Source organism: Dactylosporangium sp. NPDC005572 (assembly GCF_040605515.1).
In the GTDB taxonomy this organism is placed as follows: domain Bacteria; phylum Actinomycetota; class Actinomycetes; order Mycobacteriales; family Micromonosporaceae; genus Dactylosporangium.
The window spans coordinates 1-57,671 of record NZ_JBEXCY010000001.1 but is presented as its reverse complement, the minus strand read 5'-3'; the positions used below and the strand labels follow the sequence as shown (position 1 = coordinate 57,671).

General features: G+C 69.3%; 40 protein-coding genes (1 of these 40 running past the window's edge). 33 read left to right on the top strand and 7 right to left on the bottom strand.

Translation table 11 applies throughout. The features are described 5' to 3' along the window. The 3 genes from ABZS66_RS00200 to pglW all read right to left on the bottom strand — a co-directional run. On the bottom strand, nucleotides 1-191 hold the start of the coding sequence (locus tag ABZS66_RS00200; RefSeq protein WP_354753624.1) for a hypothetical protein. It extends 3,478 nt beyond the left edge of the window; the window shows 191 of its 3,669 coding nt (coding positions 1-191); it begins with the start codon at nucleotides 189-191; the stop codon falls past the left edge of the window. Nucleotides 192-324: 133 nt separating this feature from the next. Beyond that, nucleotides 325-3,885 carry a BREX-2 system adenine-specific DNA-methyltransferase PglX gene (gene pglX / locus ABZS66_RS00195; protein WP_354753623.1) on the bottom strand — a complete coding sequence of 1,187 codons (3,561 nt, stop codon included), beginning with the start codon at nucleotides 3,883-3,885 and terminating at the stop codon, nucleotides 325-327. After that, nucleotides 3,882-8,267, bottom strand: coding sequence for a BREX system serine/threonine kinase PglW (pglW, locus tag ABZS66_RS00190; RefSeq protein ID WP_354753621.1), 4,386 nt, complete (start codon nucleotides 8,265-8,267; stop codon nucleotides 3,882-3,884). The genes pglX and pglW overlap by 4 nt, the downstream gene beginning before the upstream one ends. Nucleotides 8,268-8,733: 466 nt before the next feature. Here pglW and ABZS66_RS00185 point away from each other — a divergent pair, with 466 nt between their 5' ends. Continuing rightward, entirely contained in the window at nucleotides 8,734-11,811 is a 3,078-nt protein-coding gene (locus ABZS66_RS00185; RefSeq protein ID WP_354753619.1) for a hypothetical protein, read from the top strand. A 42-nt stretch (nucleotides 11,812-11,853) separates the two neighbouring features. Here ABZS66_RS00185 and ABZS66_RS00180 read toward each other — a convergent pair whose 3' ends face one another. Further along, nucleotides 11,854-12,330: a CHAT domain-containing protein gene (locus tag ABZS66_RS00180; protein ID WP_354753617.1), complete on the bottom strand. Its 477-nt coding sequence runs from the start codon at nucleotides 12,328-12,330 to the stop codon at nucleotides 11,854-11,856. A 595-nt stretch (nucleotides 12,331-12,925) separates the two neighbouring features. Here ABZS66_RS00180 and ABZS66_RS00175 point away from each other — a divergent pair. The 27 genes from ABZS66_RS00175 (at nucleotide 12,926) to ABZS66_RS00045 (ending at nucleotide 47,113) form a co-directional block, all read left to right on the top strand. After that, nucleotides 12,926-14,308 carry a phage/plasmid primase, P4 family gene (locus tag ABZS66_RS00175; RefSeq protein ID WP_354753615.1) on the top strand — a complete coding sequence of 461 codons (1,383 nt, stop codon included), beginning with the start codon at nucleotides 12,926-12,928 and terminating at the stop codon, nucleotides 14,306-14,308. Between the two features lie 398 nt (nucleotides 14,309-14,706). Next, nucleotides 14,707-15,834 (top strand): glycosyltransferase, encoded by a 1,128-nt coding sequence (locus ABZS66_RS00170; RefSeq protein WP_354753613.1) that lies wholly within the window; start codon nucleotides 14,707-14,709, stop codon nucleotides 15,832-15,834. 398 nt (nucleotides 15,835-16,232) lie between these two features. Continuing rightward, complete coding sequence (locus tag ABZS66_RS00165) at nucleotides 16,233-17,165, top strand: hypothetical protein (protein ID WP_354753612.1); 933 nt, start codon at nucleotides 16,233-16,235, stop codon at nucleotides 17,163-17,165. A 1,100-nt stretch (nucleotides 17,166-18,265) separates the two neighbouring features. Further along, nucleotides 18,266-20,089 carry a S53 family peptidase gene (locus tag ABZS66_RS00160; protein ID WP_354753610.1) on the top strand — a complete coding sequence of 608 codons (1,824 nt, stop codon included), beginning with the start codon at nucleotides 18,266-18,268 and terminating at the stop codon, nucleotides 20,087-20,089. Continuing rightward, nucleotides 20,086-21,009, top strand: a complete 924-nt coding sequence (locus ABZS66_RS00155) for a L,D-transpeptidase family protein (RefSeq protein WP_354753608.1) — start codon at nucleotides 20,086-20,088, stop codon at nucleotides 21,007-21,009. Before ABZS66_RS00160 ends, ABZS66_RS00155 begins: the two co-directional genes overlap by 4 nt. Before the next feature lie 110 nt (nucleotides 21,010-21,119). Then, nucleotides 21,120-21,899, top strand: coding sequence for a hypothetical protein (locus tag ABZS66_RS00150; protein ID WP_354753606.1), 780 nt, complete (start codon nucleotides 21,120-21,122; stop codon nucleotides 21,897-21,899). 189 nt (nucleotides 21,900-22,088) lie between these two features. Further along, complete coding sequence (locus ABZS66_RS00145) at nucleotides 22,089-23,435, top strand: cytochrome P450 (protein WP_354753604.1); 1,347 nt, start codon at nucleotides 22,089-22,091, stop codon at nucleotides 23,433-23,435. Further along, nucleotides 23,432-25,246: a non-ribosomal peptide synthetase gene (locus ABZS66_RS00140; RefSeq protein ID WP_354753602.1), complete on the top strand. Its 1,815-nt coding sequence runs from the start codon at nucleotides 23,432-23,434 to the stop codon at nucleotides 25,244-25,246. The genes ABZS66_RS00145 and ABZS66_RS00140 overlap by 4 nt, the downstream gene beginning before the upstream one ends. A 35-nt stretch (nucleotides 25,247-25,281) precedes the next feature. Beyond that, nucleotides 25,282-26,151, top strand: a complete 870-nt coding sequence (locus tag ABZS66_RS00135; protein ID WP_354753600.1) for an alpha/beta hydrolase — start codon at nucleotides 25,282-25,284, stop codon at nucleotides 26,149-26,151. After that, nucleotides 26,148-27,206: a GntG family PLP-dependent aldolase gene (locus ABZS66_RS00130; RefSeq protein WP_354753598.1), complete on the top strand. Its 1,059-nt coding sequence runs from the start codon at nucleotides 26,148-26,150 to the stop codon at nucleotides 27,204-27,206. Before ABZS66_RS00135 ends, ABZS66_RS00130 begins: the two co-directional genes overlap by 4 nt. 156 nt (nucleotides 27,207-27,362) lie before the next feature. Beyond that, the gene (locus ABZS66_RS00125; RefSeq protein WP_354753596.1) at nucleotides 27,363-27,680 is read left to right on the top strand and encodes a hypothetical protein; all 318 of its coding nucleotides are present in this window, start codon (nucleotides 27,363-27,365) and stop codon (nucleotides 27,678-27,680) included. A 471-nt stretch (nucleotides 27,681-28,151) separates the two neighbouring features. After that, nucleotides 28,152-30,233 carry an NACHT domain-containing protein gene (locus ABZS66_RS00120; protein ID WP_354753594.1) on the top strand — a complete coding sequence of 694 codons (2,082 nt, stop codon included), beginning with the start codon at nucleotides 28,152-28,154 and terminating at the stop codon, nucleotides 30,231-30,233. Nucleotides 30,234-31,556: 1,323 nt separating this feature from the next. Further along, the gene (locus tag ABZS66_RS00115; RefSeq protein ID WP_354753592.1) at nucleotides 31,557-32,612 is read left to right on the top strand and encodes a hypothetical protein; all 1,056 of its coding nucleotides are present in this window, start codon (nucleotides 31,557-31,559) and stop codon (nucleotides 32,610-32,612) included. Between the two features lie 169 nt (nucleotides 32,613-32,781). Further along, nucleotides 32,782-33,024 (top strand): hypothetical protein, encoded by a 243-nt coding sequence (locus ABZS66_RS00110; RefSeq protein WP_354753590.1) that lies wholly within the window; start codon nucleotides 32,782-32,784, stop codon nucleotides 33,022-33,024. Continuing rightward, nucleotides 33,024-33,728 carry a hypothetical protein gene (locus ABZS66_RS00105; RefSeq protein WP_354753588.1) on the top strand — a complete coding sequence of 235 codons (705 nt, stop codon included), beginning with the start codon at nucleotides 33,024-33,026 and terminating at the stop codon, nucleotides 33,726-33,728. Before ABZS66_RS00110 ends, ABZS66_RS00105 begins: the two co-directional genes overlap by 1 nt. 536 nt (nucleotides 33,729-34,264) lie before the next feature. Then, nucleotides 34,265-36,052, top strand: coding sequence for a hypothetical protein (locus tag ABZS66_RS00100; protein ID WP_354753586.1), 1,788 nt, complete (start codon nucleotides 34,265-34,267; stop codon nucleotides 36,050-36,052). A gap of 84 nt (nucleotides 36,053-36,136) precedes the next feature. Continuing rightward, on the top strand, nucleotides 36,137-37,633 hold the full coding sequence (locus tag ABZS66_RS00095; protein ID WP_354753585.1) for an SCO6880 family protein: 1,497 nt from the start codon (nucleotides 36,137-36,139) through the stop codon (nucleotides 37,631-37,633). Further along, a complete protein-coding gene (locus tag ABZS66_RS00090; protein ID WP_354753583.1) occupies nucleotides 37,630-39,243 on the top strand; it encodes a hypothetical protein in 1,614 nt (537 codons plus the stop codon). The genes ABZS66_RS00095 and ABZS66_RS00090 overlap by 4 nt, the downstream gene beginning before the upstream one ends. Beyond that, nucleotides 39,243-41,105: a TraM recognition domain-containing protein gene (locus tag ABZS66_RS00085; RefSeq protein WP_354753581.1), complete on the top strand. Its 1,863-nt coding sequence runs from the start codon at nucleotides 39,243-39,245 to the stop codon at nucleotides 41,103-41,105. Before ABZS66_RS00090 ends, ABZS66_RS00085 begins: the two co-directional genes overlap by 1 nt. Nucleotides 41,106-41,229: 124 nt before the next feature. After that, nucleotides 41,230-41,808, top strand: a complete 579-nt coding sequence (locus ABZS66_RS00080; RefSeq protein ID WP_354753579.1) for a hypothetical protein — start codon at nucleotides 41,230-41,232, stop codon at nucleotides 41,806-41,808. Continuing rightward, complete coding sequence (locus ABZS66_RS00075) at nucleotides 41,805-42,224, top strand: hypothetical protein (protein WP_354753577.1); 420 nt, start codon at nucleotides 41,805-41,807, stop codon at nucleotides 42,222-42,224. The genes ABZS66_RS00080 and ABZS66_RS00075 overlap by 4 nt, the downstream gene beginning before the upstream one ends. Beyond that, nucleotides 42,224-42,481, top strand: a complete 258-nt coding sequence (locus ABZS66_RS00070; RefSeq protein WP_354753576.1) for a hypothetical protein — start codon at nucleotides 42,224-42,226, stop codon at nucleotides 42,479-42,481. The genes ABZS66_RS00075 and ABZS66_RS00070 overlap by 1 nt, the downstream gene beginning before the upstream one ends. 239 nt (nucleotides 42,482-42,720) lie before the next feature. After that, a complete protein-coding gene (locus ABZS66_RS00065; protein WP_354753574.1) occupies nucleotides 42,721-43,038 on the top strand; it encodes a hypothetical protein in 318 nt (105 codons plus the stop codon). Next, a complete protein-coding gene (locus ABZS66_RS00060; protein ID WP_354753573.1) occupies nucleotides 43,035-44,141 on the top strand; it encodes a M23 family metallopeptidase in 1,107 nt (368 codons plus the stop codon). Before ABZS66_RS00065 ends, ABZS66_RS00060 begins: the two co-directional genes overlap by 4 nt. Then, nucleotides 44,138-45,550: an amino acid permease gene (locus ABZS66_RS00055; RefSeq protein ID WP_354753571.1), complete on the top strand. Its 1,413-nt coding sequence runs from the start codon at nucleotides 44,138-44,140 to the stop codon at nucleotides 45,548-45,550. The genes ABZS66_RS00060 and ABZS66_RS00055 overlap by 4 nt, the downstream gene beginning before the upstream one ends. Beyond that, nucleotides 45,547-46,278: a hypothetical protein gene (locus tag ABZS66_RS00050; protein ID WP_354753569.1), complete on the top strand. Its 732-nt coding sequence runs from the start codon at nucleotides 45,547-45,549 to the stop codon at nucleotides 46,276-46,278. The genes ABZS66_RS00055 and ABZS66_RS00050 overlap by 4 nt, the downstream gene beginning before the upstream one ends. A gap of 154 nt (nucleotides 46,279-46,432) precedes the next feature. Further along, nucleotides 46,433-47,113, top strand: coding sequence for a hypothetical protein (locus ABZS66_RS00045; protein WP_354753568.1), 681 nt, complete (start codon nucleotides 46,433-46,435; stop codon nucleotides 47,111-47,113). A 272-nt stretch (nucleotides 47,114-47,385) separates the two neighbouring features. On the opposite strand, the gene ABZS66_RS00040 is transcribed toward ABZS66_RS00045, so the two are convergent. Beyond that, nucleotides 47,386-47,778, bottom strand: coding sequence for an IS110 family transposase (locus ABZS66_RS00040; RefSeq protein ID WP_354753923.1), 393 nt, complete (start codon nucleotides 47,776-47,778; stop codon nucleotides 47,386-47,388). Nucleotides 47,779-47,906: 128 nt separating this feature from the next. Here ABZS66_RS00040 and ABZS66_RS00035 point away from each other — a divergent pair, with 128 nt between their 5' ends. Continuing rightward, entirely contained in the window at nucleotides 47,907-48,197 is a 291-nt protein-coding gene (locus ABZS66_RS00035; protein WP_354753566.1) for a hypothetical protein, read from the top strand. 218 nt (nucleotides 48,198-48,415) lie between these two features. Here the strand turns inward: ABZS66_RS00035 and ABZS66_RS00030 are convergent, their stop codons facing one another. Continuing rightward, nucleotides 48,416-49,189, bottom strand: coding sequence for a hypothetical protein (locus ABZS66_RS00030; protein WP_354753564.1), 774 nt, complete (start codon nucleotides 49,187-49,189; stop codon nucleotides 48,416-48,418). Nucleotides 49,190-49,739: 550 nt separating this feature from the next. Between ABZS66_RS00030 and ABZS66_RS00025 the strand changes: the two genes are divergently transcribed. The 3 genes from ABZS66_RS00025 (at nucleotide 49,740) to ABZS66_RS00015 (ending at nucleotide 56,439) form a co-directional block, all read left to right on the top strand. Further along, nucleotides 49,740-50,021: a hypothetical protein gene (locus tag ABZS66_RS00025; protein WP_354753562.1), complete on the top strand. Its 282-nt coding sequence runs from the start codon at nucleotides 49,740-49,742 to the stop codon at nucleotides 50,019-50,021. A gap of 190 nt (nucleotides 50,022-50,211) precedes the next feature. Further along, complete coding sequence (locus ABZS66_RS00020; protein ID WP_354753560.1) at nucleotides 50,212-51,564, top strand: hypothetical protein; 1,353 nt, start codon at nucleotides 50,212-50,214, stop codon at nucleotides 51,562-51,564. Between the two features lie 99 nt (nucleotides 51,565-51,663). Further along, entirely contained in the window at nucleotides 51,664-56,439 is a 4,776-nt protein-coding gene (locus ABZS66_RS00015; protein ID WP_354753558.1) for a hypothetical protein, read from the top strand. Nucleotides 56,440-56,449: 10 nt separating this feature from the next. Here the strand turns inward: ABZS66_RS00015 and ABZS66_RS00010 are convergent, their stop codons facing one another. Continuing rightward, nucleotides 56,450-56,764 carry a hypothetical protein gene (locus ABZS66_RS00010; protein WP_354753556.1) on the bottom strand — a complete coding sequence of 105 codons (315 nt, stop codon included), beginning with the start codon at nucleotides 56,762-56,764 and terminating at the stop codon, nucleotides 56,450-56,452. A 519-nt stretch (nucleotides 56,765-57,283) separates the two neighbouring features. Here ABZS66_RS00010 and ABZS66_RS00005 point away from each other — a divergent pair. Continuing rightward, nucleotides 57,284-57,671: transposase family protein (locus ABZS66_RS00005; protein WP_354753555.1), on the top strand; the 388-nt coding region annotated here is incomplete at its 3' end.

Here is a 57,671-nt window from a genome sequence, read left to right as displayed (position 1 = left end):
CCGAGCGCACCGGCGATGAGCGTGAGCGCTTGGTCGAAGTTGTCGACCAGACGATCGGTGATCACGTATTCCCGCAGCGTCTCCTGCGGATCGGTGACGCCGTCGACGAGTTTCAGGACGAAATCGCTCTGGCTGGACCGCTCAGGAATGTGGATCAGCTCGCGGAGCAGCGGCGGGGTCGTCGATGCCATGGTCGTCACCGTAGCGTGCCGGTCACGGTCGATACATGACCCGTCCGCCAGATCAGCGTATCCAAAAGGTCACGACATGTCGGGGACGGTGCAGGGCAGGCCGGCCACAGCAGTGCCGACTGCCGCACAGTGGTCATGTCGTGTCCGCCGGCCTGCGGCCCCGGGCGGCCTTTGGCGGGCGCCAGTTCGACATAGCGGCATCGGTGACGTGCAGTCGGCCGGCAACCTCCGACAGGTGCGCCTCGTAGATGTCGGCCGGTGAGCCGCCATAGAGCGGGTCGAAGTCGTTGTGCCACTGCTTTACCCACGGAAGCACCTCCCGCAGACCCGCCAGCAGCGGCGTCAGGCGGTCCGCGGACCACGCCTCGCTCTGTTCCCGGTCAACGATCAACGTGGCGAGCGCCTGCGCCTGCTCCCGGGAGTCCCAGCCCGCCCAGCCGAGCAGTAGCGACGGGTCACCGTCGGGGCTCGCCAGGGGATAGGAGATGAACTGCTCCTTCGGTACGTCCAGCTTGCCGCGGTTGCGCCAGTAGCTGGCCTTCAGGAAGTCGCCCGAGCCGTACTTCGGCGGCACTGGGATCGTCTCACGGATCTTCCTCTTGGCCGGCTCATCCTTGGCGGCGTCCTCGGCCCGCTGCAGATCCCAGACCGCCTCCCAGTCGGCGCGCTTGTCCAGCCCGCTGTCCTTGTAGCGCAGCGCGGCCAGGTACGGAACGTGCTCGTCCGTGACTAGCTCCGCGATTACCTTCGCGAAGTCCTTGCCCGGCGCGTATAGCTCGGCGACGGCGAGCACGTCGGCGTCCCGGCGCAACTCGTCGGCCAACTGGCTCACGGTTACGGGACGCGGCTGCTCCATTCCATCGACCGTCTGGAACCACAGGTCACGGATCTCGCACCGGTCGAGCAGCCAGTTGCGAAGCGCCTTCTCCTGCAAGGCGTCCCAACCCTCGATCGACCAGCGACGCTTACACTCCGGCCGCTCGATCAGCCCGATGCTGCGGTTGGACTCGATGACGGCAACGCGTCGCTCGACGACGGCCTTGTACTCCGGCGCCCAGTGCTCGGGCAGCTCCGTGGTCGGCGTCGACCCATGCCGGGCGAACCACTGCGTCTCGACGTCACCGGCGGCCATGCGCCGCGCGAGGACAATCTCGAACGCCCGCTCGCCGAACCGCAGCTCGGGCACGGAGTCCCCAGGCGCGCGAAGGTCGTCGAGGAGGCCGTAGAGGGAGTAGACATGCCAGTCCAACTCCTCCTGGAACGTAATCATCCGTGCACGCGTCGAGTGCCACTCGGTGCGGGCCGCGGCGAGGCGTTCGCGAGTCGGCACGGAGGCCGAGGCGCTCGTCGAAGGGTCTAACGCGGTCAGATGTTGCGCGAGTTCATCCAGCTCGGTTGCAAGCTCCGTCGGAAACTCGCTCGGCAGCGGGAAGTCCTGCAGCTTAGTGCCGGTGAACTCGTAGAATCGTTCCCAGTCCTGGCTCTTGAACCCTTCGTTAACTCCCTGGCTTCCCTTGTCGTGACTGACCTGTTTGAGCCAGAAGCACGCGGTGGAACTGTTCAGAACGCCAAGGAGTCGAAGATGATCGTCCTTGCTAGCAGCCTCGGGGAGCTTAATTACTGGTGCCGACTGCTTGAAGACTCGCTGCTCTAAATCCAGGACAAAACTGGGATGTGTAGCAACTACCGGAAACGAAATACTGGCTCCATTGAAACGCCGGTTGAAGAACATGGAGTAGGCGGTCCATGGAAGACCCCTTTCCTCCTGCGTCTTTCCGAAGACCATCCTAGTTGCCAGAGGCGTTTTGTATGGCCACAGAAACTTCACTATTGTGGCGTCGTGTGCATGATCTAGGGACGGCAGTGTGTACGGCCAGAGGGCTTCTTGCTCATTGAGAATGACCCATTCTCGTAGGCTTTCTCCACCGATGAGTGCGCGTCGATATTCTGGCGGTACGCCGGCTCGCTTCAGCGTTCTTCTGCCGACGCCGAACGCTTCATGCTCTCTTGGTACGGCGCTTGTTCCAATCTCCACCTGACTGCCAATTCGACATTCAGAGGAAGCTTCCAGCATCCTCCGTAGCTCATCTGAGTCTGCTCCGCCCAGGCTCCAGGGGTGAGAGGTTAGCCTGCTCCGGGGACTTGTCGATATTTCAGTCCATTCGCTGCTGAGGCCGTATCGAACAGAATTTACTATCGATGTCCATACTCTCCCCTCTGCGGCCTCTTCGGGCACCCCGGGCTCTCCGCGACGGCTATGAACTACCGTAACAGAAGGCGCCATTTCCTTTTGGGATGGTCGGCCGAAGATAATAACGGTCGGGGTTCCGTGTCCCGGAATGTAAGCACCCGATGAATCAATGACATGAGTAATATTTACTTGCTTAGCAAAGTAATCTTCAATGAGCGATTTTCCGAAATTCTGGCGCATGAACGAGTTTGCAGTGATTTGTCCGACGTAGCCGCGCCTGAAGTCGGCACTTTCCTGAGTGGCTAGTTCGAAGAACCGTTGGGCGAATGGTATTGACAGTGTGTAAGCCCCAACCGCATGCCTGTAGGTTTTCCGGTACACGTCGCTTAGGGAGCGATCTTTTACTGTGATGTACGGTGGATTGCCTGCGACAACGTGATAGCGGCTGCTCAGGATCTTCGGGAATTCATCCAAATCTTCGGTGACGTATCGGAACTCCGCCAGCTCGTCGGTGTTGTCAAACAAATTTAGCTGCCGGTCTTTAATTAGTGAATCGCCGATGGCGATGTTTATGGGGAAGTGAAATTTGCGCCCTATGTGAAATGAACTAACGCCTGCCTCTTTTAATGCCGCCAGCAGGAGTCGGAAGCGGGCGATTGCAACTGCGAACGGATTGATGTCCACGCCGTGCACCGCGTCCAGCGCCAACCGCACCCGCTCGTGCGGCTCCTTGCCCGCCTGCTCCCACTCCTTCACTAGCCGGTGGAACGCCCCCAGTAGGAAGTGTCCGGAGCCGCAAGTCGGGTCGATCATCTTGACGACGTCATAGCCGAATTCATCGATCGCTGGTGTCAGCGTCAGGTCGAGGATGAACTCCTCGACGAACGCTGGGGTCTGCAGCAGCGCGTAGGTCTTCCGGGCGCTCTCCGACAGGTCCTGGTACAGATCGCCGAGGAACCGCGTGTCCCACGCCACGTCGGTGAAGTCGTGGATGAGGATGCCGTCTTCCCCGCGCCGCCGCCAGAAGCCAATCAGCGCCTTCGCCGCGTCGGCTGACAACGGGATCTGGTACGCCGCGTTGTGTCGCTCGTCGAAGAGCAGCTTCCCTGCCTGGGTGGAGCCGATCGCTTCGAAGCCTTCCAGGATCCAGCTGCGGTCGGTCTCGGCGGGCTTGAGCCGGAAGAAGTCCTCCTGCGCCTCCTCGGCGTGGGTCATCCGTTCGACGGTGGGGCCGGCGAGGTACACCTGCTCCAACAGCCCGTTGTCCTCGCAGAATCGCACGAACACGGTGCCGAGCACCCACGCCACCGCGGCCTGCGTGACTCGCTCGTCGCGCCATGCGGCCCAGGTCGCCGCGGTCCGGCCGATCTTGAACGCTCGCTTGTACTCGGTGTCGAGGCGTTCGAACACTTTCGGGACGGCCGTCACCTGGTCGCGCAGGTCGGTCTCCAGGAGCTTGACCTGCTTCTTGAGGTCGGCGAGCAGGTCCTGACGGTCGATCACGACGCTTGTGCTCCACTTCGGTGTTCGTTGGCCACCCAGGTGTCGGGCAGCGGGATCCACTGGTTGTCGCCGACCGGCACGACGGTGCCGTCGAGGCGGGGTAGGGCGCCCGGGTCGTCGACCGGGCAGAGCAGCCAGGCCGCCCCGGCGCCGGATTCGGCCAGGGTGGTCAGCTCGTGCAGGAGGTCCATCGCGCCGTAGCGGGGCAGCAGGGCAGCGTCGTGCAGCAGGAGAACACAGTCCATGTTCAGTTGGGCGAGCAGCTTCGGCCGGACGGCCGTCCAGGCGTTCTTCATGTACTCCGCCAGTTTGATCGCGTCGCGCGAGCCCGGCGGCGCGGTGTCGGCGCGCAGCACCGTTTCCCAGGTGGGTTTCGCTTTCGCGGCGACGAGCTCGCGCAACGCGGTCATGAACATCGCGGCGACGTTGAGCGCGCGGGCGTCGAACCGGTTGGTCAGCTCGCGCTGTGCGGCGTTCGCGCGGTCCACCCGGACGGTGAGGGCTCGGAACCCGCCGGTCCTGGCACTGTCGAGTCGCTCCTCGGCGCGCAGCGCGGCGGCCAGCTCGGGGGAGTCCACGACGGTCCAATGCGCACCGGTGACTCGTGTCGACCGGCGACGGTTGACCAGCGACGCCGAGGACGAGGCGGCCGAGCGCGGCGGAAGGTACTGACCGTCGCGCCATTGCAGCTGAAACCCCGCGTCCGTGAGGAGCGTGTCGAGCTTGGGGTGTGGCGGAAGGGGTAGCAAGTCGGGGAACCGGGCCGATACCCGCTGCTGGATCTGCGTCGGCCGCAGGCCGACCGGCGGGTCGGTGATCGACGGCGGCACCACGCCTGCCTGGGCCAAGCGCAGCGCGCGGACCGGGTCGAGCGTCTTCGAGTAGATCTCCAGCCGAGGACTCGCCGCAGCGGTCCTGGACGCCACCGCGGCGAGCTGGACGAGACGCCGCTCGTCCAGGGCCGCGCCGGCCGGCGGCGGTATCGCGGTGAGTTCACGTAGCACGGTGGCCGGGCTGGGTAGCACGTCCAGCGCGGCCAGCCGGTCGGCGACGGCGCCGAGCGCGTCGGCATAGTCGAGCAGCGCCGGTGCGGACGGGGTGTTGGGGCTCTCGTCGCGACCGACCTCCAACGCGACGAGTAGGGTGTCGCCGTGCCGGCGGGTCTTGAGGCGCGGCTCCTCGGCGAGCGTGTCGACCTCCACGGCGCCGCGCACCGCCGCGTTCGCGAGGGCGAGGCGCAGCTCGTCGCCGGTGCGGGCCGAGCCCCGGCGGCTCAGCAGCACCGCAGCAAGCTCATGGACGCCCATGACGCGGCCGTTGTCGCCGAGGATGGTCAGGATCTCGGCGCGGACATCGGCGACCACCGGTTCGGCTGCCCAGCGCTTCCGCTGTTTGATGAGGATCTGTGCGACCCGGCCCGACGTGACCTTCAGCTGCTTCGCCACCGCGGGTTGCTGCGGCCACGCCGGCAGCGCCGGCAAGTGTCCTCCGGCGTCGGGAAGCCTGAGCAGCAGGCGGACCCCCTCGGCCTCTGTCGAAGGTTTTCCATGCTTCGGTACCGGAGGCAGCAGCAACGCCGCGATCGCGTCGATCCCGACGCGGGCGAGTTCGGCATCGACCGGTCCACCCGCGGCGATCTCGTCCTTGGCGGCTTTGCGTTCGGTGGGGTCCTGCGGCGTCGGCTCCTGCTCGCCGAGCCTGGTGCGCCATTCCTTGATCCGCCGCTGCAGCTCCTGGCGCGTCTTGGCGCCCATGCCGGGAAGGTTGAACAGGACCTTGCCGGCGAGGCCGAGCAGTCGCCCGACGGTCGTGGCGTCGAGCCGGTGCGCGGCTGAGATCGCCCGGGGGCTGAGGCCGGCAGCCTCTAGTGAGGTGGCCCGGGTGGCTGCGGCCGCGGCCGCGTCCCGGGTGCTGGCAAGGATCTCGGCGTCCGCGGTTTCGTCGTCGGTCTCGGGATGGCGTGAGCCGACGGGGACGGTGGCGTCGGCCTTGCGGAAGACCTGGAGCCAGGCGTCCCGCATTTCCTTCAGCGTTTCGAAGCGTCGTTTGGCGTCGCGGTCCAGTGAGCGGTGGAAGAATTCGACGAGCCCGTCGCGGATGGCCGGGTCGAAGGCCTCGCTCGCCAGGGTGATCCGGCCCTCGGTGAACTGCGGCTCGGTGACCCCGTCGCCCCATACTGGCAGCTCACCCGAGGCCATCTCGTGGAGGGTGACGGCCACCGCGTACCGCTCGGCGTGCGCGTCGTAGACCGGGCGGTGCACGGTGCCGATGAACGGGTCGAGGTAGCGGGGCGTGCCGGCGGTGGTCTGCTTGACGTCGGTCGCCGCGAGTGAGAAGTCGAAGAGGACCAGTTGCCGGGTTCGGTTGGGCCGTACGCGGATCGCGATGTTGTCGGGCTTGATGTCGCGGTGGTGGACGCCCTCGCCGTCGAGGTAGTCGACGGCCCCGAAAAGGTACTCGCTGTAGGTTTCGAGCTCGTCGACGGTGAGCCGGCCGTCCTCGCGGAGCTTGCGGGCGACGGTCAGGTCTCCGGCGTGGTCCAGCACCAGCACGGTGCGGCGTCCGAGCGGGATCGGCTCCTGTCGGGCCAGGCGGATGATCCTGGAGTCGACGAGTTTGCGCAGTACCGCCGCCTCGTGTTCGAGACGGGTGGCTTTCTCGTCGGACAGCGCAGCTTTCAGCACGACCAGCGTCTCGGAGGTCGAGCCGAGGTTCCGGGCGAGGAAGGCCCGGCTGGTCGAACCGGTCCCGAGTCGGCGTTCGATGCGCCATTCGCCGAAGACGTCACCACCGCGTGCCTCGAGCAGGTCCGCGTCGTCGGGCTGCTCGACTTCTGGGTGGACCGACACCGAGACGGCCGGAGGCTCGGGTGCGGTCAGCTCGTTCTCGACGAGTTCCAGCATTTCGTTGAACTCGGCGATGGTCGACAGCCGCTGGGCCGGTTGCGGTGCGGTGGCGGCCTGTACCACCTCGTCCATGAACTCGGAGACCGAGTCGGCGTCGGCCGACGGGCGCAGCCCGTTGTCGTTGGCGAGGCGGGCGAGCAGCTCAGCGCGGGTGTTCGCCGGCGGCTTGCCGGCGAGCAGCAGGTAGGTGACCGTGCCGAGACCGAACACGTCCAATGCCACCGGGTCGGCCTCCGGCGTGGCGATCTCCGGTGCGAGGTACCCCTGTGCGGATTGCTCGATGTGGGCGTTGACGTGCGAGGTGGGGGAGACCAGCAGCGGGCCTGCCGCCGAGGAGCCGGCGTTGGAGTCGGTGCTGCGGCTGGCGGTCTGCCAATCGCTGATCTGCAGGTGCGGGCGCAGCCACGCCTCTTCTTCGCTGCCCCGCCGACGGGGACCCGGTGTGATGAGCACGCTGCGCGCTGACAGGGCACGGTGGTGCAGGTGCCGGCCGTGCGCGTAGGCCAGGGCCTCGCTGAGCTGGCGGACCATACCGACCCTGGTGGCGACGTCGAGTTTCGCGCCGTACTGCGCCAGGTAGTGGTCCAGCCGCAGTGACCGAGGGTCGTACCGGAACACCAGCGCCGGGCCGGCTTCATGCTGCTCCAGGGCATCGACCTGCACGATGCCCGGGTGGTTGATGCCGTGCAAGGCCAGCATCTCGCGTTTCGCGGCCCGGTCGATGCTGGCCCGCTCCGATTGCACGGCATTGCGTTCGACGAGGTAGATCCGGACTCGCCGGTGTTCGTTGTCGAGCTGGCTGTGCCGAGCGAGGTGGTCCTGCCAGGTTGGGCCCTGATCGATCGGCTTGGCAGCAAGCTGCCATGAGCCGATTTGGTAGTGCTTCCGGCTGCGGGCGATGCCGACCTTCTTGAGCAGCTCCGGCAGTGCTCTCGACGTGCTCGGGGTAACCCGGCGGTGCTCGTCCATCGGCGGACGCAGCAACAGGTCCGAGCCGACGTGCGGCAACTGGTGCTGGGTGGTGCCCTCCGGCCCGTACACCCAATGCAGTTGGTTGTCGGAGAGAGCGATTTGCAGGCTCGGCACGGACAAGAACACCGCGGCCTGGATGAACGGCACCTTGACGTTGTTGCCCGCGGCCTTACCCAGGAGTGAACGCAGACGCTTTGCCTTAGCATCAGCCAGGTGCAGCGGGTTGTCGAAGGTGCGGGTGCCCTCACCACCGCCGAGTAGCCAGTTTGAGCCGCTGTTGGTCAATCGGCCACGGAGGCTTTTGATCTCGATGAGGTAGAGCCCGCTGGGCGTGGCAACAAGAAGATCAACCTCGTATACGTGTCCGGTATCGGCCGTGAATGTAAAGTTCGACCAGGCTCGGTACGGTTCGGCGTCCGGCAGGAGCTGTTGGACGTGGGCGAGGGCCTCCCGTTCGTGGACGAACTGGGAGGGGGTGACCGTCGTCCAACGACCCTCCTGCATCAGCGAAGCACCCCTCTCGGCGGTGTCACACGTGGTGACCAGGTGCGTGAGTCTAGTAGGTGCGGCGCTACCTTCCGATCAACCCATGGGACGACATCAGGTCAACGCCTTGTAGCCCACTGTCCGGCGAGCACTACCGAATGCCCGATCGACGGGCTGGGAAAGTCTTGCGGCATTGGTCCAGCCAACCGTCGAAGAGCCGGACGTGCCTCGTGAATTGGGTGGATCGGTCGCCGGTCCGCTCTGATGTCTGACACGCCAGCAACGCCGGGGTCCGCGGTAGTCGTGCCGCACCGGCGCCGGAGCCGACCGTGAACCGCGACCAACCCGCCTAAACCGCCGCCGGTCGACCTGCCGCATAGCGTCGCGCCAAGAAAGGCAGCCGTGTCCCGGGCAGCGACGGTTTCATTGTGCCCACGTAGATGGCTATCTTGATCGGGTCGTCTCGGTGGCGTCGCGTTCAAAGGTGGCGGTGGACCTTATGCCCGACCAGCCAGGTATGAGCGTCCGGGCTCGGCGGCTGTGGCCGGCCCTGGCCGTCGTCTTTGTCGTCGGGATACTGGGTGTCGCCGGCTGGTGGTGGGCTCCCGGGCTGGTGCGGACGGCGGCGGTCTTTCTCGACGCCGATCTTGGCGTGAAGGACAGCTACAGCAGCGTCCTGAGCATGTTCATCGGGGTCGCTGCGCTCGTGACGTCCACGAGCATCGGGGTGCTGCAGCTGTACCAGGGCCGCCGCGGTGTTCTGGAGCCGCACGCCTCGCGCGGGGACGAGGACGTCGACGGTTCCCTGCGCCTGATGCGCGACATCCCCGCGCTGCAGTTGCGGGTGCATCCGGCGATCCAACTGCCGCCGGGTCACGAGGCCTTCGCCGGGACTGCGAAGGGCCGCCGGCGGTTCCGGTGGTACGCGCCGTGGCCGTCGCGGCGCACAACCGCGCCGGAGGGAGCGCATGGCCTGGACCGGGACCTGCCGACCTTCGTGGACCGCGACCGGCTGCCGCTGCTGCGTCAGCTCCTTCACCGGGCTCGGAATGAGGGCGGGTTCATCGTGATGGTCGGCAACTCCTGCGTGGGGAAGACCCGCCTGCTGTACGAGGCGGCCCGCGAGGTCTTGCCCGACTTCGAGGTGCTCGCACCCGACCTCGGCGACGGCAACCGGGTCAACCGTGTCGCGGAGGCCCGCCACCGGCCACGCCGGCTGATCGTTTGGCTCGACGAGCTGCAACGGTTCCTCGCCGGCCCCTACCTCACGGCGGGATCGACTCCGATCAGTTCAGCTGCCGTGCGGCGCCTGCTCGGCGCGGACGACCCGGTCGTGATCGTCGGCACGCTCTGGCCGGAGTACAAAGCCGAACTCCGTGCCCTCGATCAGGACAACAACAGTGATCGCGTGCGGCCGCGATTTCCCGACGCGATGGACATCCTGAACAACTCCCGGCTGAACGAACTCACACTCGAGCCGTTCTCCGCAGCGGAGCGGCAGGCCGCCGCGCGGCTGGCCGACCGCGACCCACGATTGCACACGGCGGTGGCCGACACCAACTACAAGGTCACCGAGGTACTGGCCGGGGCTCCCGAACTCGTCCGCCGCTACGAGCAGGCCAGCCAGGAACAGCGCGCCATCCTCGACGCGGCCATCGACGCCCGCCGGGTCGGTCTCTGGACCCCGGTGGCCGAGCAGTTACTCTGCAAGGCCGCCCGCGGTTACCTGTCCACTGCGCACCCCGACGACTCCTGGTTCGGCCCAGCACTGGCGGAACTCACCAGCGCCGATCGTCCACACGACCGGGCAACCGCGCCGTTGGCGGCCGTGACCAACGATGAGCGTCGCGAGGTCATCGGCTACCTGGTTGCCGACTACCTCCTGCAACGCCTCGTCCACCAACGACGCAGCGTCCGCCTGCCGGCGCTCGCCTGGAAGGCTCTGGTCGACCACGACCACGCCCCGGACGACGTCGAGCGTCTCGCCGCGAGCGCGGACAAACGGCTGCTTTATCAGTACGCCGAGCCGCTGTACGTCCGTATCCACGCGGGCCGGAGTGATGTGGTCCGGCGGCTGGCCGACATCGTGCTCGGGCAGGGCCGCACCGACGAGGCGATCGATGCGTTGCGGTACTGCGCCCGGGGCGGCCACCGGGAAGCCCAGCGCCGGTTGGTCGACCTGCTGGTGGTGAAGGAGCGCACCGATGAGTTGCGTAACCGTGCCGGGGCCGGCGACGGCTACGCCGCCTACAGGCTGGCGCCGCTGCTGGTCGAACAGGGCAATGTCGACGAGGCGATCGAGGTGTTGCAGCGTCGCTCGGAGCAACGCCCGCTGATCGCGGTACCGGAAGAGACCCCGGACGCGCGCATTCGCACCGAACCCTGGTACCACAAGATCATGGATGCCGAAGATGCGGAGGCTGTCAAGCGGTTGGCCACGCTGCTGACCGGTCAGGGTCGGCACGCCGAGGCCATCGACGTGCTGCGCGACCGCGCCGACCGCGGCGACGGTTCATCGGCCGGGCTCCTGGACGACCTGCTGGCCAACCGGACAGAAAGCGAGCTGGAAGCCGCCGCCGAAACCGACGACTGGCGTGCCCGCCTGTGCCTGGCCGACCGTCTGGTGAAGCAAGGACGCGCCGACGAGGCGATGCTGCTGCTGCGCCTCGCGGTCGATGCCGGTGACCTGCGGGGCAGCAACCGCCTCGCCGACCTGCTGGGCGCGGCGGGCCGCATCGAGGAAGCGATCGAGGTACTGCGCATCGGCATCGACGCCGGCGATCTGCGGAACAGTCAGCGTCTGTCCGAGCTGTTGCTCGGGCAGGGTCGCGCCGACGAGGCGATCGAGGTCCTGCGCAGACGCGTGGACGCCGGTAGGCTCCGCGAGGCTCAGGGACCACTGGTCGGCGACTCGCCGGTCTACGCCGAGGCGCGCCTGGCCGAACTGCTCCGGGAACTCGGCCGCGTCGACGCCCTTCGCGCTCGTAGCGAGGCGGGCGATGACAGGGCCGGTCAGCACCTGGGCGAACTGCTGATCGAGCAGGGACACGTCGACGAAGCGATCGCGGTACTGCGGACCACCATCCACGGTGACGTCACACTCGTCGACCTGCTGGTGAAGCTCGAACGCGTCGACGAGCTGCGGGCTCTCGTCGAGTCGGGCAATGCGCGCACAGCCGCCGACGCGCTGGCCCGCCTCCTGGCTGCGCAGGGACGCATCGACGAGGCGATCACCGTACTGGAGAACGACGAAGCCAGGTCCGGCTACTCTTCCGGACAGGTCCTTGTCGATCTCCTGGCCGAGCGTGGCGTCGACGCGTTGCGAACGAGCGCTGATGCCGGCAACATGGCCGCCGCGAACCGGCTGGCCGACACGCTGATCAAGCTGGGTGCCATCGATGAGCTACGCGCGGACGTCGACGCTGGGATCTTCGCGTGGGCCGAGAACTTCATACCGATCCTGTTCCAGGAGGCGGCCGACCAGGAGGCGGTGAGCAGGTTCGGCCTCAACGCGGACGGGTCGATTGCGCGACAACACGGCACCGGCCGGGGCTCGCCCTGAGGTGGCCATTGGCGAGGTCTCACCGATTGAATCGCGTGGTCTTCAGCAGCCGCTGACCGCGAACGCCGCCCAGTGGTACGGGTGGCTGAGCGGACGGCTGCGCAGCCGGGCCTCCGGCGACACCACCGGGTCGGCGGGCGGCGGGAGCACCCCCGGCAGGTAGGACTCCAGCTCGGCCCAGGTGGCCCGCCGCAGCCAGCGCTGCGCGGCCGTCAGCGCGGCGCATGGGTCCAGCCGGTCGCGCCTCCAGGAGTCGTAGAACCGGGCCATCAGGAAGACGGCGGATGCGTCGGGCACCGGCCAGTGCGAGGCCAGTACCCCTGCGACGCCGATCTGCATCAGCCCGCCCGGCAGCCCCAGCGCCTCGTCCGCTGGACTGGTGGCGATGCGTCCGCAGCGCCGATACGAACCCGACCAGCCAACCCACGTATGCTCTCCACCGAACGGGTGCCTTCCTGCAGCAGCTGACTTGAGCCCTCGACAAGCCCAATCATCCCTGCGGGTAAGGCATCCGTTCATCTACGCCACGCGAAGGTGCCTTCCTAACCCTTCCTAACCGCGGATCCGGGTCTGAGGCATGCATCGACACCTTGGAGTCCGACGTCACTCCCCACTGCTTAAGGCTATTCGCACAGATGGGGGCGATAGGTGCCCTCATAACACCATTCGTAGAGGCGCATGCCGCGTCCCGCTGGATGATCGCAACCAACGAGCGGCGAGCGGTACCACCCCGGGCGATCAGGTTGTTCGCCGACATGACCACGGCGGTGTCCAGCTCGAGCGAGTCTCAGCGCATGCCGTGGTTGCGTGCCCGGCTTTGGAATGCCATCTGCGGCGACCGCTCTCGGAGGCTGGGTCTGAACAGCGCGGCTGGCCTACGTGTAACGACGTGTCAACTGCGGGCGGAGCCTCGCAGTCAGGCGCAGTGCGCTCGTACGGTGTTGATCCGGAAGTTAGTTGGTGACCGCGTCCTATTGGCGCGGTCATATGCCCGCTGCCTTCCGCTGCATCGCCATGTCTGTAGCCGCCCGACCCGGTGCGAGAGTCGATCGAGTGCTCATCGCGGGTGGCGGGGCAGCTGCCGGTGTCGTCATCAACGGGGAGGAGCGCAGCGTTGCCCGCTGGCCAGGATGGCAGGGACGCTCCTGCAGCCCCACCGGCGGCGTGGGGGCCGACCGAGGACGGCCTGGCACAGGCTCTGCTTGCCCGGTATGGGCAGGATCTCCGGTACTGCCCGCAGGTCGGCCGCTGGCTGCGCTGGGCAGGGCATCGCTGGGTTTGGGACGAAGCAGACCTGCACTGGCAGTTCGTGCTGGAGCTTGCCCGGCAGTTGCCGACATCGGGCCGATGGCGACGGTTCAGCAGCAAAGCTCGCTCGGCGGCAGGTGTTGCCGGCGTCGCAAGGCTGGCGCGGACGAATCCGTCAATCACGGTCAACCTCGACAAGCTCGATGCCCAACCGTACGAGCTGAACACCCCGGACGGCATCGTCGACCTGCGCACCGGCGAGGTGCAGGCCGCGAACCGGGCCCGGCTACACGTGCGTAGCACTGCCGCCGGGGTGGACTTTGACCGGCGTGCTGAGGTGTTCGAGCGGTTCCTGGCCGACACGTTCGGCGACGACCTCGGGCTGCGTGACTATGTGCAGCGCCTGCTTGGGGTCGCCGCAGTCGGCACCGTGCTGGAGCAGGTGTTGCCCTTCGCCTATGGTTCCGGGGCGAACGGGAAGTCGACGTTGTTCGAGACAGCAATGCACGTATTGGGCATTGGCAGTACCGGCTATGCGATCGCTGCCTCATCAGACCTGCTGGTGCAGCGGCAGCATGCTGATCATCCGACGGAACTGGCGCAGCTCGCGGGCGCGCGGCTCGTGGTGTGCTCCGAGCTCGACGAGGGGCAGCGGTTCGCCGAGTCGAGGATCAAGCTGCTGACCGGCGGAGACATCATCCCCGCGAGGTTCATGCGCGGCGACTGGTTCTCGTTCGAACCGAGTCATACCGTGATGGTCCTGGGCAACCACCGTCCAGACGTCCGCGTTGGCGGGCCGGGTTTCTGGCGGCGGGTGCGACTGCTGCCGTTTCCCCGCACCGTGCCCGCGGAGCGACAGGATCCACGGCTTCGTGAGCGCCTGCACGAGGAGGGGCCGGCTATCCTCGCGTGGATCGTCCGAGGTGCGGTCGCCTATCTGCGCGACGGTCCGGGTGAACCCGACACGGTACGGGCGGCGACGGCGGCATACGCGCGTGAGCAGGACAGCGTCGGGCGATTCATCGCCGACCGCTGCCATCTGGCGATCGACCAAGCGTTGGTCCAGGTGCCGACGACGCTGTTGCGAGAGGCGTACGAACAGTGGTGCCGGGACAACGACGAGCTACCGGTCAACGCCAAGCGGCTCACACAGCAGCTGCAGCAACTCGGTGTGACCACCGCCCGCGGCGGCAAAGGCGTTCGACGATACGTGGGCATCAGCCTGCTCGAGCTCGACGGCCACACCTAGGGCTGGCCCAAGCATGAACGGGCGCAGCGGTACCACTTGCTCGACAACGCCGCAGGTGTTGGCCCGTGCCGCCTGCGCTACATCCTCGGACTCGGCCGCTGGCGCGTCCGGAATGGGCCATCTCGTCGGCCGGTGACGACCACCGAATAGCCGTAGCGTCGGAAGGGAGCGTGCGGGCATCGTGATCAGGGGCATGCTCGCCCATGTCTGCTGCGCCGATGGAGCATCGATGATCAAAATCCTTGCGCTGAACCCCGGCCCGCCTGGCGCCTTCGTCGGCCCGCGGCGGCGGCCGGCTCGCCAGGCGGTGATGCCGGTCCGGACCCGCTGCCGTCGGCGTACGCCCTCGATGCGGCGAGTTCGGCCGGCCGTGTCGGTGCCGCTGGATAGGTGACACCATGCGTGTGTTGTTCACTGCGGCGCCGATCTACGGCCACGTGCTGCCCTTGCTGCCGCTCGCTGAGGCGGCGGCTGAGGCCGGCGACGAGGCAGCCGTCGCCGTCCCGCCGTCGATGGCGCGCCTGGTCGGCGGGCTTACAGTGCGGCCGACCGGCCCGGAGGTCGACGTGCTGCTGAAGGAGAACGACCGGCGCACCGGCGGTGCCGACATGTCGGATATGCGTGATGTCTTCCCGGTGGCGTCATTCTTCGCCAGCACCCGGGTGGACCTGACCTTCGACGAGACGGTGGCTCAGGCGCGCGGGTTCGGCGCCGACGTCATTGTTGCCGACGAATACGACGCTGTCGGTGCGATGGTGGCGGCCGCGCTGCGTGTGCCGTTGATTCAGCATGGCATCGGGCTGCCGGTGTCACCACCGCCCCTGGAGCCCGCCATGCAGGCCCTGCTAGCGCCGCGCTATGCGCAGCGTGGCCTGGCGGGGGCGCGCCGGGTGGCCCTCGTTGACCCGTGGCCGCCGCTCCTGCATGCGCCGCGGTGGTCGCCGCCGCCTGACCGGCTGCCGATCAGGGCCCGGGCCTATGCCGGGACAGCTGCGGACATGCCGGTCGACCTGCCGCCGACCAAACCGGGGCGGGCCCGCGTGCTGGTCACCCTCGGGACGGTCCTGCTGGACACGGGGATGCTCGACGCGCTCGTGGACGCCGTCGCCGCGCTTGACGACGTGGAGGTGCTGGCGTTGGTCCCACCGGGCTGCCCGCGTCCCCTCGCCGACATTCGGAACAACGTTCGTTTCACTGGCTTCGTACCGATGGCCCAGTTGCTCGCCGCCGGCGTTGCGGCGGTGGTAGCGGCGGGCGGGGCGGGGACCGTGCTGGCCGCGATGAGTCATGGCATCCCGATGGTGCTCTGGCCGAAAGGGGCGGAGAAACCGATGAATGCTGAGCGGGTCGCGGCGGTCGGGGCCGGCCTTGTCGTGGATGAGCCGGGCCAGGCCGGCGAGGCGGTCGGCAAAGTGCTCGCCGACCTGTCGTACGGCGCCGCGGCGGCTCGGGTTGCTGAGGAGATCCGGCATGCCCCCGCCCCGGCGCAGGTTTGGTCCGAGTTGCGCGGACGGCTCCAGGCCTGAACGTGCTGCGCAGATGCCGCGGCGGACCCCGGGTCATTGAGATGAGCGCAGCCGGCGGCAGAACCCGGGTGATGACGTCGCCGCCGACCGGCACAATGGGATCCCATGAACCGCGTGACCCCGTGGCGGCCGGCCAGGCGTCCGTGGCACCAGAGCCGGCCGCTGGCTAGCCAGACGCGTCTGCCCGAGGGCGCGGAAGTCGTCGACGTCGACGTCGACACCGTCCACATGCAGGTCAGCATGCCCGTCGACCCGTCGACGAGCACGGCTTCTTCGGCCGCCAGTGCCCCAGCTGCAGCCAGCTGTTCCGGATCGACGCCGACGAGTACCAGGCGCTGCCCGACGAGCAGGGCCTGTGCTGCGTCTACTGCGGCCACCGGGCCGAGGCCAGTGACTTCATGACCGCGCAGCAGCTCGAGCGGGCCATGAGCGCCGTCAGCGCCTGGGCGATGCCGCGGACGCATGACGTCCTCGACGGTGCGCTTCGGCGCATCAGCAGGCCCCGGCCGAGCTCCCGCGGGTTCGGCATCCACATCAGCTACCGGAGCCGCCCGTTCTACCCGCAGCCGCTGCCCGGCATCGACGAGGAGAAGCTCATCCGGGTCCGGCAGTGTCCCGCCTGCGACCTGCATTATGCGGTGTTCGGCGAGCACCGGTTCTGCCCGGTGTGCGGCCCGCTGCCGGTCGACCTCGTCGCCCTCGACGCGCTCGCCGCCGAAACCTTCCGCCTCGACGCGCTCACTCAGCTCCCGGCGGCCGCCGCCGCCGACTTGCGCGAGCAGGGCGTGTTCACCCGCATCTGGGTGGACACCCTGAAGAACCTCGCCGGCATCGTGGAAACCCTCGCCGGTGCGGTGTTCCGCGCGGCGGTGGCCAACGCCGACCAGGTGCTGCAGGGCAAGGGCAACATCTTCCAGCGCCTCGATCCGGCTGCCGACCTGTTCGTCACCCATGGATACCCAGACCTGCGGCAGCGGCTGGACCCGGCCGTCTGGCAGCGGCTGCTGCAGACGTGGGCCGTCCGGCACGTGTTCATCCACCGCGACGGTGTCGTCGATGGGAAGTACCTGACCGTGGTGTCGGCCAGCACTGTCCAGCTCGGCCAGCGGCTCACCGTCACCGAGCCGCAGGGCGCGGCAGGCAATCAGCGACACGCGAGACCTGTGTCTCGCAATCGCCGCCCTGACCGCCACTCCCTGACCAGCCGGTGGCGATCAGCTGGGGATGGTCCAGTGGGTACGCGAATGAGGTCACGGTCCCTGGTGTGTTGGTGTCGCGTACGGCTCAGGGTCTCGGACTTCGAGCGCGTTGACGTGCAGCTCGCCAAGTAGGTCTGGACGGTTGACCCACCGATCGTCCAGCTCTACTTGGCGGATTCCGTGCCCGACGGCTTCCGCTGGCCGAGTCGGATCGGCGTGTTGCCACGATTCGCCGCGATCCCCACCGTAGCCGCGGAACTCGCAAGATCATCCGCTAGGTGGAGCCGGACTCCGCCACCTACGCCCGGACAGGACAAGTTGGCGACGGCGTGAGAGATGGGTGACAGGGGTGACAGGTGCCCCGGTTATGTCTCTCGTGTGTAGCACATGCTCGAGAGTCGTGTCGCTCGACGCGCGTGAACCCGCGTGGGCAAGGCAGTGGTGGGGACGACCTGTCACCCGTGTCACCCTCAGGTCTCAACAGCCGCCCATGGGAACCCCGCGATGCGGCGGTGGACGCGGGGTTACGCCGCCTTGGCCGGCGGGGAGGCGGTCAGGGAGGGAACACGACGCCGTCGAGATGGGCGTCGTGTTTGTCACGGCGATGGCGCACCCGGCCGTCTGCACACGGTTGCAGGCGATGTGGCGGGCGTTGACCAGTCCCCGTTCGGCTGACCGCGTTGACCAGCGCAACATTGACCGGCTCCGTGAGGCCTGAAGCCCCGCCAGCGTGGCGACAAGGGCCCCAAGCTCCGCGGGCTACTACGTTGCTGGCACGGCTGGTCGCCGGAGTGCAGGCTGCGCCGTTGAGGTCCTATGTGGTTGGCCTGGGTACCGCGGGGCCACACTTCGTCACACATTCCGCGAGCGGTGGCGAGCGGCGATTGTCTTTGGCGTGACCTGCATCCGTTTCGATCGGTGCCAACGCGAACCGTCGGCCCGGGGTGATTGGCTGGAGGTCTGCGCGGCGAGTCTGCGTATGTGTCGGATCGACCGGGCTCACGCGTTCACACGGGGCGTCGCGGGCCACGGCGATCGTGGCCGTCGGTGTGGGCTGATCGCTGCTTTGTGTTGTCGCGGCGTATCGGTTCCGGGCCCAGCTCATGCGTCGGACCGGTGTTCCGGTCTGACTGATCGACCTCGGATCACGTCCAGTCTGTTCCCCGCACCGCCCGAAGGTCGGTGCTGATTGCTGCCGTCCATGCGCCGGTGGTAAGGAAGGAAACCCTTCGATGCACCTTGCACGTGTCGTCTTCTCCGTCGCCGCCGGGGTGGTGGTCGCGTTCGCCGCCACGACAACCCCGGCGCGGGCCACGCCGGTCCAGCCCGGCGGTGGCACGGTACCCGCCGGGCAGCAGGTCACGGTCACGCTCCATCTGGCCGGCGCCGACCCTTCCGGGCTGGAACAGCTCGCCGCCGCGGTGGCCGACCCGGCCAGCCAGCAGCACGGCAAGCGGCTCGGCCGCGCGCAGTTGCGCGACCGGTTCGGCGCCCCGCCCGCGCAGGTGACTCGGGTGACCGCTTGGGGGCAGCGGGCCGGGCTGTCCGTGACCGGGCTGGACGAGACCGGCTCTCGGCTCACCGTGACCGGCGGCGCCCGCGCCGTCGGTGCCGCGTTCGGCGTCGGCCTGCGCACCGAGACCCGCAACGGTGTGCGGGCGCTGACCGCGACGAGCACTCCGCGGGTGCCGGCGAAGGTCCGCGGGGACGTGCAGGCCGTCACTGGCCTGATTCCGCTGGTCGCCAGGCCGCTGTCGGTCCGTCCGGCCACATCGGTGCGGCCTCTTGCGGATGGCCAGTATTGCTCGACGTACTTCGGTGAGTGGAACAAGGGCTCAGTGCCGCAGAAGTACCCGGCCGGCAAACAGTCGAACATGCTGTGTGGCTACAACGGCGCGCAGCTGCGCGCGATGTACGGCCTCGGCGCCAACGATCGTGGGCAGGGCCAGACGATTGTCATCGTCGGCGCCTACCACTCGGCGACGGCGCTCGCCGACGCCAACCGGGCCTTCGCCGCCAACGGCGTGCCGCAGCTGCCCAGCAGCCGGTTCGTCGTCAAGCAGTACGCGCCGCGGTCCACGGTGGAGGGCTGTGACGTCGGCCTGTGGAACATGGAGCAGGCCCTGGACATCCAGGCCGCGCACACGATCGCCCCGGACGCGACGATCGTCTACGCGGCCGCGCCGGACTGCACGAAGCTGCCCGACACCGTGGCGAAGGCCGTCGCCGACACGTCGATCGACACGACGATCATTTCCGCGTCGTGGGGCATCACCGCCGGCGAGCCGAACGACCCTGGCTACCTGACCGCAGTCAACAACGTCCTCGCTCGGGCGGCCCTGCTGGGCATCGGCACCTATGCCGCGTCGGGCGATGCCGGTGACAACAGCAACCTGCCCGGCGCCAGTGGTACCAGCGTGCTCTTCCCGGCGAGTTCGCCGTGGGTGACCGCGGTCGGCGGCACCTCCACCGCCGTCGGCGGTCAGAACCAGGTGCTGTTCACTACCGGCTGGTCGTCGGCGGCGAACCGGCTGACCGGGGGGACCTGGCAGCGGCTCAGCCCGCCGTTCGCCGGCGGGGCCGGCGGCGGGAACAGCGCCTACTTCCCCAAGCCGTCCTGGCAAGCGAACACGCCCGGCACCCGCCGGTCGGTGCCGGACATCGCCGCGCTCGCGGACCCGTTCACGGGGTTCTTCATCGGCTGGACCGCGGGCGGACAGTACGTGTCCGGGCCGGTCGGCGGCACGTCCCTCGCCGCGCCAATCGTGGCGTCTCTGGCCGCGGTGGCGCAGGGCAGAGCGGGCAACGGCACGGTGATCGGCCTGGCGGCGCCGGTGCTGTACGTCAAGGCGGCGGCCGGGGTGCCGATCGTCACCGACGTCGCCCACGTCGCGGCCGGCGTGTGGACCACCGCGGTCAGTGCGGACAGTCCGCAGGGTGACTACCTGATCGACCTGGACGCCGGCACGCAGAGCCTGCGGACCGGCCCCGGCTATGACCAGATCACCGGCCTGGGCGTGCCCGGCCCGGCGTTCTTGACGGCGATTACGGCATGAGCGGCGGCGACGGCGGTGACTTCCGCCCCAGCCAGATCAGCACAACCCGTGTGGCCGGGTACCGGTGGGAGCACGTGGCCGTCGTCGCCAGCCTTCTGCTGCTCGCCAGCATGCTCGTGCTGGCTTGGCGGAGCGTGCACGCGCCGCCGTCCCAGCCCAGTCCGCCGCTGGCCCCTGGTGAGGCGAGCAGCACAAGCCGCACTAGCAATCCACCGGCGTGGCAGTACGAGCCGGTCGCGGCGCCGGCGATCACGCCCGCTGAACTGGCCACGCTGCCGGAGGCGAGCACCGGCACCACGATCCCGGCCGCGCCGGCCGACACCGATCGAGCCGCGGGCACTGACGGGATCGTCGTGCACAACGCCGCCCCCGTCGCGGTGTATGACCGGCCGGGCGGCACCGCGTTCGCCAAGCTGCCCGCGACCCAGGTCGGCAGCCCGACCTGGTTGCCGGTCATCGGCCGTGAACCGGATTGGGTGCGGGTGCTGCTGCCGAACCGGCCCAACGGGTCTGCCGGGTGGCTGCACGCGGCCGGTGTCGAGACCGCCCGGACCTCGTACGAGATCCACGCCAGCGTCACCGGCCGCCGGATCGAGCTGTGGCGCGACGGGCAGCCGGCCGGGCGGTGGCCGGTCGCGGTCGGCGCACCAGCGACACCGACCCCGACCGGCCGGACCTTCCTGCTCGCCTCCGTGATCGACCCGGTCCAGCCGTACTCACCGGTGATCCTGCCCCTCGGTACGCACAGCACCACCCTGACCACCTTCAACGGCGGGCCGGCCACGACCGCCCTGCACACCTGGCCCGACCCGAACGTCTACGGCCGAGCCGTGAGCAACGGCTGCCTTCGCATCCCGCCCGACGCGCTCACCGCACTCCGCGCGGTACCGCTGGGCACCCTCGTGCGGATCAGCCCATGACCCGCGCACCCCGGCCATTCAGCCAGCCTTGGCCGCTGCCGAGCTCATCTCCTCGACGGCAGGCCCAACCACTCCGTCGCAGTTCGATGTCCGCAAGGGAGACCAAGCTCGTGACCGCAAGCACCGCTCGGCGCGTCGTCGCCGTCACTTCCACGCTCCTCGCCGGCGCGCTGGGCGTCATGCTGCACGCCAGCGGCGCGGGCGCCGCCGCGACGTACCACGACGCCGCCTACGGCATCTCCTCGAGCGGCGCCGCGCCGATCGGCGCGATCCCGTCCGTGAGCTCCACCGACGGCGCCACCCGCACCGGCAGCGGCGCCGCGCGTTCGTCCGACGGCACGATCGCCATCGGCGGCGCCACGGTCAGCGCCGGCGGCGGGAAGGCCAAGGCGATCGTTACCGGGTTCACCGCCTTCGACGGCCTCGTCACGGCGTCCACCGCGACGGCAACGTGCACCAACGGCACCACCAGCAGCAGCGTGTCCGGCACGTCGGCGGGGCCGATCGGCAAGCGCGGCAGCGTCACCTACGGCGTGAAGATCCGCAACAGCAACGGGTCCGTCACGGTCATCGCGATGCAGGTCAAGCTGAACGCGGGCGCCGGCACCGAAGCCGCGACGATCAACATCGCCGCGGCGACCTGTGCCGCCCCCGGCGGCGGCAACCCAAGCCCCACGGCGACCGGCGAACCATCCGGCAGCCCGACCAGCAGTCCCACCGGGAGCCCGACCGCCAGCCCGACGTCTACGTCAAGCCCCACCGGCAACCCCACCACCGACCCAACGCGCAGCCCGACCGAGGAACCGACACCGCCGGCCAACGGCGGCTCGGGCACGCCGCCGGCCCCGGTCCCGACGCCGGGCAAGACGAAAGTGCCGGTCACCGGCTGAGACACCGCTCTCGCCATACCGGCAGCAGGCGGCCCAGCACCGGCAGCGGGCCGCCCAGCCACCTCGCCCGTCGGCCAGCTCCCATGGCGCCGTTATCGCGGCGCGGCTCACGGCCACCCCGGCTGCGGGCCACTCGCCCGCGCGCCGGCAACAGGAACCGATCCATCGCATCACCGGGGGAACATACGCATGCCGATCACGCCCGCCGACCATCAACTGGCACTGCATAATCTGCAACTGCCAGGCGTCATCACCGACCCAAACCCGTACTACGCGGCACTGCAGGTGAACGGACCGGTGCACTTCGATCCGTTCATCGCTTCGTGGCTGGTCTGCCGGCACCGCGACGTACAACACCTGTTGGCCAGCCCACACACGTCTGTGCGGATGCGCCACACCGATAGCCTCGCCCGGTTTTCCGGTGCCGGCCTGGAGGAAGCGTTCGCCCTGCTGGACCTGCACGTCAGTTTCGTCGACGACCCCGACCACCGCAGGCTTCGCCGTACGCTGGCCGAACCGGTCCAGGTCCGCCGTGTCCGCACCGACCTGGCCGGCCCGATCGACGAGGCCGTCGACACCACGCTGGACACCCTCGCAGCCACCGTTGCTCGCGGGGAGCCGGTCGACGCGGTCACCGCACTCGCCGCGCCGATCCCGATCCGGGTCACCCAGCACCTACTCGGCATGCACGACGTGGACATCGCCACCATCCAGCGCTGGTCGCACGCCTGGGGAGACATCGTCGCCGCGCCGGGGCATGTGCCGACCGGCGACCGGGACCGGCTCCTGCAGACCGTCGCCGAGCTCGTCACCTACCTGCAGACGCTCGTCGACCGCGCCGAACGACGACGCGCCAGCACGGCCGGGCCGATGCTCGCCGCACTGGTGACGGCCATCCAGACCAGGGTGATGCGCCGGGACGAGGTGATCGCGAACCTTCTTATGCTGGTGACCGCGGGCAACGAGACGACCGCCAATCTGATCGCCACGACCGTGATGGCCCTGGCCGACGACCTGGGCCTGTGGCGGCTGCTGCAGGCGCAGCCTGAACGCGTCGAGGCCGTGGTTGAGGAACTGGCGCGGCTGTATGCGGCGACACAGTTCACCGCTCGCCGCACAACGGCGGCGATCACGCTACCCAGCGGCATCGTCATCCCCGCCGACGCCAGCGTCGTGCTGATGCTTGCCGCCGCCAACCGCGACCCGGACGCCTTCCCCGACCCCGATCGGGCCATCCTCGGTCGGGTGGGCACGCAGCCGGTCACGTTCGGCCACGGCCCGCACCTGTGCTTCGGCGCGCCGCTGGCTCGGCAGGAGGTCTGCCGCACCCTGCACCGCCTCGTCGACCGATTCGCGTCCGTCACCGCGCTGCCGGGTCGTGTCTGGCGTCGCAACGGCAACCTCCGCGGCCTCGAAGCCCTGCCCGCCCGTCTCCACCCGGTGGCGGCGGACCGCGCAGTTCCAGGCCGCCTCGCCGGTGGTGCCGTGCGCACCAGCGTCGACATCGTTCAGGCCAGCGGGGTGGGTGCTCGATGACTCCCTTCGTTGGCCAGATCGACGACCGGATCTGGGAGCATGCCCGCCGCCGCGCTCATGGTGTCGCCGTCATCGAGGATCACCGCCTGCACACCTATCGGGAGCTGACCGAGGCCGCGGACCGGGTCGCCGCCCGCCTGATCGGGTGCGGTGTCGGCTCAGACTCGGTCGTTGGCGTGTCGTCGGCGCGTACCTTCGGCGGCTTGGTGAGCCTGCTCGGCGTGCTACGCGCCGGTGGGGCGGTGCTGTACCTGGACCCGGAGTGGCCCCAGCAGCGCCTCGCCCACATGACCACCACCTGCGACGTGTCGGTGATCGTCGCCGACGGTGGCGGCATCCAGCAGTTGCCTGCCCTGTCGCGCACTGAGGATCTCACTGGCGCGGCAAACGAACGGCGGGACACGGCCGCTGCGGCGCCGTCGACGGCGATCGAGGTGTCCGGGTCACGGCGGTTGTGCTATGTCGTGTTCACCTCCGGCTCCACAGGGACGCCCCGCGGCGTGCTGATCGAGCACCGAGGCGTGTTCAACACTGTCACCGCCCTGGCCGAACAGTTCGCGATCAGTGTCGGTACGCGGGTGCTGCAGTTCGCCAGTTGGGCGTGGGACGCGGCGATGTGCGAGATCCTCACCACGCTCACCGCCGGCGGCACCCTCGTCCTCGCCCCGGACACCGCCCGCACCGGCGGCACGGCGCTCGCCGAGGTGCTGCGCCGGCACGCCGTCGAAGTTGTCACCCTCACCCCCTCGGTCCTGGATGCGGTCCCGGCCGCCGATCTGCCCGCGTTGCACACGGTGGTGTCGGTCGGCGAAGCCTGCCACCCGGGCGTGGTGCGCCGCTGGAGCGCATCGCACCGACGGGTGCTCAACGGCTACGGCCCGACCGAGACGTCCATCGCGGTCAGCGTCGGCGAATGCCTCCCCAGCGGACCGATACACATCGGCACGCCGCTGCCGAATGTGGCCGTGCGTGTGGTCGACGATGCCGGCCACGACGTGCCTTCCGGCACGCCCGGGGAGCTGTGGGTCGCCGGCCCCGGTCTGGCCCGCGGTTACCTCGGCAACCCAGCTCTCACCGCGGCTCGATTCCGTACCACCGCGGATGGCCGCCGCTGGTACCGCACCGGCGACGTTGTTGTCGCCAACCCGGACGGCACCCTGACGTACATCGGCCGCGGCGACGATCAGATCAAGATCCGCGGGCATCGCATCGAGCCCGCTGAAATCGAGCGGATGCTGTGCACCCATCCGGCCGTCCGCTCGGCTGCGGTCGTCGTCGCCGGGGAACAACTCGTCGCCTTTGTCGTCGGGGCCGACCCCGACGCCGACCCGGCCACCGTGTGCGAAGCGGCCCGCACCCAGGCGTTCTTCTGCCTTCCGGACTTCCTGCGACCCGACCACGTCGCTCCGCTTGCGTACCTGCCGGTGACCAGCAACGACAAAGTGGACCGAACCGCGCTTGCCGCAATGGCAATCGAGCAGCTCACCCCAACTCCAACGGCCGCGACCCGGCCCGGTGGCGCACCGACACCGGGACTCCTGAACCACGTCGTGACGATCGCCGCCCGGGTGCTCAAGGTGCCGGTCGCCGTCGATAGCAACGTCTTCGACCTCGGCGGGCACTCCCTGCTCGCCGCGGAGCTCAGCGTCACGCTCAGCGAGGCGTTCGGAGTCGACCTGGCCTACCAGGACGTCGTGCAGCATCCGACCCCAGCCCAGCTCGCCGAACGGATCGTCGGCCTGCTCGCCGGCCACCCGGATCCAGCCGCACGCCTGTCGTCCAGCGGAGGTGCGTCATCGACACGCTCGTAGCCACCCACCCTCCCGCCGCACCAGCCCGGCCCGGGGTGCGCCTCGCCGCGCAGGAGCAGTTCGGTCAAGGCCCACCGGTCGTGCTCCTGCACGGGCTGGCCAGCACACATCGCTGGTTCGACCTCGTCACCGAGCAGCTGGCCGGACGGCGGGTGCTACGGCCCGACCACCGCGGCCACGGCCAGTCCAGCACCCCACCCGGCGGATACACCGTCGAGACCCTCGCTACTGACACCGCGGACCTGCTCACCACCCGCGGCGGCGGCCCGTGGATCGTGGCCGGGCACAGCCTCGGCGCCGCAGTCGCGCTGCGTCTGACAGCCGAGCGGCCCGACCTCGTCGCCGGACTCTGCCTCATCGAGGGCGGCGTCTACGACCCCCGCGTGCTGTTCGGGGCAAACTGGTGGGACGCCCAGTACACGATGCGCCTCGATCGGCGCATCGCCCCAACTCCCGCCATGCTCGCCGCCTGGGCCCGCGGCAGCGGCCTGCCCGACGCGGCCGTCCCAGCACTGCTGGCCAACTACCGGCCCGACCCGGCCACCACCGACACGATGGACGCGTCCGACATGCCGGGGACGGCCGGGGGAGGGCGGGTACGGCTGCGCCTCGCCGCGAACCATGAGATCCACCTGGCCCGCAGCCTCTGGTGCCAGAACCCGGCGGCCCTCCTGGCCCGGGTCGACGCGCCGACCCTCGCCGTGCTTGCCCGCCCGGCTGACCGGGCCGCATTCGCCGCCCGCCGCCGCGCGCTGCAACGCACGCTCGACCGGTCCGGGCGCACCATCGCTACCCAATGGGTCGACGGCGACCACGATCTCCCGCTGCAGGCGGCGGACCAGGTGGCCGCCGCAGTCACCACCCTCACCGCCATGGTCACCGATCGAGCCGGTGAGCGGCGATGACGACGCCAGCCGAGATCGTCGCGGATCTGCGCAGCGACACCGTCACGAAACCCACGCCGGGCATGCGTGCCGCCATGGCGGCCGCCGAGGTCGGCGACGACGTGTACGGCGAGGACCCCACCGTCCACGACCTCGAGACGCGCGTCGCCGACCTGCTCGGCCACGACGCCGGACTGTTCCTGCCGACCGGCACCATGGCGAACCAGGTCGCGACCCAGACCCTCGTCCCGCACGGCGGCGAACTGCTGTGCGCTCACGACGCCCACCTCGTCAGCTTCGAGGCTGGAGCGTCGGCGGTCCACGGTGGGATCACCACCCGTACCTGGACCAGCCCGAACGGGCTTATCGACGTCGGCGCGATCGCCGACATGATCCAGCTGGCCGGCTCATTCGCAAACCCGACCGAGGCCATCGCAGTCGAACAGACCGCGAACTTGCCCGGTGGCATCGTCCATCCTCTCGACCGGCTCACCGCCCTGCATGAAATCACCCGCCGCGCCGGTATCAGCCTGCACTGCGACGGCGCCCGGCTCTGGCACGCCCACATCGCCACCGGCACGCCACTGGCCACCTACGGCCGCCTGTTCGACACCCTCACCGTCTGCTTCTCCAAAGGCCTCGGCGCCCCCGGCGGCTCGGTCATGGTCGGCAACGCGGAACGCATCTCCGACGCGAGGCGGCTGCGGCTCCGCGCCGGCGGCGCCATGCGCCAAGCCGGCATGTACGCCGCCGCTGGCCTCTACGCGCTCGACCATCACCACCTTGAGGACCTCGCCGGCGACCACCACCGCGCCCAACTCCTCGCCAGCGGCCTTGCCGGTGCCGGTGTCATCGACCCAGCGCGCGTCCACACCAACCTCGTACTGCTCGACCTCAGCTCGACACGCTGGACCGCACGCACCTTCGCCGCCGCGGCAGCCGAACGCGGTGTGCTGCTCGTCGCGCTCGGAACCCGGCATGTCCGGGCAGCCACGCATCGCGACGTCAGCGACCGTTCGCTGCGGTATGCGGTCGGCGTACTACAGGGTCTCCTCGAACAGCAGCCCAAGCCATAACCCTGTTCGCTCGACGACGCGCCGGAGAAGCTCGCGGACTCCGCCTGGCCGGTTCGCATGCCCCTCACTGGCGCTCTCCATCAGAATGGGCCACAACGATAGCCACACTGGTGACCAGGCGCTGCAGTCGACAGGTCGAAGGGGAGAAACGACCTCGTGCGCGACGTCGCCGCACGCTCTGCGACCGGGCTGACGGTCGGCGTGCTGGCCCGGCTGCTTACGGCTTGGTTCGTCAGCACGGCGGACCCGGCACCGGCGCTGGCGGATCTGGTCGTCTTGGTGCTCGACTACCTCCTCGCGGGAATGATGGTCTTCACGGTCATCGCCGTCGGCTGGCGGATCGGAACCACTGCATACACCGCCGTGGCAGGGTGGATGGACCATCGTTTGGCCGCTGGCCTCAGACGGTGGCGTGACGCACCACGCAGTCGCTGGTCCGACGCGATTACGTCAACGCCTTGGCGGCGTTTGTAGCGCGCATCAGCAATATGGCCGTGCGGCCGGTATCTCGGCGCACCGTCGGCATGACCGCCGCCGTCGTTACCGTGGCACTTTCGCTGATCGCAGCCAACGCGGGGCCATCCCCGCAATCCCGGACACTGCGGCCAGCACCGTCACCAGCGCGCTTCAGCGCCTCGCCCAGCGATACGCGAACGTTGCCTCCGGTGTCGCACTCGGAAGCTGCGTCTGCTTCGTCCGCAGTTTGCGCGGCCGAACACCGTGTACCAGAGCCGCGCGTCAATCTAGTGTGGCTCATGGAGAGAACAGAGCACTGCGTCGCCGCGATGGCCCGTGATCCACGTCGTCACGACTGGTTGTCGTCAGGCCGACAGCACGGGGTTCACCGCCTACGAACGTTTGGCGGGGGGCCGGGGGATGACATCTGTGGAACACTGATGTGAGGTTCCGGACTTTCTGAGCGGTTCGAAGACTGTTGGAGGTTACTTGCGGCATGGGCGACTTGCCGCCGGTGCGTTTGTAACGGTCGTCGCCGGCATCGTCATATTCTTTGCCTCCCGCGATGAGTTGGGCACTTCCGACCAGGTGGCGAGCGTGGTCGGTGCCGCCGCTGGCGTCGCCAGCCTGATCCTCGCCGCCCTTCTGGCCAGGCCTGATCGGAAGGGCGCGGCCGACATGGATCTCGACGGGGCCGAGTCGGCCATGCTGGACAGGCTGAGAAATGTTGTGCGGACTGAGTGGCTCGACGCGCTCGCTTTCCGGGGAATCAGCCAGATCGACCCCATGCCGGTGCGATACACGCTGAAACCAATCACCTCGGACGAACCGCGTGCTGGAACGCTGGCTGAGATGGTTGACGTCTTTACCTCTCTGCCGATGCCGCAGATGCTGATCGTCGGGCCCGCGGGCTCAGGGAAATCCGTCCTGGCGGCCTCGATCACTGCCGCGCTGCTGGCCGAGGAGCGGGACGAGCAGCGCGTTCCGGTGCTGGTCTCAGCGTCTTCTTGGGACGTCGCGACCGAGAGTTTTCACGCATTCGTACTGCGGGTGCTCAGGGGCGACTACCCCTTTCTGCGATCGGATCGTGCGCGAGGGCTTAGAGTCTTGGAGAGGTCGCTGGCTCGAGGCAGGATTCTTCCAGTTCTCGACGGGCTCGACGAGATGTCGCCGTCGCAGATGGCGAAGGCTGTCGTCCACCTCAGCCGCGCAGCGATCGCCGGGCAGTCCATGATCGTGACGAGCCGGGTCGACGACCAGCCCGGACGAGTCTTGGATAAACTCGCCGATCTGCGTCTCCATCCACTTCAGGTGGACCAGCAGATCGCGTTCCTTTCACAGAGCCCGACGCACGATCGGGGGAGGCTGACGTGCATCACCGAACACCTGCGGACGCAGCCTGACGGAGTCCTCGCCGAGGTCCTGGCCACGCCGTTGATGCTGTCGCTGGCCAGGGACATCTACGCCAGGCCGGGTGTCGACCCGAGCCGGATCCTCGCGGCCAAACGGGCCCGAACCATCGAAACCGAGTTGCTGGTCGCCTATGTCCCGGCGCTTTACGCGTCCCAGCCGCCGTCTCCGCTGGTTGCCACGGAGAAGAAGCTGCGGCCACGCGAGTACTCCGTGGAGAGCGCGGTGATCTGGCTAGGTACCCTCGCGAAACACCTGAGGGCTATCGACTCAAGCGATCTGGCGTGGTGGGAGCTTCCTCGGATGGTGCCCCGGTCGGTCTTCGTCGTCAGCGTGATGGTGTCGACGGCTGTCGCCTCCGCCTCGGTGGGTGGGCTGGCGTTCGGCCTTCTCGCGGGTCTGGCGAGTTGGCTGTCGTTCAGCCTTGTCGTCGGCTTCGTCTCGGGTGCGCTTGCCGGGCCGATGATCGGTATCGGTATCAAGTACGGCGGCGGTAAACCGAGTCGCCGACAGCGGACCGTGGCATTTTCCTTCAGCGTCGATCCTCGTCACCATCGGCAGGTGCGACGACTAATCGGTGGCCGCCCGCGTCGCATCATCGTCGGGCTGACGTTGGGCTCGATAGTCGGGTTGGCGGTCTTTCTCACGTTTGTCCTCGTGAATTGGCTGGTCTTCGAGGAGAGTCCGTCCGTTCGCGGCGCACTGCTGTTCGGCGTAAACAGTGGCCTTGTAGGAGCGCTCGCCGGCGGGTTGGCCACCTGGATGCGGCGTCCGGCAGACGGCTCGAGACGCGAACCACCGCGCATCACGCTACGGCGGGACCGTCAGGCTGCTTTGGTGAGCGCCGCTGTCTTCGGTGTGGGTGGCGGCATCGCCTTCGGGATGATCGCCGAGCCCACTGTCGGAATCATCGCCGGCGTGCTGGGCGCGGTGGTGATCGGCATTAGCGGAACGGCCTGGGGTGCGCTAATGACCGCTCGCGTCTGGCTCGCCCTGAGCGGCCGACTGCCGTTGCCGCTGTTCGACTTTCTGGAAGACGCTCATCGGCGGGGAATCCTCCGCCAAGTCGGACCGGTGTGGCAGTTCAAACACATCCTGTTACGCGACGAACTGGCGGACAGTCGCAGAGTGCAGCGCAAGGCACGGGAATTCGCTTCCTGAAGTCGATTGGCCCATGATCGGCGGTGGCGGCTGGGCTCAGCTGCCAAGGCGACCGGGTGTTAGTGGGGGGCGAAGCTGGCTGGGCCACTTCGTTCGCTTGTCGTGCCTAGCCTCGTTCAGGACATTGCTGGTCGACATGGCGTCGGAGAGGTCGGCCGCTCACAGGCCGCGGTTGCCGAGGTTGGCGTCCTCCAGGCAGCAGTCGGCCAGCTGGGCCTTCTAGAGGATGGATAGGCCTCACTAGGATCGATCTGCCTACCCACAGACCGATCGTCTCAACCAAGCGGACAAACCTCGACGACAGAAACCTTTACGGGGACAAAGTTCGCTGGCACGAGGAACGTACCTCGACGGCAAAGGGCACTTCAGTGATGTGCAGTTCATGGCAATACTGCGAGATGGAGAGCCTCAAGAACCCGCGGTACCGCGACGCAGTGGCGCGAGGTCTATCCGGAGAATTGCCGAGGCGGCCACGTCCTCGGTCGGGGGTCCGGGCACCTCACCGAGCCAGCGCAGCCGCGCCGTTGTGATCTGCCTGTTCGTGCTGTCCCGAGGCTCGAAGACGGCGTCGTGACGTGCTGCCTAGCATCAGATGCTGTGCCGCTCGGGCGAGTAAGCCCGAGGCAGCCGAGTTCGGCTAGCGACTGAAATCTCGCTTGACTCGAGCCGACCTTCCGCGGCGACCGCATCGTCCTGACGGCGGCTCGCCGCACCGCCCCCGCGGGCCTGGGCGGGTGCCTCCCCGGCGGAGGCGACGAAAACTGGCGGTCATCGAGGCTCCGGGCTAATGGGACGATGCCGCTCGCGGTGAGGTGCCTGCTGCCGCAACGCGCGGCCGGGTGCCCCGCAGCTGGAGGTGCCACCGGACCGGCGGGACACGGGCGCGAGCGCGCCGGTGACTCGGACCAGCGCATCGGCCGGGTCGCGGTGACGAGGAGCTGCGGGATCACACAGCACGTCACGGCGTAACACATTTCGATCAGCGGCCGGACCGGGCAACGTCGATGGCGTGATCGCTGCAGGGACGTCCGCAACGCGGCAGCCATCGGGCTGCTACGGGGGATGGCGGCCGTTCCGCGTTTGCCGACTTGTTGTGCCGACCGATCAGGGGTCGGCCGTCGACACAGCGGCCGTCGGCTGACGGCAGCGATCTGCACCGCGCGGGGCTCTGCCTCCCCGGCGCCCCGCGCGGCTCCGTCCCCTGAACCGTGACCTGGGATGCGAGCCGCGGGCGGAAGCGCGCGAGCTGCGGCGCCCGCCCCGGGCCGACCTGGCGTACAGCCGACAGATGGGCCCGCCGACCAAAGCTGCGAGGAGGATCCGGTGACTTCCACACCGCACCACGGCGATGCGTTGGCGGCGCAGCGAGGCCGAGCGCCGAGCGGCACCTCCGCGATGCCACCGGTGGTGGGCCGCCGCCGCCGACTGCCGCCGGCCACAGGTATCGCGGTCGCGGACCGCGACGACCCAGACATGGATGGCATTGTGGTGGTCCCGCGGGAGTTCGGCGCGGGACGTGTGGTCGACCAGCTGTGGCAGCGTGCGGCGAGGCTGCCGATCGGGACCAGTCTGATCGGGCTGACCTCCGCCGACGGCGGGGTCGGCCGGTCAACGCTTACCGCCGCGCTCGGCGGACTGCTCGCCCTGGCGGCGATGCATCCGGTGCTGGCGGTCGACGCGACGGCCCGCCCGTGGAGCGGCTTAACTGATCGGGTCCGAGGCGATGGCGGCACGCTGTGGGACGCCTTACAGGCAGTGAAAACCGGTGCGCGAGTGTACGGATTCGGGGCGGCCCGGTCCTGGACCCGCCGCGGAGCCACAGGCGTTTACGCGCTCACAGCGGAGCCGCAGCGCACCCCGCAGCGGCGGCCGCCCACGTTCACCGAGGCGGTGCAGGTCATCTCAGCGCTCGGCCCGCACACCAGCGCGGTCGTTGCCGAGCTGCCGGTCGCGGACGTCAGCGGGGTCTGGCGGTATCTGACCGTGGTCACCGCGCCTGTGCTGGTGGCGCGGGCCAGCGTCGACGGTGTCCGGCACGCCCTGCACCTGCTTGCGCAGCTGCGCGCAGGCGGTCTCGACGCGGTCGCCGACCGCGCGGTGTTGGCGGTGGTGGCGAGTGCGCCGCAGCCGCCGCGGGAGGTTCGGGCTGTCTGTCACCAGGCCGCATCCCGGGTCCGGTCAGTGGTGCGGGTGCCGTTCGACGAGCACCTGGCCCGGCCCGAGCCAGTTGACGTGCGCCGGTGCCGGCGCGCGACCCGGGTGGCGCTGGTGGCACTGGCCGCCGCCTGCATGCCGGACTCGATGGTGCCAAGCCAGCCGGCGCCGACACGCCAGTCCGATGCCGGTCTGCGCCACGCAGGCGGGTCTCCCACGTCTTGAAGGGTTCGAGGAGCTGAACACGATGTTGTCCTACGCGGGGGCGTGGACTGCAGCGGCTACCACGGCGCACGGTCCTCAGTGGAGATTGCAGCTGGCCCCGACACCGACGCCGACGCAGCCAGCCGGAGAGGGATTCGACTGGAGCCGGGTGCGTCCCGACCCGGGTGCGGTGCCCAATACCGACATCTTCTACACCCTGACCAACGCCACCCTCTACCTCGGCGTCGTCGCCGCCGTCTGCGGGCTCGTGTCCGGTGTGATCGCGTTCGGCGTCGGCCCGATCTTCGGCGCCCACGTCGTGTCCGACCGAGGCAAGTCGATGATGTGGAAGGCGGGGCTGATCGCCATCATCGTCGGCTGCGGGACCAGCACGATCGCCTGGCTCATCCAGGCCTCGGCGGTGCAGAACTGATGGGCGGGTACAAGCCGGCCCACGTGCGCCGAGCTGTGTGGCCGCGGTGGCTGCTCACCGTGGTCGTCTCGCTGGCTGCCGGCGCGGTGCTGTACGGCTGGCTGCGACCCGCCGAAGCGGCGCAGCCGGCGCCGGTACCGCCGCCGCCGGGTGGTGTGTGGGTCGTCGACGGAGTGCCGGTCGGGTTCCCGGCGACACCGCGCGGCGCCGGTGACGCGGCGGCCCGGTTCGAGACGGTGCTGGCCGATGCCGGAACCCTGCCGCAGCCGGACGCGGCCGCGCTGGTGCGGCGGCTGTTCCCGGACGTCACCGACGTGGATCTGGGCCAGCTGCTGCCAGCGGCGCCACGGGCGCAGGCGGGTGGGATCTGGCAGAGCACGACGGTTCGGGTGTGGGCCGAACACGCCGACGACCCGGCGGTGACGGTGCCGGTCGGGGGGACGGTGCGGGTGCAGACGTTGGTGCTGTCGCTGTTCGGAGCCCGCACTGACGGGGTGAGCAGTGTCGGGGACGGCGGTCTGGCCGGCGTGTGGACGGTGCACGAGCTGACGATGCGCTGGACGGCTGGTGGCTGGCGGCTGGCCGCCGTCGGCGCGCCGGTGCCGGTGCCGCCGCCGGACGTGGCCGGCACCGTCCGCGACGGCAGCCCCCGCGACGGGCAACCGCTCGCCAGGCTGCTCGGCGCGGACAGTTGGGCGCCGTGACCATGCCCGCGAACCCCAGTCCACGTCATGTGCTCGTTCGTCGGGTGCTTGCCTGGCGGTCGCGGTTGCAACCGCTGCTCGCGCCGCTGCCCGCCGCCAAAGCGGTTATGTCGGCCACCGCGCAACCGCGGTCGGCGCACGTGCGTCGCAGCGTGACCGGCGTGCAGGTCGGTCGGACCCAGCAGCGCCGGTACGAGCCGGTCCGGCCCGGCGCGGCCGCGATGGCGGTCCAGTTCCGGCGGCGTGCCCGGCGATGGGCGCACAGCCTGCTGATCCTGACCGTGCTCGTCTGCGTGCTGCTGATCGCGTCGGGCAGTGCGCGTGCGGTTCCGACCCCGGCACCACCGTCGCCGACCGCGCCGGCACAGGCTCCTGGCGCCTCGGCGTGCGGGGGCGGGGACCTGCCGTCCGACCAGCAGCGGTGGTGTTTCAGCTGGGCCGTTTACACCCCGACCCCGCCGGAACATACAGTTTCGCACTGGACCACGGCCTGCAGCCGGACCAAGAACCCCGCCGAACTCGCCGCCTGCCAGACGGTGTCGTTCGAGCTGGCCGCGCATCCGAAGGAAGGCGCCCGAGCCACCCTCGCCGACGTCCCGGCCGGGAGGACGCCGACGACGGAAATGGTCGGCTGTCGGCAGTTCACGGTCGCTGCCGTCGGGGCTGCCGGAAGGGGCCCGCAGGGTTTCCAGGAGTCGAAAATCTGGGCTGCGAAAGAGAGCCGCTGCGACGCCGTCGCCGAAGCCCTGTTGCCTGCGCTCGGCGCTTCGACGGCCCCGCCGCCACCGCCGGTGAAGCAGGAGTGCGAGCTACTCGACCAGCAGTGCAAGCTCGACAAGGCGGTCGACGAAGCGGTCCAGCGCGGGGTCGACGCCGGCATTCAGGGTGTGATCAGCCTGCTCGTGCAGGGCGCTGCGGTCGTGCTGTCGATGCTGGCCAAGCAGGTGTTTACGCAGACGTCGATCGGCGCGCCGGACGAGTCGTTCTACCTGGTCTACAACTCAACAGCCGGCATCATGCTGATCTTCGTCTTCGTGCTGTTCATCATCTCGGCGATCATCAACACGCTACGGTTCAACGGCGGTCCCGGACCACTGGCGAGCGTCGGCGGTCTGGTCCGAGCGGTGCTGGGCATCACGTTCGCCGGCGGGATCGCCTGGCTGATCGTCACCGCGTGGGACCAGGCGACCAACGCCCTGATCGCGCAGAACGCCGATACAAACTGGGACGCGTCGGTGTGGATCACCGCACTGACAAACCTGTCCGGCGGCGCCGGGACCGGAGCGCTGGCCCTGGTCGGCGGGCTGCTGGCGCTGGTCGGTCTGTTCTTCCTGCTCATCATCATGTTGTTCCGGGGCATGCTGACCACCGCGGCGGCCTTGTTCGGGGCGGTGGCGATGGCCGGGCAGGCGTCGCACGAGACCCGCTCGTGGGGTCGTCGCTGGTTCTGGACCGTCAACGCCCTCGCGATGAGCAAGTTCGCGATCGCCGCACTGTGGATCTACGGCACCCGCGCGGCGTATGAGTCCGACGACGTCACCACCGTGCTGCAGGCGGTGCTGATCATCTGGCTGATGGTGTTCGCGCCGGGCATTCTGCTGCGGCTGACCGCGATCTGGGACGGCTACCTCGCCGACGTCAACGGCCGTGGCTTCGCCACTGCAGCCGCTGCCGGCATCGGTGATCTGCTGGGCCGGGCGGTGGACTCGGCCATGGACGGCCGCTCCGGCGGCAACGGCGCAGGTGACGCGGCCATGGTGATGGACGACAACCTCGCCGATATCGACGACGCCGGCCAGCTGGCGGGCACCGGCGGAGGCGCCGGTGAGACGGCGAGCGAACTGGCCGGCGAGGTCGACCGGAACACCTCAGGCGAGCCGGTCGGGGCCACGAGCGGCGAGGGTGGCCCGGCCGCTGGCGACGACCGGGGCGGCTCACCGAACGCCGAGGAGGCCGAGGCGATCGACGTCAACGCCGCTGGCGCCCGCCACGACGCCGCCGCAACCCGGGATATGTCCCGGGGCACCGGCAGGGCCACCAGCGACCGACATGACGACGGCGGCCACATGAGCGTGCCGGCGGACCCGACCGGCGCCAGCGGCGCCGGTCAGGACCTTGACCTAGGCACCAGCGGTGGCAGCGCTGCCGACCCGGCCGCCGGTGCTGGTACGTCGCAGGGACTGGCGGATGCCCTGTCCGGCGGGTCTGCCGGTGGTGCGGACGGCGCCGGGAGCGCACCGGGTGGCGGCGCGTCGGCCGGTAGTTCCGGCGGGCCCGCCGCTGGCGGAGGCGGTTCGACTGCCGCAGCGGCTGCGGCCATCTGACGGCAGCAGCAGCACACAACCGAGTGAAGTGACGTCGCGATCGTGCCGAGCGCGCAGCGACACGGACGTACGGGGGATAGGCGCATGACGCAGTTCACGCTCCCGCCTCGCTCAACCCGGGGGGCGGTGCTGGGGTTCAGCTGGGGTCAGATCGGCACCGTCGTGGCGGGCCTGATCGTGGCAGTCGTCGCAGTCAACCTGCTCGCCGCTGGGCGGCCGTGGTCGGCGGCAGCGGGGTTCGTGACCGCGGCGATGTTGTTCGTGCTGGCGCTGGTGCGGGTCCGGGGCCGGCGGATCACCGAGTGGCTGCCGGTCATCGCCGGGGCGCTGGTGCAGCGGGCCGTGGGGCAGGACCGCTACCGCGGTGGCGTGTTCGCCAGTGGCGGTGTCGAGCAGCATATGGACCTGCCCGGCCCGGCCGCCGGGTACACGTGGCTGCCCGCGGTCGCCGCAGACGGCGTCACCCAGGTTGGGCTGCTGCTGCACCGCCGGGAACGGACGGTGACCGCCGCGCTGTCCTGTTCGGGCGCCAACTTCATCCTCGCCGACACCGACACCCGGACCCTGCGCCTCGTCGACTGGGCGCGGCTGCTCAACATCCTCGGCACCGAGTACGCCGACCAGGGGCTAGTGCGCTGGTCGGTGACCAGCCGGGCAGTGCCCGACGCCGGGAACCGCGCCGTGCGGTTCCTGCAGCAGCGGGCTATCGACCACACCTGTCTGGCGTACCGGTCCCTCGCCGAGGTGACCGCCGCGGGTTCGGCAATGGCACAGCGGCACGACATCCACCTCGTGGTCGTGTTCGACCTCACTCGGATGTCCGGGCAGATCGCCGAGGCCGGCGGCGGCGACGCGGCGGTCGCCGCAGCGGTCCTGGACAAGCTCCCCGGGATCGCGGCATCGGTCGCCGAGGCCGGGGTGAGCGTGCACGGCTGGCTGACCCCGCGCCGGTACGCGGCGGTGCTGCGCACGCAGTGGGACCCGGCCGAGCAGGAGATCGCCGACGTGCGCACCGACGGCCCCGCCGAGGTGGCGCCGCGGCTGGCTGGGCCGGTCGCGGCGGAGGCGGTCGGCTGGGACACCTACCGCCACGACGCCGGCTACTCCCGCACCCTGTGGGTCGCGGAGATGCCGCGCCAGCCGGTCGGCGCGACCTGGCTCACCCCGCTCTACACCCGCACCACCTGCCGGCGCACCGTCACCCTGACCGCGCAGCCGGTCCCGGCCCAGTTGGCGAACCTGGCCGCGCGCCGCGACCAGGTCGCCCGCGCCGGCGACGCGGTCACGAAGCAGAAGCTGCGGCTGGTGCGCACGGCGCGGGAGGACGAGGAAGCCCGCTCGGTGCGGCAGATCGATCGCGAGCAGGCGCACGGGCATGTCCGCTACCGCTACGCGTTGCTGGTCACCGTCACCGCCGCCACGGTTGAGAACCTCGACCGGGACACCCGGGCGGTCAAACGGATCCTGTCGCGAGCAGGCTGCGACGCCATCGTGCTGTACGGCGAGCAGGACCAGGCGTTCGCCGCCGCTGCCCTGCCGCTCGCCCGGGGGCTCAAGCCGATCAGGGGGTGGGCGGCGTGAGCCGCCGCAGCGGCGGGGTGCGGCGGGAAGGATCACTCGGGGAGCTGGTCCGGCGCGGGGCCGCGGAGCGGGATCTGCGCCGCGCGACACGGCGCCTGCAACGTGAACAGCGAGCCCTGGCAGCGGAGGAGGATCGGCTGACCGGGCTGCCGCCGGTCGGCGCGCGTGGCGGCTACGGTACCGCGGCCGGTCGGGTGGGGTCGCAGCTGAGCCTGCCGCCGCTGACCACCACCTCGGCGCAGCTGTGTTCGGTGTTCCCGTTCGTCGTCGGCGAGGAACTGCCCGTTGACGGGCCGTTCGTCGGCCTCGACGTGTACTCCCGCACTCCGTTCTGCTTCAGCCTGCATGAGTTGTACCGGGCGAAGCTGTTGACTGCGCCGAACATGGTGGTATCCGGCCGGATCGGCACCGCGAAGTCCAGCCTGCTCAAGACCTTGGCCTTCCGGGGCGTGCCGTTCGGGGTTCGCTTCTACGCCGTCGACATCCGCTCCGAATACGCCGAGCTCGCGCGGCTGTGCGGGATCACGCCGGTGCGGATCGGCCCCGGTCTCGGCGTCGCGATCAACCCCCTCGCCGCGATCCGCCGCGACCCGAGCATGGGCGTACCGCAGTGGCTACAGCTGCAACGCTCCCGCCGCCTGTTGCTCCTCGAAGGGCTCCTCGAAATCCAGGTCGGCGAGCGGTTGAGCGAGGCCGAACGCTCACTCATCGAGTACGCCGTCGACGCCGTCACCCGCACCGGCGACGGCACCGACCCCGACCGGCAGCCGACCCCCACACTGTCGGCGGTCCTGCACGCGATGGGCCAGCCCGACCAGTGGCGGCACCGCCTCGACGCCGTCAACTACCCCCTCGACGCGTTCACCACCGACTCCCGCCGGGTCCGCCTCGCGCTGGAACGGCTCATCCGCGGCGCGCTCGGCGGCGTCTTCGACACCGACGGCGGGCGCCAGGCGCGGATCGACTTCGACGCACCCGGTGCCGTGCTGGACCTGCAGGCCATCCGCGCCTCGGACCAGCTCACCGCAATGGCGATGACCTGCGCCCAGAGCTGGCTCGAGGCCGAACTGTCCCGCCCCTCCGCGGGGCCACGGATCTGCATCTACGACGAGTTCACGCTCGTCGCCCGGCACCTCGGCCTCGTGCGCCGCATGCGGGAGCAGACGAAACTGGCCCGCGCGCTGGGCATCGGCAACATCCTCGCCTTCCACCGCTTCAGTGATCTGGCCGCGGTCGGCGGCGCCGACTCCGAGCAAGTCAGGATCGCCCGGGGCCTGATCGAGGACTCCGGCGTCCGGGTGTCCTACGGGCAGGAACCCGGATCGCTGGAGCAGGCCGCCGAGTTCCTCGGCACCAACGACACCGAAACCGACCTGCTCAAGCACCTGCGCCAAGGCGTCGGCCTATGGCGGATCGGCAACCGGTCCATCGTCGTGCGGCACCTGCTGTCCGGCATCGAGCGGGCGATGGTGCACACCGACAGCCGGATGGAGGCCCTGCCCGAAACCGCCACCGAGGACCTAGGTGAACACCGCACCGCCGGGCCCGACGGCCCCGGCCGGCCGGGCTCGGAGGCTGGGGCCGGGACCACGGATCGGCGGGTGGCGTGATGCACCGGCCGCCGCTGTCCGCCCCCGGGCATCACCTGCCCAAGCAGGGCTTCGCCCGCGCCGACGTCATGGTCCGTCTGGCGATGCTCGGCGTCCTGGCCGTGGTGCTGCCGACCCTGACGTGGACGCTGTGGCTGGCCGGCCAGCTCGGCGGCGTCGTCACCCACCTGGCGTGGCCGGACACCCGGCCAGCCGACGCCCCAGGCGTCGCCCTGCGCCTGGCCGGGCATTTGCGTGACCCGGCCGGTGCGTGGCCCGCCGAGGCTCGCGGCGACATGCCGCCCGGTGTCGTGCTCTACCCGATGTGGGCCGGGCTGTTCCTCTACCACGCCGGACTGATCGCCGTGCCCACGCTGGCGGTGGCGCAGCGGGTCCTGCGCCGACGAGGGTTCGCCCGCCGCGGCCAGATCCGGCGCATGCTCAGCGCCCCGGCCGTGCTGGCCCGCGCCGACGTCGTCCGCCCCGGGCTGACCATCCGCGACCGCGACACCCCGGCGCAGCGGGCGGTGAAGGAAGCGCGGCGCCGCGACCCGCTCGAGGTCGCCCGACTGCTCGGCACCGACACCCTCACCGGCGAACCGCTGTACCTGGCCAACGAATACACGTTGTTGGCGGCGGCGGTGGCGCGGTTCGGCGGGAAAACCAGCCGCTGCGTCATCCCGCGGATCCTCGACGCCCGCGGCGCGGTCATCTCCACCTCCACCCGCCTGGACGTCGCCGCCGTCACCTACACCCGGCGCAGCCGGATCGGCCCGACCCACGTGTTCGAGCCGCAGGGCGAGATCCCGATCGACGGCGTCGAGCGGCTGCGCTGGTCACCGATCGACGGCGCCGAGGACCAGATCGTGGCCATGCTGCGCGCCTCCGGCTTCGCCAGCGGTTCCGGCGTCGGACAGGACTCCGTCGAAAACGGAAAATACTTCCAGGACCAGGCGGCGTCGCTGATCCGCGGGTTGCTGCACGCCGCGGCGATCGACGGCACCGCCACCATGGTCGACGTCCTCGCCTGGTCGCAGAACCCTGCCGACGCCCGGCCGGAGCGGATCCTGCGCCACCACGGCGTGCACGCGTGGGCCGACCGGCTCGCCCGGCACCGCGAGACGACCGGCCGGGCCCGCGACACCATCCAGTCCGTCATGTCCGGCGCCCTGGACGCGTTCAACGACCCCCGGGTGCTGAGGGCCTGCTCACCGCCACGCGGTCAGCGGTTCAACGTACTGGACTGGTTGGCCGCCTCCGGCACGATCTACCTGGTCGGCACCCGCGACGCCCAGGCACTCATCGCCCCGCTGCTCGGCGCCGTCTCCGAAGACCTGCTCTACCAGGCCAAACGTGCCGCGCTGACCGCGGCGGGCGGTCGGATCGAACCGACGCTGTACTTCGTCGGCGACGAGATCGCCAACGTCGCACCGATCCAGTCGCTGCCGTCGCTGATGACCGAGGGCGGGGGTTCCGGCATCGCCATCGACATCTTCACCCAGAACACTCAGCAACTGACCGAACGCTGGGGCGACAAAGCCGGCCGGGCGATCGACGCCTCCGCCAACTGCCGGCTGATCATCGGCGGCTCTACCGACGTGCAGGGGCTGCGCGACGCCCAGGCCCTTGCCGGGCAAGTCCTCGAAGTCTCCTCCGGGCACTCCTGGGGCGGCGGCCGGGCCAGCGTGTCCGAGAACGTCCGCCGGGAACACCTCGTCGATCTCGCCGACCTACGCACCCTGCCCGAAGGCCGAGCCCTGGCATTCATCGGCAACCTGCCACCGGTCGAGTTCACCATGCCCGCCTGGTGGCAGCGCCCCGACGGCGACGAACTCACCGCCGACCGCGACGCCTTCCAGCGCCGCATCACGAAGGCAGCCTGACATGCCCGATGACCTGCCTGACGCGCCAACCACCCCGCAGAGCGGCCCTGCGGCGGCGCCTCCCGGCGATGCCACCGCACGGGCGGGTATCACCGCTGGCGACGGTGATGGCGCCGGGGAAACGGTGCCGCCGGAGCTGGAGGCGGTTGCACTCCTCAGCTCGGGCCTTGCCGAACTCACCACCACCGTCGGCGACCTCGCCGAATCCCACTTCGCGCTGCGTGAGCAGGTCCAGGCCGTTGTCGAGCGGCTCCGGCCCGGCCCGGCCGGGCCGGACCCGGCCGATCTGCGCTGGCGGCTGCTGGACCGGCCAACGGCCTCCCAGGTGTGGATCTGGCTCATCGACTGGGTCGACTGGGCCGTCGACCGCTTCACGTTGACCGAGGAGATCCCGGCCTGCTGGCCCACCCACCCACCACTGGTGGAGGAACTCACCGCGCTCGCCGCGGCGTGGCACCTCGCCTACGACCCCCGCGCCGCCGCCGACGCACCGCTGCGCTGGCTCGAAGCCCTGGCCCGCGCCAGGACCCGGCTGCGCGAGTGGGACGACGCCACCCGCTGCCGCAACGGCGAGCACCACCCCCGCCGCGTCGACCTTACCTGGCCTGCCAACTGGCGCGACCAGGCCCTCGACACCGCCGAACGCGACCTCACCGGCCGGGCCATTCCCGGCCCGACCGCGGACGCAGGTGCACCGTCATGAGCACCCGACCCGCGCAGATCACCACCACCTACGGCTGGGCCGAAGCACTCGACGGCATCCGCGCCACCCGCGCCGCGATCACCGACATCCGCGCCTGGATCACCGCCCGGATCGAGCACTACCAGGACCTGCGCGACAGCGACCAGCCCGCCGAGGCGGGCACCGAACTCGAGAAAGGCGCCAACGCCATGACCGACGACACCACCACGAGCAGCGCGAACACCGAGGCTGCGAACACCGAGGCCGCGGACACCGACGCCGCGGACGACGAGGAGCAGCGCCGCCGCGACGACATCGCCGTCGAGGACCAGGAACGCCAGCAGCACGACGTGCACGCCGACGGCGTCCACGATGGCGACTACGACCCGGAGCCCGGCGACGGCGGGCGCGCCGACCTCGAACTGGAGGAAGGCTGATGCGCACCATCGCCCCGCCCGCCGCCGCACCTGCCCCCGACACCGGCTACCAGGCGCTGCTCGACCAGCTCACCGCCGCCGTCGACCAGCTCCGCAGCCAGGTCGCCCTCGCCCGGCACACCGACCCCGGCCAGCGGCGCACCGTGCTCGCCGCCCTCGCCGGCCACCTGCACGCCGCCGGCGCCCAACTGCACCAGCAACTGCTTCGCGTGGACGACGGCTGGCCGCCACTCCCGGCGGAGGACGAGGCACCATGAGCGGGCCCTGGACCCTCCGACGCCGCCAGCCTGCAGGCGTCATGGCGGCGCAGGTTGCGGGCGCTGTCCTGGCCGCCGGGGCGCTCATTGCCGGCCTTGCAGGGTGCGCCCCCGGCCGTCCGGTTGGCGCGCCGGCGCCAACGTCACCATCGGCCACGACCGTATCCGCTGCCGGCGGTTCGGACGCGGCCGGTCACGATGTTGATGTCGACGGAGAGGTCGCCGGGCCGACCGCGACCATGACCGTCACACCGCAGGCCATTCAGGCGGCGGTCGCGTTCGTCACCGCCTGGGCCCGTCCGGACCTGGACCAGCTAGCCTGGCTGGCCGGCGTGATCGCCTTCGCGATGCCTGAGTACGCGGCTGTGCTGGCCAGCGTCGACCCGGCCAACGTGCCCGCCCACCGGGTCACCGGCCTGGCCACGCCGCGCACCGCCACCGCCGACGCCGCCGAGGTCGACGTGCCCACCGACACCGGCCCGATCCGAGTCGCGCTCGTGCTGCGCGACGGCCGGTGGGTCGTCGCCGACCTTCACCCGGCCGAGGACACGCCATGAGGCGCCCCATCACACTGTGGCTGGCCGTCGCTGCGACGTCGGCGCTGCTGTGCTGCGGCCTCACCATCGGGTCGTCGTTGGGCGGCAGCGACCCGGCCTACGCCTGCGGTCCGTCCGGCGGCAGCGGTACGCCGGCGTCAATCCGCGTCGACGACTTCGAATCGGTCGGTGTGTGGAAGCCGGCACAGGTCGCCAACGCGGCGATCATCGTCGGGGTTCGCGCAGACACGGGCGTTCCGCCGCGCGGGTGGCTGATCGCGGTCGCGACCGCCATGGTCGAGTCGTCGCTCGTCAACTCCAGTACGGTCACCGACCACGACAGCGTCGGGCTGTTCCAGCAACGGCCCAGCCAGGGCTGGGGCACCCCAGCCCAGCTCGTCGACCCCGTCTACGCGTCCAAGAAGTTCTACGAGGCGCTGCTGCGCGTCAACGGCTGGCAGACCATGCCGCTCACCGAAGCGGCACAGGCAGTGCAACGCTCGGCCTACCCGACCCGGTACGCGGCGAAGGAGCGCGACGCCGAACAGGTCGTCGCCTACGTCACCCAGCACCAGTCAATCACCGAGCTGCCCGGCGCCTCGTTGGCCGGCTGCGCCGGCCCCGCAGACGTGGGCTCCTCGGGCTGGACCAAGCCGGTCGAGGCCAAGGTCGGCTCCGGATTCGGGATGCGCGACGGACGCCTGCACGCCGGGGTCGACCTCATCGCTCCCCGATACACGATCATCCGGGCCGCGTCCGCCGGGACCGTGGTCTGGGTCGCCTGCGACCCATCCACCGGAAACTGCGACGTCGACGGAAGCCCATCGAAGAAGGGGTGCGGTTGGTACGTCGACATCCAGCACCCCGGAGGTGTCGCGACCCGCTACTGCCACATGGTCCGCCGACCCGACGTCATCGACGGCCAGCAGGTCACCGCCGGGCAGCCGATCGGCCTGGTCGGCACCTCCGGGCACTCTTCCGGCACACATTTGCACTACGAGGTCCATACCGGCGTGGCCTGTGACAGCAGCCGATGCCACCTGACACCGCAGAACGCCACGGATCCCGTGCCATTCATGCGCGGCGTGGGGGTAAGTCTCGGCGAGAGCGTCGTCGACCAATGACTCGGCTGGACCAGACTGGCCGGGCCCGGATCGGGTTCGCCCACGCGGCCGCCCTGTACGTCGGGGCTCTGCTGGGCCCGGGAGTGCTCACCCTCCCGGCGCTCGCTGCCGCCATCGCCGGGCCTGGTTCTCTGCTGGCCTGGGCTGTCCTCGTCGCGGCGAGCATCCCGCTCGCCGGGACGTTCACCGGCCTCGCGGTGCGCTACCCGGGTAGCGGCGGTGTGTCCGCGTTCGCGGCCCGCGCCTACGGCCCGCGGGCGTTCGCGGTCATCGGCTGGTGGTTCTTCGCCGCTACCCCGATCGCTGTCTACGTCGCCGCCCGAATCGGCGGGCAATACGTCGCCGCCGCGGTCGGCGGCGGCCAGCCGGTTGCCGTCGGCGTGACAGCGGCGATCGTCGCCGTAGTGTTCGCTGCCAACCTGCGAGGGTTGCGGGCCTCGGGCCGGGTGCAGCTGATCGTCATCGGCAGCCTCATCGCGCTGCTCGGCACCGCTACGCTCACCGCCGCCCGCCATCTCGATTCCGGCAACTTCACCCCGCTGCTACCGGGCGGGCCGGTCCCCGTGGCGCACGCTGCGGTGACCCTGTTCATCGCGTTCGCCGGCTGGGAGGCCGCCGCCCACCTCACCGACGGTGTCGCCGACCCGCGCCGCACCCTGCCAAGGGTCGCGGCGGCGACGGTGGCGATCGTCGGCGCCCTCTACCTCGGCGTCGCCGCCGTCACCGTCGGCGTGCTGGGCACCGACGTGACCACCACGCACGCCCCGCTGATCGCTCTGCTGCGGCATGGCGTGGGCCCGGCCGCAGCGCCGCTCGCCGCGCTCGTGGCGCTGTTGCTCACCGGCGGCGCAGCCAACACCTTCCTCGCCGGCTCCACCCGCCTCGGCATCGCCCTCGCCGAACGCGGCGCCCTCCCGGCCCGCATCGTACGCGGCGGCCACCGCAGCAGCCTCGCCGTCCAGGCCGCACTGACCGCTGGCGTAGCCGCCGGGTCGGCGGCACTGCACATCGAACTAGCGGACCTGCTGCGCACCGTGTCGGTGCTGCTCGCGGCAGTCACGGTCGCCGGGACCAGCGCCGGCATCCTGCTGCTGCCGGCCGGTCGGCGGTGGATCGCCGCCGTGACCGCCACTGTCGTCACCGCCGCCGTGCTCGGCGCCGCCGGGCCACTCCTGGCCGTGCCCGCGCTGCTCGGGGTCCTGGCAGTGGCCTGGCCGCACTTCACCCGGCGCCCAACCCGCGCGGCCGAGCGGACCGTCCTCATGCCGGCCTCGGCAGCGACCGCACCAGCACTGCCGCTGGACGGCACTGCGCTCGTGCCATGGCGGCGGCGCCCGCCGCACCGCAGCCGCCGCCGCAAACCCCGCCGCCGCCACGCCCGTTCGCCGGTGACCTGGAGCCGGCGATGACTACCGGCCAGGCGTGGCCGGTGACGCCGGAACCCGGACACCTCGCCGAACTGCCGCTCGCCGCGCCGCTGGTCCTGCTCGACGCGCTCGGCTACCGCGGCGACGACCAGCACGTCGCCATCCACGTCGGTCCGCGCGGTGCAGTCCACCTCGACGACGGCGCCAGCCGCGACGACGGCGACCTCCTCGCCTGGCACCGATTCACCACCCACCCCGCCACCGCACCCCTACACGGCTACAACCTCGGCGGTAACGGCCAGCACGCGGACGTGTGGCTCCTCATCGACCGGGACACCAACCAGCTCAGCATCGGCCACCCCGCCGACATCACCAAGATCCTCGACGCGCAGCCACACACCCGCGACCGGCTGACCGGCAACCTCGCCCCCAGCCGTGCACACAGCGGCATCGTGCACCCGGAGCTCAGAGCTGCCCGGGCACCCACCGGCCCCGACTGGGCCGCCCAGGCCAGCCGTACCGGCTACCTGCTGGACGCCATCACTCGCGGACTCGACCAGGTCCACGCGGCCACACTCGTCGACGACATCACCGCGCTAGCCACGCAGGTCAGCGACCAAATCAGCGCCACACCCACCCCGCCGGTCACGCACGACGCCGAGACACCCGCCCGGGATCAGGCCACCTCGGCACTGACACTGCCAGCCGCCGAGCCGGAAACCGCCGCCGCAGACGCCGACGTTGCAGCGTACGAGGTCGACCTACCGTGACCACCGCACCGGACCGACGACGTCCAACCGGTCAGAGGTTTCCAGCACCGGGCGTCTGGCGGTTACGGTGACAGCGCCCGTGTGGCCCGCGCACCCGCAGCCTGGCCATCCAGTCGAAATCCCGTTGCGGGCACCCACGACAATGCTGAGCGCGATGAACTACCTCGGCGACTCGCAGTTCGTCGCGCTCTACCAGAATCGCTCCGCTGGCGTGGTCAACGACGGCGTCATCACCGAAGACGCCGACGCGTACGGCTGGCGCCTGTTCCGCGGCCACGCCCTCGTTCGCCAACTTCTGCGCGGCTACCACCTCGGCACCGATCAGGAGCTCGCGCAGCACTGGCTGGTCGTCGATCAGCTCACCGGCCGCCTCACGGCCACCCTGCCCGACGACGCCAACGCGCTGCTGGCCAGCCAGCCACGTACCCGAGAGGCTCTCATTGGCGACATGAGCCCACACGACGCCACCCGCTACCTCGAAGTCCTCGCCGAGGTGACCGAAGCCAGCTCAGACAGCTGGATGGATTATGCGCGGGCTCTGCGCATCGCGCAGCGCACGATGCTGCACGACCTCGACGTTGAGCTGGGCGAGCGCCTCCTCAGGCAAATCCGCGGGCTTGGCACTTCAATCAGCGATGCGACCCGCCGACCTGAACGGGGCCAGCCCGCCGACCGGCCGCGATGGTCGGACCTGGACCTAAAGCCGTCAGCAGACTGGGCACCCGGACTAGGTCGCACAGGTATGCCCCACTCTCAGCCCAGCGAGATGCCGCCGGAAGCGATGCCTCCGCCAGAGCCCGATGCAGAACCAGGTCCGGATCCGGACCTCACCTGACAACCGTGGGTCGCCATGGACGGTTGGGCGGAACCCGGGGTGGCGAGGGGCACCGGCAGCGCCACAAGGGTCGCTCGCCCTCAACCCGTTCGGAGATGTCGCCTTACGGTGCGTCCCGTCGTCGGCGTGTTGCTCGGACGGGCGCGGCCGACAGCGCTGATGGTCAGCCGTTGGGGCGGACAGGGGCAGCCGGGGCTCGTTCCCGCGTCAGAGCTCCGCAGGTGCGGGCGTCGGGGATGACTCAGAGGTATCCCGGCTGCCGCCTGCCCGCCTCACCGGTCCGGGTTACGTGGCGGGAAGGCGCGGTGTTCGTCGTAGAGTTCGCCGTGGGCGAGGCAATGGTGCAGGCCGGACAGCAGCCGTTGGGTGACGCGGCGCAGCGCGCCGACATAGGTGTCGCCGGCGTCGCGGCGGTGCTGGTAGAGCTGGTACGCGCCGGGTGATTTGGTGAGCGCGCTGAACGCCCACCGACGGCACGCCTCCTTCAGCGTGCGGTTGCAGATGCGCCGATGGGCGACAATCCGGCTGGCTCCGCTCTCCCAGGTCAGCGGAGCCAGCCCGGCGTAGGCGCACAGCCAGGCCGCGGTCCGGAACCGGCTCGGGTCGTCGCCGATCTGGGCGAGCATCCGGGTGCCGGTCAGCGGCCCGCACCCGGGAAACGACAGGAACGTCTTGGCGTCGGGATGCTCTTCGAATCGGGCGACGAGTTCGTCGATGAGCTGATCGCTGGCACAAACCCGGCCGCACCCGTCACGGCAACCGATGGCTCACCGGCGCCCTGAGCACTGCGGCGATGGCCGCGGTCAGGACCAAGGACACCACCTTCATTGGCGCCACTTACCGCCGCCTGGCCGGCCGTGTCGGCAGACTCAAGGCCCTCGTCGCGGCCGAACACACGACCATCACCGCCGTGTGGCACGTACTGTCCGCGACCACCGAGTACCACGACCTCGGCGGCGACCACCATCTGCGACGCGACCCTGATCGCGCCCGGCACCGAGCCATCCGGGCCCTCAACCAGCTCGGCTACACCGGTCACCCTCAACCCCATTCAAGGAGCGGCGTAACCGGTCTCAGGATTTGATTTTCGATGGAGTGCGGGCTCCATGAGGAACGCTGATGTCCGAGTCGTGGATCCCGGACGCAGTCATCGTGCCACACCGGCGCCGCATCCGGCACCCGGCTGTCGTGTCCCGAGTGATTCGCACCGTGACGGCGCGCTGGCCAGGAGCGGAGCGGAACACGCGTGCGACCTCACGGCCAGCGAAGGGCTTGACCGGACGACGCAGGAACAAGATCTTGCTAAGGCTGTAGGCCGAATCGGTCGAGGAGGTAGCGGATCGCGGCCGTTATGGCTTGCGTCCGGAAATGCGCTTCGCCAGCGGGGGACGTACCCGGGTGCGGACCGTTGGTGTGCACGATCCGCCACAGCCCACGAACGTACTCGCCGCCATCGTCCAGCGGCAAATGCCCACCATCAATGAGGAAACGGATGGCCTGCCACCCCCCGCCATGGCCGCTCCGGACGTATCCCCGCTGGTTGGCCAGATGAGTGACGACGCCCTCAAACGTCGCGCGCAACTGCGAGTTCGCCGCCTCCGAATGTCCGTCTACCAGGTTGTCCACCGCCTGGCGGTAGTGCTTCCTCGCCGTAGTCATGCCGAGCAGTTCGAGGTCCTCCTCCAGCGCCGCAATCAATTCGCTGAGCGGCGCACGCGGTTCGTCCAGTGGAAGCAAACGCGCCTCCCCGTCGGTCACACGGAGGTCAAAGCCGCCTGACCGCGCTGCCTCCTGCAAGCGCGCCCGCTCATCATCGGCGCACCGCTCGGCGACTAACCCGATGAACTCCTGCAGGCCCTTCGCGACCTCTGCGTCACCTTTCTCGGCGGCCGTCACCGCGCCGCGTATCGTGGCCGCAATCAACTCGGTCTTCGCGTAGCGCTGGGCGCCGGAACGCGGCGGCGGCATGAACTGCCGCAGTCCGCAGCGGACGAACCGGATCTCAAGGTCGGCGGCCGAATAGACAGGCGCAAACTCGGCCGCCTGACCGACAGCTCGGGCAAGCGTGAACGTCACCGATGCATCTTCGCACGCGCCCGCCGGATGACCAGCGGATTAACCGCGCACGCTAGCCCACACTCACGGATGGCCTTCGGCCGGTGAACGCAGCTGATCACCGGCCCAGGACAGTTCGTTTCCGCGCCTGTCCCGACGTCGGCGCCCTCGCCCAGATCGGCGTGGCGTCTGGCAGACATGGACGATATGTTCTGGGGCTGCGCGTACCTCGCTGCGGCGGAGTACCGGCTCTCCATCCGGGCGCAGGAGGACACTCCATGCCTGAGTTCACGATCGAACACCACGGCGTCGGTTCCCTTCCACCGGCTCGGCGAGCAGGGTTCGATTCACGGCAACTGTCGACGGCGAGCCGGCCGCCACCGCGGAAGTTTCGATCACCTCCGAGGCGTGGCTCCACGCGCCCACGGTGCTCGGGCGAACCAGCAGAGTGCCCGGCCGTCCTGCGGAACTCGTCCACGATGCGATCATCCGGTTCGGGCTGCGTGAGCTCGAAGCGCTGCTCCGTGACGTGTAACAGACGGCTTCGCCAGCCACCACCTTCGGCCGCGAATTGTCCTTCGACGACGTCGATCAGCTGCTCGCGCTGCTCAAGGGAAGGAGTGTGACTACCGGGTGCGGCAGCGCCGTGACCTGTTCTGCCCGGCTGCCGCACCCAGCGACCGCGCCGGACCGGGCCTTCGACTGGGTCGAACCCGGCGAACTCATCGTGCGCCGCATCGGAGCTGCCGACAGCACGCCCGGCGTCCGCGCCACGATCGCCGGACGCGACCTTCTCGTGTATGACGCGCGCCTGCCGGCATGCAGGCGCCTCGCCTGGACGGCAGACCGATAAGAGTCGCGCGCCATGTCGTTTGCGTACCGTGCCTGGCCAGTCACTAGGTGTACCCGCCGCTCTTTGATCGCGAACCCGGCTCGCTCCCACAGCCGCGTGGAGACGGTCCAGAGAAATGCCGTGCAGCTCAGGCCAGAATCGGCCATCGTAATGTCAGGCTGATGCCGGTGGTTGGTTGGAGGGATACGTGATGGCGTTCGAAGGAACCAGCGACCTGCGGGTGTCGCTGGCGACCCTGGTTCGACAGATGCTTGAGAATCTGGCCCAGGTCGACGGCATCCCCGCCTTCGGGAACCAGCCTGACTTCGAGCGGTGGACGCGGGTCGGTCAAGAGCGGTTTCTTGCGCTGCGTCAAGGTGCGTGGCAACCGCCCGCGTTTGCTACGCAGATCCGGTGGATCGAATCGTTCCCGGCGATGGTTTCGGTCCGTTCCGCCATCGCGGATCATCCTGTCCTGCGGGAGCGGGTTGACCGATGCGTTGGCGTTGAATTTGCACGCCATGGCCGACCGCTAGTTCCGTTGATCTACGAGCACATGCTTGTTCCGATCGTCACCGCCCAGCGTGGATACGCGTTCGACGAGAGGATCTTCGATCAGCACTTCGTACGGCTCGAACACGGTCTGTTGGATGAGAAGGCGCACCTCGTTCAGTTTGTCCCGTTCAACGCGCTGCTCGTCACCTCGGACGTGGAGTCCGTGGACCTCGGTGACGGCTACGTCCTGCAACCGCTGACAGACAGACAACTCAGCGCGGCAATCGGCTATCACGCCGTGCCAGCAATTTTTGCTGGAGGGACGAACAGCGTGGAGGTGGGCCGGGCGCATCAATGGGGCCTAACCTTCGCATCGGCCTATCCGATCGTGAGCGAGTCGCCCGAGGCTCCGCGGGCGGCGGATGTGGAGCTGCCGACGGCGAACGCTGGCCGTCTGGCCTCGGCGTTGCGGCTGGTCTGCGGAGGTTCGGTTGTGGCGACCCGACTGCTGCATCTCCAACACGATGACGACTTCCCGCTTCTTCCCGGGCTCGGCGCAGTGCTGTCAGATGTACCGGCCGCCGACTACGCGCGTCCTACGCTGTTGACCGCTGCCGCCGTGACCGAGGTTCGGCTGCGGTACGAGCAGCTTGGCCGCCCAGCTGTCGTCAGCGACCGGAGCCTGCAGATGGCGCTGCGACGTTTTGTCCAGGCCGGCTCACAGCATCTGGCGGTTGAACGGATCACGGACCTCATGACCTGCGCGGAGATCGTCCTGCTGGTTCGGAACCAGATCCAGGTTCAGGGTAAAGGAGCACGCATCGCGGCGGAGGCCGAGGCGCTGTTGTCAGCCGCCGCACCGCCTGGATGGATGCCGGGGCACGTGCGCGACTTCATGGTGGCGACTTATCGGATCAGAAACGCGGCGATGCATGGCGAAGACCTCCACGGGCGCACGTTCGTCCGCCTCGACGGCTCATCCTGTACGGCGTTGGACGCAGTTGCAGACGATGCGACAACGATCATGGGTAGGTGCCTGTCGAAGGTGCTCGACATCGTCGCTCAATGATCTCTGCGTGGTTCGTCGCAGGGCCCCAGCGGGCTCGCAGCTGGTGGCTGACGCCCGGCGCCTATAGTGGCTCGGTCTGTTGACAGCAGAGAGGGCTGCATGAACGAACAAGCGCCCGACTCGGAGCCGGTACAGCCCAATGCCCATCGGGCAACCTCGGCGGGTGGCGGCATCGCAGGCAAGCTTGGCGACCGCTACGAGGCACGGTGGACCGTTCTGCGGGGCGTGTTGCCGGTGTTGCGGGGCGAGTTTGCGGCGCTCATCGTGGAAGATCCGGAGTCGGCGCAGGCGAAGGTCGAGTTCCGGCTGACCGGCGGTACCAACGGAGCGCCGGACGAAGGCCATCAGTGCAAGCGCACGCACTCGACGTCGTGGACGGTGAAAGCACTCAAAGGTGAAGGCTTCATCCAAGCCGCCGCCGACATGGCCGATGCCGGCAAGCGCGTGGTCTTCGTGTCGTCCAAGTCATCCGTCCTCGAAACCATGATTGAGAAGGCCGAGCGGTTCTCCGACACAGCAGCCTGGGTCAAGGACCTCAACGGTGACGAGGAGTTGTCGGCGCTGAGCCAACTCGAGGCGGAATGGCGGGACACGGCCGAGGTTCATCGCCGCCTCGTGAACATCGCAATCGAACAAATCTCCGACAAGACGCTCGGATACACTCTCCGCGCCCAACTAGCGGACGCGATCACAGGCGATGCCGACGCCGTCTTCGGTGTCCTCCGCGGCTACATCGAGGATCGCTTCGGTCAACCGATGACCGCCAATGACATCTGGGCGTTCCTACGAGAGAAGGGACGCGAGCCGGCCAAGGGCTTCAACGCCGCGATGTCGGAACGCGTCCGCGAGGCGACACAGACCTACGTCGAGAACGTGCTGGAGGCCGCCCCTGAGGCCATGCGATCTCTATCGCGGCCCGAGCTCGGACAGATCATCCAGCGTCTCCGCGACCTTGAAGACCAGTCGGTGCTGGTGATCACGGGGCGTCCAGGTGCAGGGAAGTCGTTCATAGCCGCCGGTATCTGCCAAGCCCTCGGCAGCACGGGGGTGACGGTCGGCGTGCTGCGTCTTGACCTCGCGCAGCCGGCGGCGACGGCCGTCGAACTCGGTTCACAGCCAGCGATGCGCTTCGGCGGCTCACCTGCTGAGGTTCTTGCCCGCGCGAGCGGTAGCAAGGCAGCGGTCCTGATTATCGACCAGGCGGAGGCCGCGTCGCTGCTCTCGGGGCGAGGCCACGCGGTGGTGGAGGCGCTGCGGGACACTCTTCGGGGTGCTCGAGCCACGCCGGCGATGAAGGTATTGGTCACGTGCCGCACCGAGGACCTGCGATTCGACGGCCAGCTCCGGAGCATCCTCGGCATCGAAGATCCAGCACAACCGAGCGACTCCCTCTTTGCTCTCGGCGACCTCGGGGCAGATGAAGTCGATCAGGTCATTTCGGCGGTCGGCATGTCGTCGTCGGTTCCTGCTCCGCTGCGTCGCCTCATGGCCAACCCGTTCAACCTGTCGCTGTTCGTACAAATCTGCGCAACGCCTAAGGAGGCGAGGCTTCGAGCGCTCGCATCGGTCCGGACCCGCCTGGACCTGCTTCGGGCGTACGACCTGCACGTTGCTGCCAGAGTCCGACGAACTCTCGGCCCGAACGTCTTCACGCACACGATGTTTAGATTGGCCGATGAAATGAGCCGCCGTGGAACCTTGTCGGTTCCGCGGTCCTTCATGGCCGCCGATGCAGACACCGTCGACGCCCTCGTGCACGAGGGCGTCCTGGTGCACGAGGGGCCGCGGCTCCGCTTCTTCCACGAGGCGCTGTTCGACTACTATGCGGCGGCGGCGCTCCGCTCCCGCGGAACCTCAGTAACCGACTTGCTTGCGGCGGGTCCGCAGGAACTGCTGCGGCGTGGGCAGGTGCGCGCCGTGCTGGCGCTCGATCGGGATGAGGGCATCTCGACGACATATCTCAGTGACCTTGCCGGGACTGCCAACCGCGGCGTTGCCCGGTCTCACATCCGGGCGGCGGTGTTCTCGCAGCTCGGCGAGGCTGACGACCTGCACGATGACGAGGCGCAGATCCTGCTGAACATCGCCATCGACCCGCAAGATCCCCTGCAGCTTCGCGCGCAGGACGGCCTGACGGTGCCGTCGGTTGCCGCATATCTGGCAGGCACCGCGGGATTGCTCAACGCCGCTGCTGCGGTGATCGCAGGCGCCACACAACCTTCGGACGACAAGACGACCGCGATCGCGCGGTTGGGTGCCCAGACCTGCGCCACGCTGTTGACACGTGCCGCAGCGCACGAACCGGAGGCGGCAGCGCTCGCTGCAACGACAGTCTGCAGCGACCTCGGCCTCGCCATCCAGTACTCGGCCACGTTTCTGCACCTCATCCATCGTGCTGGCAACAAGGCCACAGGCTCGGCGCTGGGTGATCTCTACCTGGCGCTGACCCGGGCGTTTACGGCTTTGGCGTTGGACGACGAACGGCTGCGAGAAGCGTCGGCAGATGCGGCGCACCGTGCCGCGATGGACGTCGTCACGTACCGGCACCGCACTTGTGCTTGGTTCGTCCGTGAGAGCCAGTTTGCCCTGCTCACAATCAGTCAGCGCACGCCGTTAGAGTCACCACGTGCGATTCGGGGCTGGCTCGATGTCGCCGTCACACTAGACCGACAGCGCGGGGCCAGCGCGCTGTTCGGGGTTGGCTCGGTGCTCGACGGGCCCGCCACAGGACTTCCAGGGTTTGCCCTGGCTGCCGAGCGGACACCGCGACAGTTCCTTGAGTTCGTACTGCCAGTGTTCGTCGACGACTGGCAGCGGGCGTCCTGGACCCTCTCGTGGTTGCCGACTGCCAGCGGGCTCTCGGACGGACTGCGTGACATCGGAGTCAGCCCCGTCCCTACACAAAACACGCTTGAGCACGAGGTCACCGAGGCTCTGAACCGAGCAGCTGAGCTCGCTGGCCAAGCGGAGCCGGAGCGGCTCGTCGACCTCACTGCCGCTCTCGGCGACACCGATCTCCTGCCCGTGCACATGCTCCTGAGCCGCGTGTACGCCACGGCGGGCGAACCATTGCTCGCCAACGCATGCGACTGGTTCTGCCAACCACGTGTGCGTGGGCTGCCTCGTGAAGCTACCCCCGGCTGGGCATGGGGCGCGGTAGCGGCCCGCATCATGAGCGCAGGCAGCCCCGCGCAGCGCAGCCGGGTGAGTGCCCGACTTCGTGACGCCTACGGCGGCATCACTGAAGCTGATCCATCGCTCCGACTGCACCTGGAACGTGAAGAGTTGCAAGTCCTCGCCCTCGTGGCCGACGCGGCGCCGGACGTCATACCGACCGACCTGCGGGACCGTCTCGAGCACCTGCAACGCACCCACGGGCCGGCATCCCCCAAGGTAGAGACGTTCCACGGCCTCCGGAGCCGGAGTACCGACATCGCCGTTTCGGAGGGCCTCGCTGACGAGCAGTGGACTGCGATGGTGATAGCCGAGTCCGAACGCCTCGCGGCGGCAGAGCCGGACCCATTCGAGCCTCGGCTGTGGGCACTGAATACTGGCTTGGCCGAGGCCATCAAGATGGAACCGTCGCGTTTCGCCCGCCTCGCCGCGACCTGGCCAGACACAACACCCTCAGCGATCATCGCCCCCGTCCTGCGCAACCTTGCCGAGCATGGGACGAGCCTGAGCATCGACGGTGTCGCCGCCGCCGTAGCGCTGATCCGGACCTGCTTGCAGCAGCCACCGAGCCAAGAAACTGACGGAGCCATTCTCAACCTCATCGTGGGCATCGCTACACACGAACTGCCCGCTGACATCGTGGCCGCAGTCGTAGCGATCTACGACAGGAATCCACACCCTGAGCCGTGGGCGCCAACGGACCTCGAAACGGCTGGCCTAAACCACCCAAGCGGGTTTGCCGTCTACGCAGCGGGAGCGCTGCTCAACCACCCGCCAGCCGTCCAAGTGCGCCTCGATCAGCTCGGGCCGCTACTTGATCAGGCGGTTGAGAGCGTCCACGCGCCGGTTCGTGTCTGGATGCCGATGGTGTTGGCGGTCCTGCATCCCTCGCTGCCGGACGAGGCAGCAGCGTTTGCGACACGTTGGATCGATCATGCGACGGATCGCGAGTTAACGGCCAGCTTCCTGGATCGTCTGACCTGGCAGCTGGCGCTTACTGCACCGGCTACTGCCGGCACGCTGCTGGCGAGGATGGGAAGATCCGCAGACCCCGGGGGCAGGCAGCGCGCCGGGCAACTTGCCGTCCTCTTCGAGGTGGACGACATCGTTCTGCACACGCCCAGCGGGCATCAGACGGCGCTCGCTGCGGCGCTCGCCGATGACGATGGTCGCGCCGGGGTAGCTGAAGCTCTCGCGCACCGGGTCAACGACCTGCCGTCCGCACGGTACCGCGAGCCTGGGCACGTGCTGATGCCGAGCCAGCGCCTCCTCGTGCAACTCGCGGATGACGAGACGGACCGGGTCCGGCAGGTTGTCATGGACGTGGGCCGACATCTTGACATCACGGTCGCTGGCCTCAACGAGTTGCTGAAGGAACTCACCCAGAGCGCGGCGTTCCGTGCGCATCCAGGAGCGCTGGTCCTGTTCCTTACGAAACATGTGGACGAACTGCCGCCAGCCGCACTGGACATCTGCGAGGCATGGGCAGCGGCATTCGCTGAACGCGCGACGGACACCGCAACCCACGAGGCGGGCGCCGCCTACCAGATCGTGGCGATCGTGCTGGCGCTATACACCAATGCGCTCCCGAACAGTGCAATCCGCAAGCGCTGTTTGGACCTTATCGACCGATTCGTCGAACTTAGGATCGGAGACGTGGAGAACAAGGCCGACGAGGCGATTCACGACCCGCTGCGATAGGCCCGCCGACCTAGAACTGCAAGCCGTCGTCGGCCGATGCGTCGGTTCCGAGAGTGACGGCGGTACGCGCCGAGCCTGCGTCTGCGTGCTCGGGCAAGTCTGTTTCAACGGGCATGGTGTGCGGGCTTGGGCAGGTGTCGTCGAAAGCCCTGACCTTGGCAGTAGCGGCTTTCAGCGCGTTGCGGAGGTTCTCTGCCTTCCGGTCCGCCGCTTGAGCGCGGCGAGCTTGCTCGGCCGCTGCGGCCAGGTCGAGGTACCGCGTGGGCGCGCTTAGCACGTATGCAGCTATCCAGGTCGCGTGCCGGCCTTCGAGCCGGTCGACCACCTCACCGCGTTCCGCGGCGTGTTCCTGTGCCTCGTCCAGACGGGTTTCGAGCTGTTCGACGCGGAGTTCAGCACGTCCCTGGTTTGCTGCGCCGACAGCCTGCTGTTGTTCGATGGCGCTCGCCGGCGCCAGACGGGACCCATGCGGGTGCCGTGTTGCGGAGCCCTTCGGCCGTGGCTTCGGCGGCGGGAAGGCGCTGGCGGAGTTCGTCGACGCGGTGTTCCGCTGCGGCGAAGCGGCGTCGCTGAGTCAGTCAAGTTCAGGACCGGACAGGTCGTGAACATTTGGCTGCACGTCTCGCGTGACATCGATAAGGGAGTCGGGCCGGCCGCCTGTCTTGGGGACGGGTCGTGTGGCTGGCTCCAGGGATTGCCGGATGGCGGCCACGTCTGCGGCGATCTGTTGGGCTTGGTGGAGCAGCCGGGCGGCGAATTCTGCTGGCACTGTCAACGGCGGATTAGAACTGGCTCTGGCACAAAGTGTGTGATCGACTAGTGTTGATCAGTTCGGGTGTCCCTTGTGGAGTTCGCGGCAGCGGTGCTGCCGCATCTGGCGTCGGTGCGGTTGCAGCGGGTGCGGCTGGCCGGCGTTGCTGTCCGGCTCGAGGCCGCGACCACATCGCGGCAGGCGATCTGTCCGACCTGCGGATCGAGCTCCGACCGGGCGCACAGCCGTTACATCCGGCGCCTGACAGACACAGCGATCGGTGGGCGTGAGGTCCGGCTGGATCTCACGGTCCGCCGGTACTTCTGCCAGCAAGTCACCTGTGCGCGGAAGACGTTCGTGGAGCAGGTGCCCCAGGTGACCAGCCGGTACGGCCGGCACACCCAGCTCGCGGCCCAGCTCGTGCAGGCGGTTGCCCTGGCATTGGGCGGCCGGCCCGGGTCGAGGCTGGCCGGCCGGCTCG

What these genes read in the sequence shown, in the direction of transcription:
- pglW (WP_354753621.1), bottom strand. Translation starts at nt 8,267, where the DNA reads ATGCAGGAGGGTCGTTGGACGACGGTCACCCCCTCCCAGTTCGTCCAC.
- ABZS66_RS00145 (WP_354753604.1), top strand. Translation starts at nt 22,089, where the DNA reads ATGCCGATCACGCCCGCCGACCATCAACTGGCACTGCATAATCTGCAA.
- ABZS66_RS00075 (WP_354753577.1), top strand. Translation starts at nt 41,805, where the DNA reads ATGAGCACCCGACCCGCGCAGATCACCACCACCTACGGCTGGGCCGAA.
- ABZS66_RS00140 (WP_354753602.1), top strand. Translation starts at nt 23,432, where the DNA reads ATGACTCCCTTCGTTGGCCAGATCGACGACCGGATCTGGGAGCATGCC.
- ABZS66_RS00060 (WP_354753573.1), top strand. Translation starts at nt 43,035, where the DNA reads ATGAGGCGCCCCATCACACTGTGGCTGGCCGTCGCTGCGACGTCGGCG.
- ABZS66_RS00055 (WP_354753571.1), top strand. Translation starts at nt 44,138, where the DNA reads ATGACTCGGCTGGACCAGACTGGCCGGGCCCGGATCGGGTTCGCCCAC.
- ABZS66_RS00105 (WP_354753588.1), top strand. Translation starts at nt 33,024, where the DNA reads ATGGGCGGGTACAAGCCGGCCCACGTGCGCCGAGCTGTGTGGCCGCGG.
- ABZS66_RS00045 (WP_354753568.1), top strand. Translation starts at nt 46,433, where the DNA reads ATGAACTACCTCGGCGACTCGCAGTTCGTCGCGCTCTACCAGAATCGC.
- ABZS66_RS00165 (WP_354753612.1), top strand. Translation starts at nt 16,233, where the DNA reads ATGACCGCGCAGCAGCTCGAGCGGGCCATGAGCGCCGTCAGCGCCTGG.
- ABZS66_RS00095 (WP_354753585.1), top strand. Translation starts at nt 36,137, where the DNA reads ATGACGCAGTTCACGCTCCCGCCTCGCTCAACCCGGGGGGCGGTGCTG.
- ABZS66_RS00020 (WP_354753560.1), top strand. Translation starts at nt 50,212, where the DNA reads ATGGCGTTCGAAGGAACCAGCGACCTGCGGGTGTCGCTGGCGACCCTG.
- ABZS66_RS00155 (WP_354753608.1), top strand. Translation starts at nt 20,086, where the DNA reads ATGAGCGGCGGCGACGGCGGTGACTTCCGCCCCAGCCAGATCAGCACA.
- ABZS66_RS00035 (WP_354753566.1), top strand. Translation starts at nt 47,907, where the DNA reads ATGGCCGCGGTCAGGACCAAGGACACCACCTTCATTGGCGCCACTTAC.
- ABZS66_RS00170 (WP_354753613.1), top strand. Translation starts at nt 14,707, where the DNA reads ATGCGTGTGTTGTTCACTGCGGCGCCGATCTACGGCCACGTGCTGCCC.
- ABZS66_RS00015 (WP_354753558.1), top strand. Translation starts at nt 51,664, where the DNA reads ATGAACGAACAAGCGCCCGACTCGGAGCCGGTACAGCCCAATGCCCAT.
- ABZS66_RS00070 (WP_354753576.1), top strand. Translation starts at nt 42,224, where the DNA reads ATGCGCACCATCGCCCCGCCCGCCGCCGCACCTGCCCCCGACACCGGC.
- ABZS66_RS00130 (WP_354753598.1), top strand. Translation starts at nt 26,148, where the DNA reads ATGACGACGCCAGCCGAGATCGTCGCGGATCTGCGCAGCGACACCGTC.
- ABZS66_RS00160 (WP_354753610.1), top strand. Translation starts at nt 18,266, where the DNA reads ATGCACCTTGCACGTGTCGTCTTCTCCGTCGCCGCCGGGGTGGTGGTC.
- ABZS66_RS00085 (WP_354753581.1), top strand. Translation starts at nt 39,243, where the DNA reads ATGCACCGGCCGCCGCTGTCCGCCCCCGGGCATCACCTGCCCAAGCAG.
- ABZS66_RS00050 (WP_354753569.1), top strand. Translation starts at nt 45,547, where the DNA reads ATGACTACCGGCCAGGCGTGGCCGGTGACGCCGGAACCCGGACACCTC.
- ABZS66_RS00180 (WP_354753617.1), bottom strand. Translation starts at nt 12,330, where the DNA reads ATGAACGGATGCCTTACCCGCAGGGATGATTGGGCTTGTCGAGGGCTC.
- ABZS66_RS00065 (WP_354753574.1), top strand. Translation starts at nt 42,721, where the DNA reads ATGACCGTCACACCGCAGGCCATTCAGGCGGCGGTCGCGTTCGTCACC.